The 57,671-nt window shown below is 51.6% G+C and carries 56 protein-coding genes (1 of these 56 running past the window's edge); 23 read left to right on the forward strand and 33 right to left on the reverse strand.

All coding sequences use genetic code 11. The features are described from left to right. Positions 1–236 precede the first annotated feature (236 nt). Entirely contained in the window at positions 237–1,544 is a 1,308-nt protein-coding gene (locus tag P9L94_10700; GenBank protein ID MDP8244539.1) for a hypothetical protein, read from the reverse strand. Between the two features lie 770 nt (positions 1,545–2,314). Between P9L94_10700 and P9L94_10705 the strand changes: the two genes are divergently transcribed. Together P9L94_10705 and P9L94_10710 are read left to right on the forward strand one after the other, a co-directional pair. Further along, positions 2,315–2,560, forward strand: coding sequence for a type II toxin-antitoxin system ParD family antitoxin (locus P9L94_10705; protein ID MDP8244540.1), 246 nt, complete (start codon positions 2,315–2,317; stop codon positions 2,558–2,560). Next, positions 2,553–2,828 carry a type II toxin-antitoxin system RelE/ParE family toxin gene (locus P9L94_10710; protein ID MDP8244541.1) on the forward strand — a complete coding sequence of 92 codons (276 nt, stop codon included), beginning with the start codon at positions 2,553–2,555 and terminating at the stop codon, positions 2,826–2,828. The genes P9L94_10705 and P9L94_10710 overlap by 8 nt, the downstream gene beginning before the upstream one ends. Before the next feature lie 32 nt (positions 2,829–2,860). Here P9L94_10710 and P9L94_10715 read toward each other — a convergent pair whose 3' ends face one another. Next, positions 2,861–3,418 (reverse strand): DUF309 domain-containing protein, encoded by a 558-nt coding sequence (locus P9L94_10715; protein MDP8244542.1) that lies wholly within the window; start codon positions 3,416–3,418, stop codon positions 2,861–2,863. A gap of 93 nt (positions 3,419–3,511) precedes the next feature. On the opposite strand from P9L94_10715, the gene P9L94_10720 reads away from it, so the two are divergent. Next, entirely contained in the window at positions 3,512–4,537 is a 1,026-nt protein-coding gene (locus P9L94_10720; GenBank protein ID MDP8244543.1) for a bifunctional oligoribonuclease/PAP phosphatase NrnA, read from the forward strand. Here P9L94_10720 and P9L94_10725 read toward each other — a convergent pair. Continuing rightward, a complete protein-coding gene (locus P9L94_10725) occupies positions 4,534–5,169 on the reverse strand; it encodes a hypothetical protein (GenBank protein ID MDP8244544.1) in 636 nt (211 codons plus the stop codon). The genes P9L94_10720 and P9L94_10725 overlap by 4 nt on opposite strands. A gap of 15 nt (positions 5,170–5,184) precedes the next feature. Between P9L94_10725 and P9L94_10730 the strand changes: the two genes are divergently transcribed. The 8 genes from P9L94_10730 (at position 5,185) to P9L94_10765 (ending at position 14,751) form a co-directional block, all read left to right on the forward strand. Then, on the forward strand, positions 5,185–6,972 hold the full coding sequence (locus P9L94_10730; protein MDP8244545.1) for a hypothetical protein: 1,788 nt from the start codon (positions 5,185–5,187) through the stop codon (positions 6,970–6,972). Positions 6,973–7,046: 74 nt separating this feature from the next. Then, positions 7,047–7,787: a hypothetical protein gene (locus tag P9L94_10735; protein MDP8244546.1), complete on the forward strand. Its 741-nt coding sequence runs from the start codon at positions 7,047–7,049 to the stop codon at positions 7,785–7,787. Positions 7,788–7,904: 117 nt separating this feature from the next. Next, positions 7,905–9,410, forward strand: coding sequence for a menaquinone biosynthesis decarboxylase (locus tag P9L94_10740; protein MDP8244547.1), 1,506 nt, complete (start codon positions 7,905–7,907; stop codon positions 9,408–9,410). 194 nt (positions 9,411–9,604) lie between these two features. After that, entirely contained in the window at positions 9,605–10,204 is a 600-nt protein-coding gene (locus P9L94_10745; protein ID MDP8244548.1) for an NUDIX domain-containing protein, read from the forward strand. After that, the gene (locus tag P9L94_10750) at positions 10,201–10,857 is read left to right on the forward strand and encodes a type II secretion system protein (GenBank protein MDP8244549.1); all 657 of its coding nucleotides are present in this window, start codon (positions 10,201–10,203) and stop codon (positions 10,855–10,857) included. The genes P9L94_10745 and P9L94_10750 overlap by 4 nt, the downstream gene beginning before the upstream one ends. Next, complete coding sequence (locus P9L94_10755; GenBank protein MDP8244550.1) at positions 10,850–12,211, forward strand: hypothetical protein; 1,362 nt, start codon at positions 10,850–10,852, stop codon at positions 12,209–12,211. The genes P9L94_10750 and P9L94_10755 overlap by 8 nt, the downstream gene beginning before the upstream one ends. Before the next feature lie 7 nt (positions 12,212–12,218). Further along, on the forward strand, positions 12,219–13,880 hold the full coding sequence (locus P9L94_10760) for a hypothetical protein (GenBank protein ID MDP8244551.1): 1,662 nt from the start codon (positions 12,219–12,221) through the stop codon (positions 13,878–13,880). A 94-nt stretch (positions 13,881–13,974) separates the two neighbouring features. Beyond that, the gene (locus tag P9L94_10765; protein ID MDP8244552.1) at positions 13,975–14,751 is read left to right on the forward strand and encodes a ThuA domain-containing protein; all 777 of its coding nucleotides are present in this window, start codon (positions 13,975–13,977) and stop codon (positions 14,749–14,751) included. A gap of 101 nt (positions 14,752–14,852) precedes the next feature. On the opposite strand, the gene P9L94_10770 is transcribed toward P9L94_10765, so the two are convergent. Continuing rightward, positions 14,853–15,734 carry a hypothetical protein gene (locus P9L94_10770; GenBank protein MDP8244553.1) on the reverse strand — a complete coding sequence of 294 codons (882 nt, stop codon included), beginning with the start codon at positions 15,732–15,734 and terminating at the stop codon, positions 14,853–14,855. Between the two features lie 270 nt (positions 15,735–16,004). Here P9L94_10770 and P9L94_10775 point away from each other — a divergent pair, with 270 nt between their 5' ends. From P9L94_10775 to P9L94_10785, 3 genes are all read left to right on the forward strand, one after another. Continuing rightward, positions 16,005–17,198, forward strand: coding sequence for a DegT/DnrJ/EryC1/StrS family aminotransferase (locus tag P9L94_10775; GenBank protein ID MDP8244554.1), 1,194 nt, complete (start codon positions 16,005–16,007; stop codon positions 17,196–17,198). 102 nt (positions 17,199–17,300) lie between these two features. After that, complete coding sequence (locus tag P9L94_10780) at positions 17,301–17,594, forward strand: BON domain-containing protein (protein MDP8244555.1); 294 nt, start codon at positions 17,301–17,303, stop codon at positions 17,592–17,594. Further along, positions 17,591–18,118, forward strand: a complete 528-nt coding sequence (locus P9L94_10785; GenBank protein ID MDP8244556.1) for an O-acetyl-ADP-ribose deacetylase — start codon at positions 17,591–17,593, stop codon at positions 18,116–18,118. The genes P9L94_10780 and P9L94_10785 overlap by 4 nt, the downstream gene beginning before the upstream one ends. A 9-nt stretch (positions 18,119–18,127) precedes the next feature. On the opposite strand, the gene P9L94_10790 is transcribed toward P9L94_10785, so the two are convergent. Next, positions 18,128–19,300, reverse strand: coding sequence for a hypothetical protein (locus P9L94_10790; protein ID MDP8244557.1), 1,173 nt, complete (start codon positions 19,298–19,300; stop codon positions 18,128–18,130). A 198-nt stretch (positions 19,301–19,498) separates the two neighbouring features. On the opposite strand from P9L94_10790, the gene alr reads away from it, so the two are divergent. From alr to P9L94_10830, 8 genes are all read left to right on the forward strand, one after another. After that, entirely contained in the window at positions 19,499–20,623 is a 1,125-nt protein-coding gene (gene alr / locus P9L94_10795; protein MDP8244558.1) for an alanine racemase, read from the forward strand. A gap of 451 nt (positions 20,624–21,074) precedes the next feature. After that, positions 21,075–21,263: a 50S ribosomal protein L28 gene (rpmB, locus tag P9L94_10800; GenBank protein ID MDP8244559.1), complete on the forward strand. Its 189-nt coding sequence runs from the start codon at positions 21,075–21,077 to the stop codon at positions 21,261–21,263. A 30-nt stretch (positions 21,264–21,293) separates the two neighbouring features. Beyond that, positions 21,294–22,790 carry a Wzz/FepE/Etk N-terminal domain-containing protein gene (locus P9L94_10805; protein MDP8244560.1) on the forward strand — a complete coding sequence of 499 codons (1,497 nt, stop codon included), beginning with the start codon at positions 21,294–21,296 and terminating at the stop codon, positions 22,788–22,790. Between the two features lie 11 nt (positions 22,791–22,801). After that, positions 22,802–24,223, forward strand: a complete 1,422-nt coding sequence (locus tag P9L94_10810) for a hypothetical protein (GenBank protein ID MDP8244561.1) — start codon at positions 22,802–22,804, stop codon at positions 24,221–24,223. Positions 24,224–24,237: 14 nt separating this feature from the next. Next, on the forward strand, positions 24,238–25,293 hold the full coding sequence (locus P9L94_10815; GenBank protein ID MDP8244562.1) for a BMP family ABC transporter substrate-binding protein: 1,056 nt from the start codon (positions 24,238–24,240) through the stop codon (positions 25,291–25,293). Next, positions 25,290–26,786 carry an ATP-binding cassette domain-containing protein gene (locus P9L94_10820; GenBank protein MDP8244563.1) on the forward strand — a complete coding sequence of 499 codons (1,497 nt, stop codon included), beginning with the start codon at positions 25,290–25,292 and terminating at the stop codon, positions 26,784–26,786. Before P9L94_10815 ends, P9L94_10820 begins: the two co-directional genes overlap by 4 nt. After that, positions 26,783–27,793 (forward strand): ABC transporter permease, encoded by a 1,011-nt coding sequence (locus tag P9L94_10825; protein ID MDP8244564.1) that lies wholly within the window; start codon positions 26,783–26,785, stop codon positions 27,791–27,793. The genes P9L94_10820 and P9L94_10825 overlap by 4 nt, the downstream gene beginning before the upstream one ends. Continuing rightward, positions 27,786–28,679: an ABC transporter permease gene (locus P9L94_10830; protein MDP8244565.1), complete on the forward strand. Its 894-nt coding sequence runs from the start codon at positions 27,786–27,788 to the stop codon at positions 28,677–28,679. The genes P9L94_10825 and P9L94_10830 overlap by 8 nt, the downstream gene beginning before the upstream one ends. On the opposite strand, the gene P9L94_10835 is transcribed toward P9L94_10830, so the two are convergent. Continuing rightward, a complete protein-coding gene (locus P9L94_10835) occupies positions 28,676–29,032 on the reverse strand; it encodes a hypothetical protein (protein MDP8244566.1) in 357 nt (118 codons plus the stop codon). The two genes, P9L94_10830 and P9L94_10835, sit on opposite strands and share 4 nt — an antisense overlap. 109 nt (positions 29,033–29,141) lie before the next feature. Then, complete coding sequence (locus tag P9L94_10840) at positions 29,142–29,921, reverse strand: alpha/beta hydrolase (GenBank protein MDP8244567.1); 780 nt, start codon at positions 29,919–29,921, stop codon at positions 29,142–29,144. 164 nt (positions 29,922–30,085) lie between these two features. Here P9L94_10840 and P9L94_10845 point away from each other — a divergent pair, with 164 nt between their 5' ends. After that, positions 30,086–31,114, forward strand: a complete 1,029-nt coding sequence (locus P9L94_10845) for a radical SAM protein (protein MDP8244568.1) — start codon at positions 30,086–30,088, stop codon at positions 31,112–31,114. An 84-nt stretch (positions 31,115–31,198) separates the two neighbouring features. Here P9L94_10845 and P9L94_10850 read toward each other — a convergent pair whose 3' ends face one another. The 26 genes from P9L94_10850 to P9L94_10975 form a co-directional block, all read right to left on the reverse strand. After that, positions 31,199–31,570: a hypothetical protein gene (locus P9L94_10850; GenBank protein MDP8244569.1), complete on the reverse strand. Its 372-nt coding sequence runs from the start codon at positions 31,568–31,570 to the stop codon at positions 31,199–31,201. A gap of 6 nt (positions 31,571–31,576) precedes the next feature. Next, on the reverse strand, positions 31,577–32,071 hold the full coding sequence (locus tag P9L94_10855) for a hypothetical protein (protein ID MDP8244570.1): 495 nt from the start codon (positions 32,069–32,071) through the stop codon (positions 31,577–31,579). A gap of 2 nt (positions 32,072–32,073) precedes the next feature. After that, entirely contained in the window at positions 32,074–33,144 is a 1,071-nt protein-coding gene (locus P9L94_10860; protein ID MDP8244571.1) for an ABC transporter permease, read from the reverse strand. 22 nt (positions 33,145–33,166) lie between these two features. Then, complete coding sequence (locus P9L94_10865; GenBank protein ID MDP8244572.1) at positions 33,167–34,678, reverse strand: sugar ABC transporter ATP-binding protein; 1,512 nt, start codon at positions 34,676–34,678, stop codon at positions 33,167–33,169. A 14-nt stretch (positions 34,679–34,692) separates the two neighbouring features. Continuing rightward, positions 34,693–35,694: a substrate-binding domain-containing protein gene (locus P9L94_10870; GenBank protein ID MDP8244573.1), complete on the reverse strand. Its 1,002-nt coding sequence runs from the start codon at positions 35,692–35,694 to the stop codon at positions 34,693–34,695. Then, positions 35,691–36,692, reverse strand: coding sequence for a substrate-binding domain-containing protein (locus P9L94_10875; GenBank protein ID MDP8244574.1), 1,002 nt, complete (start codon positions 36,690–36,692; stop codon positions 35,691–35,693). Before P9L94_10875 ends, P9L94_10870 begins: the two co-directional genes overlap by 4 nt. A 256-nt stretch (positions 36,693–36,948) precedes the next feature. Beyond that, a complete protein-coding gene (locus tag P9L94_10880) occupies positions 36,949–38,298 on the reverse strand; it encodes a hypothetical protein (protein ID MDP8244575.1) in 1,350 nt (449 codons plus the stop codon). 10 nt (positions 38,299–38,308) lie between these two features. Next, entirely contained in the window at positions 38,309–39,991 is a 1,683-nt protein-coding gene (gene groL, locus P9L94_10885) for a chaperonin GroEL (GenBank protein MDP8244576.1), read from the reverse strand. Between the two features lie 50 nt (positions 39,992–40,041). Then, a complete protein-coding gene (locus tag P9L94_10890; protein ID MDP8244577.1) occupies positions 40,042–40,854 on the reverse strand; it encodes a hypothetical protein in 813 nt (270 codons plus the stop codon). Next, on the reverse strand, positions 40,855–42,690 hold the full coding sequence (locus P9L94_10895) for a BatD family protein (protein ID MDP8244578.1): 1,836 nt from the start codon (positions 42,688–42,690) through the stop codon (positions 40,855–40,857). It abuts the gene before it with no gap. 2 nt (positions 42,691–42,692) lie between these two features. After that, on the reverse strand, positions 42,693–43,520 hold the full coding sequence (locus tag P9L94_10900) for a tetratricopeptide repeat protein (protein ID MDP8244579.1): 828 nt from the start codon (positions 43,518–43,520) through the stop codon (positions 42,693–42,695). A 23-nt stretch (positions 43,521–43,543) separates the two neighbouring features. Further along, positions 43,544–44,605: a VWA domain-containing protein gene (locus P9L94_10905; GenBank protein ID MDP8244580.1), complete on the reverse strand. Its 1,062-nt coding sequence runs from the start codon at positions 44,603–44,605 to the stop codon at positions 43,544–43,546. A gap of 3 nt (positions 44,606–44,608) precedes the next feature. Continuing rightward, complete coding sequence (locus tag P9L94_10910) at positions 44,609–45,625, reverse strand: VWA domain-containing protein (GenBank protein ID MDP8244581.1); 1,017 nt, start codon at positions 45,623–45,625, stop codon at positions 44,609–44,611. 5 nt (positions 45,626–45,630) lie between these two features. After that, positions 45,631–46,629: a hypothetical protein gene (locus tag P9L94_10915; GenBank protein MDP8244582.1), complete on the reverse strand. Its 999-nt coding sequence runs from the start codon at positions 46,627–46,629 to the stop codon at positions 45,631–45,633. A 29-nt stretch (positions 46,630–46,658) separates the two neighbouring features. Next, positions 46,659–47,534, reverse strand: coding sequence for a DUF58 domain-containing protein (locus tag P9L94_10920; GenBank protein ID MDP8244583.1), 876 nt, complete (start codon positions 47,532–47,534; stop codon positions 46,659–46,661). Further along, positions 47,531–48,427 carry a glycosyltransferase family A protein gene (locus P9L94_10925; GenBank protein ID MDP8244584.1) on the reverse strand — a complete coding sequence of 299 codons (897 nt, stop codon included), beginning with the start codon at positions 48,425–48,427 and terminating at the stop codon, positions 47,531–47,533. Before P9L94_10925 ends, P9L94_10920 begins: the two co-directional genes overlap by 4 nt. Positions 48,428–48,444: 17 nt before the next feature. Then, entirely contained in the window at positions 48,445–49,449 is a 1,005-nt protein-coding gene (locus P9L94_10930) for a MoxR family ATPase (GenBank protein ID MDP8244585.1), read from the reverse strand. A 197-nt stretch (positions 49,450–49,646) separates the two neighbouring features. Further along, positions 49,647–50,006, reverse strand: coding sequence for a hypothetical protein (locus tag P9L94_10935; GenBank protein ID MDP8244586.1), 360 nt, complete (start codon positions 50,004–50,006; stop codon positions 49,647–49,649). 39 nt (positions 50,007–50,045) lie between these two features. After that, complete coding sequence (locus P9L94_10940; GenBank protein MDP8244587.1) at positions 50,046–50,357, reverse strand: zinc ribbon domain-containing protein; 312 nt, start codon at positions 50,355–50,357, stop codon at positions 50,046–50,048. A 62-nt stretch (positions 50,358–50,419) separates the two neighbouring features. Next, positions 50,420–52,366: a molecular chaperone DnaK gene (gene dnaK, locus P9L94_10945; GenBank protein MDP8244588.1), complete on the reverse strand. Its 1,947-nt coding sequence runs from the start codon at positions 52,364–52,366 to the stop codon at positions 50,420–50,422. Between the two features lie 19 nt (positions 52,367–52,385). Beyond that, positions 52,386–53,036 (reverse strand): nucleotide exchange factor GrpE, encoded by a 651-nt coding sequence (gene grpE, locus P9L94_10950; GenBank protein MDP8244589.1) that lies wholly within the window; start codon positions 53,034–53,036, stop codon positions 52,386–52,388. A 110-nt stretch (positions 53,037–53,146) separates the two neighbouring features. Further along, on the reverse strand, positions 53,147–53,320 hold the full coding sequence (locus P9L94_10955; GenBank protein MDP8244590.1) for a hypothetical protein: 174 nt from the start codon (positions 53,318–53,320) through the stop codon (positions 53,147–53,149). Positions 53,321–53,525: 205 nt separating this feature from the next. Then, positions 53,526–54,125 (reverse strand): hypothetical protein, encoded by a 600-nt coding sequence (locus P9L94_10960; protein MDP8244591.1) that lies wholly within the window; start codon positions 54,123–54,125, stop codon positions 53,526–53,528. A gap of 146 nt (positions 54,126–54,271) precedes the next feature. Then, the gene (locus P9L94_10965; GenBank protein MDP8244592.1) at positions 54,272–55,342 is read right to left on the reverse strand and encodes a hypothetical protein; all 1,071 of its coding nucleotides are present in this window, start codon (positions 55,340–55,342) and stop codon (positions 54,272–54,274) included. A gap of 143 nt (positions 55,343–55,485) precedes the next feature. Next, a complete protein-coding gene (locus P9L94_10970) occupies positions 55,486–56,898 on the reverse strand; it encodes an FAD-binding oxidoreductase (protein ID MDP8244593.1) in 1,413 nt (470 codons plus the stop codon). Positions 56,899–56,984: 86 nt separating this feature from the next. Continuing rightward, a protein-coding gene (locus P9L94_10975) for a SprT family zinc-dependent metalloprotease (protein MDP8244594.1) crosses the window boundary here: on the reverse strand, positions 56,985–57,671 show its 3' portion. The gene runs 63 nt beyond the window's last position; only the last 687 of its 750 coding nucleotides appear in the window; the start codon falls outside the window, past its right edge; it ends in the stop codon at positions 56,985–56,987.

Consider the following 57,671-nt stretch of genomic DNA (forward strand, 5'->3'; position numbering starts at 1 on the left):
ACGGCAGGTAATAACCCACCAATATTTCGAATGATGTGGGGAGGGCGAACCTCCTGGTGAGCCGGATAAAACCGAAAGTTTGCTCCCTCTCCCCACTGGGAGAGGGTTGGGGTGAGGGCTTGGATATCGAAAGGGTTTTATTGGTGGGTTAAGAACCCACCCTACAAATTTTCCCTCCCCCATCTTTGGGGAGGGGTAGAAACCGGTCATTTTCGCGTCGCGGCGGGTGCGCGGGTTTAATACAATCCCCAGTTATTTACGGTTACCGGTTCTACATCATCTAATGTATGTCCTTCATTGAGATTCGCATAATTTGGTGAGCTATATAATGCGACTAATGACAAAACATCTGCTGGTGTAAATGAACCTGTTGATGGTGACATACAACTACCTTGATCAAGACTATCAAAAGATGATCTCAAATCATGGTTTCTTCCCATTGCATGTCCAATTACTAATTCATGCCATGCTGTACTTAAATCTATATGACTTCCAAACCTTACATTACCTGCAATAAGATATCCTTTTGTTGGTTGAGATGGGTCTGATGCATATTCAACTCCTGCAAATTTAGGAATAATATTGTACCATGAAACGTTGATTCCACGATTAGCTACATCTCCTCTTGAAGCCTTGACCATGTCAAATTTAAATGTTAATTCTCTTATAATTTCCCAATACGGTTCTCCATATTGCGCTAAATGATTATTGACTGCTTGTTGCACTTCAAAAATTGCATTTCTTAAAGTATCAATTGCTCCTGCTGGCGCATTATCTTCATCAAGGTAAACTGGAATTGAATTTCTTCCTGATCTTTCTCCAATTCCGTTGCCAATACTAAATGCCCATCGAGCAGGTCGACCATACGTTGTTGGATTGTGAATTGCACTCAAATGTTTAGGGTTCCAATACCATCGATGGCCTTCTTCAGTTGAACCAACGTAAAAATCTAACGGTCTTCGAGATGACATGCTCGATTTAATATTCATTAAACCATCTGTCGTTTTAATAATTAAAGGATGAGAATCATTTTCAGGAATTGCATCAAAAGTAAATCTACCTTCATCATCAGTTTTTATAACTTGACCATTATATGAAGCATCTGCGCCAACAACTGGAACGATACCTTGGTCTAAATAAGGATCATACGATGTCAAATCAAAAATTTGTCCTGTCAATGGTTTACTTGCCATTGGACGAACGCGGTTGCCGCGCTCAACACTTTGCGCAAAATCAAACACAATTTGTTTTCGAGCATCAATATCATCCGTTGACAACAATTGTTTCTCTAACCCCTTTAAAGAAATCCGCTGACCATTCACCACAACCGGAACCCGGCCTAACCCGCAATTGGTATATTCAATCTCATCGCCATTCACAACAGAATAAATGGTCGAACCGTCTAATTGAGACGCGAACACGCTGTGCGCCTGTTTCTCTGACATGTCCTTAATAAACGCGGGGATTCCTGTCGAATGCGCCGCGCTAGCCGCTCCTACAAGACCGAGTCCGCTCAAGAAAGTTCGCCGATGAATGGGTTTCATTGTATTGGTTCTCCATGAATGATGACGCAGGTTGATTTGAAACATTCTAGCATAAGATTTGAACAATTTGACCAACCCCTGCCCTCAAATTACCTTAATTCAATTGACGTTGCCGTCCCGCCATGATCCCCCCGGCGTTTGCAACGCCACCCCCCCTTATGTAAAGGGGGGCAAAAAACAAGCCGAGTTTTAAAGTAGGGGTGCAGCGTGCTGCACCCGAATTCCCCTTCATTGGTCATGGAGAGGGCGCATAATACCGAAAGCCTGCTCCCTCTCCCCCCTGGGAGAGGGCTGGGGTGAGGGCTTGGATATATATCCGTTTTTATTCAAACGCGGCTCGGCGGGAGCCTCGCCCTCCCCGCCCGCGTCGAGATTTTCTTGTCTCGAATCCCCCCGGCGTCTTCGACGCCACCCCCCCTTATGTAAAGGGGGGCATTCACCGCGACGGCATTGGTTTCATAATCACCTGGGGGGATCACGGCGGCCCTATAGTTTGGCTCGCGAAGCAGCCCACCATGCAATGTTTCAATCATCATGAACGGCAGGTAATAACCCACCAATATTTCGAATGATGTGGGGAGGGCGAACCTCGCCTGCGGCAGGCAGGCCTCGCCACAGCCCGCTCGATTCAGCTTCTGCTCATTTGTTTTTAAGGGCTGCCCGTTTCGCGGCCTTGGCTTGCCACCCTGCCAATACAAAAATTGTTGAATTTTTCTGAGTAGTATAATATGCTACTCAGTAGGACAATCTTTATAGTAGGATGTTTTCTGATGAGCATGGTGAAAAAAAGTATTACTGTTACTGAAAAACAAGCAGAGTGGGTCAAATCGAAGATTAATGAAGGCTTTTATGGAAATGAAAGCGAAGTATTTCGTGATCTGATTCGCAAAGAGCAAACGAGAGATCATGAGCTAGTGGCGATACGACAAGCGCTTGTTGAAGGTGAACAAAGCGGTGAGCCTCAGCCTTTTGATGCAGCCCGTTTTAAAGAGACAATGAAGATAAAACATGCCTGATCATAAGTACGAATATTATCTGTCACCAAAAGCCGTAGAGGATTTAGACCATATTTGGTTTTATTCTTTCGAAAATTGGGGAATTTATCAGGCTGATTTATACATTGACAAACTGACGGCAGCGTTTGAATTGCTCGCCGAACGTCCCAAAATTGCAGTGAATTGTGATGCTTTTAGTGAGGGGTATCGCCGATATCAAGTCGGAACTCATGTGATCTATTTGCGGCAAACTTCTTATTGGTATAGCCGTAATCCGTGTGTTGCATGAACGAATGGAACAAGTAGATCATCTGAAATAGGTTAAGCTTTTTCTTCCAGATATTTTTCCACTGCCACTGTTTTTAATTCAAAACCCAATATCGCTTTGGCGGCGTCGGGCAGGGTTTGGCTGTTGGCGTCAATGGTGTGCGTCAGGCGGATCAGTTCCGCAAGGCTAAGCCCCATATACACGCCGTTCGGCGGCATCATCTCCAGCGATAAACTGATGAACCCCCGGCGTGCGCATTTGCATAACGTATGTACGCCGTGGATGCGGCCTTCGAGCGCTTTCACGCCCACGGCGGTGAACTGAATCAGCGCTTTCAAAAATCGCCCGGGATGGGTGTGATGACCAGAGGCGTGCCAGGCGTCTTCCCAGGCTTCGTGCGCTTCCCAGTAATAGCCGTGGTTAAAAAGGTCGATGCCGAACAGGTAATGGGGGTTTTGGCTCCATCGTTCGGGATGCAGCGCGTCAGCGGGTTCGGGTTCATGCCCATAACTATGGCCCTCGGGATTGCGGGTCGGGTGCGGCAATTTGCCTGGAATAAACGCATACGCCGGAAAGGGGATGTCCGGCGCCAAACGTGGAATCTTGTTCAAGATAAAGACCTCGCTAATTTGTTGTTCCTTGAATCCATTTAGCCGCTTCGTATACTGAACGTCAACTCATTTCGCTATTCAGGGAGTCATTTTTTGAACCATCCAAGCCCGAATCCATCGCAAGATCAATCCTGCCATTGGGCGCCATTGGTCGAAATCATTGAGCGCATGAATACGTTTGTGATCTCCAGCCATATTCATCCCGACGGCGACGCCATCGGCGCTGCGTTGGCTCTGCGGCGGATGCTGGAGAACTATGGCAAGGATGCCATCTGTTATTTTACTCATCCCGCCGGGCGCCAGTTAGAACAATTCTGCAAACCGGGCGAGATTTTTTTACATGAAAAAGACGCAGTCGATTTGTCTGACCGCGATTTAGTCGTCATGGTCGACGCCAGCGGTTGGGACCGCCTGGGCGCGGCGGGCGCAGTGCTTGATAAACACCCCGCGCCGAATGTTTGCATCGACCATCACCCCGAAGTCGGCGAGTTCCCCGGGCTGCGCATTGTGGATACCAATGCGTCTTCAACCACGGTGTTGATTTACCGCTTGCTGAAGTATATGCAACTTTCTTTGACGAAAGACATCGCCGAGGCGATTTATCTGGGCATGATCGTCGATACCATTAATTTTCATTTGCCCAATACCAATGCCGAAACCCACCGCATCGCCGCCGACTGCATCGAAGCGGGCGTTAAACCGGCGGATGTGTACGAACCCGTGTTTGGCACCATGCGTTTTTCGCGGATGCGGCTGATGGCGGAGGCGTTTGCTAACGCGTCTGTTCTGTTCGATGGAACCGTCGGCGTGATGTTTACCGATTTGGCGATGGTCAAGAAATGCCAATCCGACGAGGATGACGACGACGGCTTCTCAGACCTCTCGCGCAATATTGAAGGCGTCAAGGTCGGGATTTATTTTCGACAGATTGACGCCGATCGAGTCAAAGTGAGTTGGCGCACCAAAGAACCCTATAGCATCGTCGAGAGCGCGCGCAAATTTGGCGGCGGGGGTCACCTGCGCGCATCGGGCGCCATGATTCATGCGTCGATTGAAGAAGCCAAACGATTGGTGCTGGCGGACATGGAAGCAAGGGTCCGCGCGGGCGACTACGTCTAACCGCCGTTCTCTGCGGAGACCGGGGAGCCGTCTTTCGCCCACTTCACCCCGCCAGTCACGACGAATGACACCCCTTTCACGAGATGCCAGGGAACAAACCGCGCATCGACGATAAAGGGCTTCATGGTTTTGGGGAAAACATTAAATACCTCGGCTTGATGGCGGTACACCGGAGTCTTTTTATCGCTGTAGTACGAAATTTCTACTTTTAATTGCTGATAGCCTTCTTCGCTCTGATTGACCAGATAACCCCGTAAATAGCGCTCCGATTCCATCCAAAAATGCGACCGATTGGGATATAACTCTAAATGGCTGGCTTCGGCGGGCGAATAGGATGTGACGCTTACGGGAAACCCCGATATAGTATTGATGCCACGGGGCGGGAACCGTTTTAAATCATCTTGGGAGACTAACTCTTCAACGCCAGGCTCAATTTTCTTCACCCACCAGGTGGGGACTTCATTCTTGAAGCCGAAGCGTTCGATGGAGTAGCGATAGTTATAGGTCGATTCAATCTCTCCCAAGAAGATATCGCCGTAATCGAGCGTAATGCGGTCGGATGTTTGCGCAGGCGAAACGAACGTTGCCGTCAGAATTACGATTAGAAAGAATACGAAGGGTGCGCTCTTCATACCATTAGGTTTCGGATGCAATCGCCATTTAGTTTAGTAATCCATAAAATCTGTCTTCTTTTCGTGATCGGATGCGTCGTGTGTCAGACGGCGTCTGCTGCGACTTTTTTGATTTTAGACCGCTGGGGCGGCGTGATTGGCGCGTCGCGCACCGCTGCGGGCGAATTACGCGAACCGGAAGTGGTACGCCCCTGGATGGAATCGCCGGAACCGGTCTTATTTATTGACATGGAAGCCGGAGTCGACGGCGGCTATCAATTGACCCAAACCGGCGAATTGTTATCAATGGGGGCCGCGCCGCCGTTGCAATTTGCGCTTAGTTCAGCGTATAACGCGACGGCGTTGGCCATGTTGCCTGGAGGCGTCGGTGGATGGATCGCCGTTGACGACTATATCAAACGCATCGGCCGTCAGCCGGAATTGGTATTTCCCCGGGGGTTGAACCAAGGCCGTATTTTATCTGATCTGGAATATGACCATCTCAATCGCCGCTTGGCGGTGTTGTTTAAAGACGGAGGGCTGACGGTTTGCAGCCAGCAAGCCCCGATTGAATACACCGTGAAACTGGCGGCGGACGATTCGGCTCTCGACGTGGAATTTGACGGCGACGAACTGTTGGTGCTCACGCAGCAAGCCAAAGTGGTTCGAGTCAATCAGAAGTCATCCAAATTAGACGCTAATGCTCCAACGCTATCCGAACAGAATGCGGTTGATCTTGAGTTGTCTCCATTCGGTAAAGGCTATTACGTGCTCGATGCGTTCGGCGTGATTCACGCGTGCGGCGGCGCCCCGAAAATCGAGACGGAAGCCTTGGCCCGGGCTGACGCCGTTGATTTAGAATGGATATCAACCGACGAGCCGCCGCGCTGGTATCCGACCGGATGGAACACGCAGGTCGCGTTGCAGCCAGACGCATTGCGCCTCGACCCCGAAGGCTCGTCAAAATACTTGTCATTAATGATCGACGGCGCCGAGAACATGCGTCGATTTTTGGTTGAACTGCGTCTCGATCCAACTCGCTTAGTGGTAGATCCAAACCGGGTGCTGATTGGCCCGTGGTGGAACCGGAACATCAATACCCCCAATTTAAAAGCCTCGTATGATGAATCGCAGGGGTTGTTGACCTTGCAGGGAACGGGGTCCACCACCATCACCGGCGGCGCCAACGGCGGCGGCGAAGCGGCGCTTATCCCGATTGCGCCCGCCCCCGGCGTCCAAGCGGCGACCGCATCGGTGACCATTGAACAATTTTTCTTTGAAGACGCTGCGTTGAGCTACGCCTATCGCCTTGATGCAGAACCCGCGCCCAGCATCATTCAGTTTCAAAGTTTGGCGCCGATATTAAATTTAGAATGGTCGATGCAGACGCCGTCGCAGGCCAAGGCGCCCACGGTTGGATCAGTGGTCCGTGCTGATGTGTATGTACAACACGGCAGCCGCATTCAAACCTTGGTATTTGATTTGAAGTTCACCAATCAAACCCTGCATTTGCTGGGGATGACGCCGGGCGATGCTTGGCAGCCGCACGTTCCATTACGGGTCCAATTCGCCACGCCGTCGCTGGCCAATCCAACCGGAGAAGTCAGTAACCAGGAAATCCGGGCGGTGGAGTCAGGCGCCTGTCAGGACGAACGGGCTTCATTATTGACGCTGTTTTTCGCTGTTCAGGAGCCGGGCGTTGCATCATTGCAATTTAAAAAATTGATGGCGCTTGATGAAAAAGATCGTGAGTTAAACGCTGACATTGAATTGAGCGGATTCGATTGGACGGTTTCATCCCAAGCGTCGGCGCTCAAACCATGATGCGCGAACGGTTGATAAGACGATGAATCTCGATAAGATAGTAGCGCTCTGCAAGAAAACCATTGGGAACCCTTATGAAGATTGAACCAGAAGACCAGCAACGGTATCGAATTGACGAAGACATGCCCGAAGAGGAAATAAAAATCCTCTCGGAGGCCCAGTCGTACGCACTGCAAAAACTCATTCAGAACGCTGGACATGTGTTGTCCGGCGAAGAGCGCGAAATTGTGATGAAATTGGTCGATAAGCTCAACCTCGAAACAGAGCGCTTCAAGTCTCTTCGAAAAATGACCGTCGGCGACAAGCCATTGGATGCGTTTTTATCCAAAAATCCATCTCAGCCCAAAACGAAACTCAAAGTCGGTTCAACGGTTGACGGCGGCGATCATTCGAAATCGTCTGACGGTGAAGTGATTGTTGAAGAAGACGGCGAGACCGAAGAACGCCGGCCCGAACCCAAAGTGACCCACATCGTCGGCTTCAAGCCGGAAGAAGTGGTCCAGCGCTATATCGAATGCTGGAACCAGCAAAAATTCGGCGCGGAGTTTGATTGTTTTAGCCGCGACTTTATGCAGATCAGCCGTGAACAATATATTGATGCGCGTCATGCTTCGTTTAAGAACAGTCTGGCCAATGGCGGAATGCGGGTTGATTTTAAAGGATTTGATTCGAGCGACGTCATCGGCGGTGAAGCGGAAGTGATCGCGGCAAAGTCGGTCAAAGAAGGCAATAAAGCAGAAAAGACCGAAAGAGACCTCTATCGCCTGAAACTCGACCACGGCCGCTGGGTGATCTACACCGTCCAGCCTCAGTGAGTTAGGCCGGATTTCATGCTATTTTTGTCTTAACGAAAACCTAACAGCCCGCCAGCATTGCAATTTGCTGAGCGGGTTTTCATTACAATAGATTCACTTCGAGTACAATACCCCATTATGGCCTATAAAAACCTAAAAGATTTTGTCGCCCGCTTAATTCGCGAAAATGAATTGGTTGAAATCAGCCAATCCATATCTCCTGTTCTTGAAATGACCGAAATCGCCGAGCGCGTGATGAAGTCGCACGGCCCGGCGTTGTTATTCACCAATCCCGAAGGCTCCGATATCCCGCTGTTGATTAACGCCTACGGTTCTGAAAAACGCATGGCGATGGCGCTGGGCGTTGACCATATCGACGAGATCGCCGAGCGCATCCGCAAACTCACCAAAACAAAACCGCCTGGCACGCTGTGGGAAAAACTGGCGATGCTGATGCAGCTCAAAGAGGTCGCCGGGTTCGCGCCGAAAAAAGTTAACACCGGGCGCTGCAAAGAGATCATCCTCAAGGGCGACCAGGCGAGTCTTAGCGATATCCCCGTGCAAACCTGCTGGCCTAAGGACGGCGGCCCTTACATTACGCTGGGGCAGGTCTACACCCGCGACCCGATTACGGGCATCCGCAATGTGGGGCTGTATCGTATCCAGGTATTTGATTCGCGCACCACGGGGATGCACTGGCAGATTCACAAAGTCGGCGCCTCGCATTTCCGCGAGTTTTGTAAGAAGAACCAGCGCATGCCGGTTGCGGTCGCGCTGGGCGGTGACCCGGCGTTGTTGTATGGCGCTTCGGCGCCCTTGCCGCCCAACATCGACGAGATTTTATTTACCGGATTTCTACGGCAGCAATCCGTCGAAATGGTAAAGTGCGAGACCAGCGACATCGAAGTGCCCGCTGATGCGGAAATTGTGCTGGAAGGTTGGATCGACCCGATGGAGCAGCGGATGGAAGGCCCCTTCGGCGACCATACCGGCTACTATTCGCTAGCGGATATGTACCCCGTATTTCATGTGGAGTGCATCACGCGCGCCCGCGACGCGATTTATCCGTCCACCATTGTCGGCATCCCGCCGATGGAAGACGCCTTCCTGGGGCAAGCCACCGAGCGCATCTTCATGCCGCTGATTCAGATGACGTTCCCTGAGATTGTTGATATGAGCCTTCCGGTTGAAGGCGGGTTTCATAGTTTGGCGATTGTCGCGATTAACAAATCATATCCGGGGCAGGGCTTTAAAGTCGCCCACGCCTTTTGGGGGACGGGTTTGCTCTCGCTGACCAAAAACATCATCGTCGTTGACGGACATGTAAACGTGCATAACCCCGGCGAGGTGATGTGGCGCGTCGCCAACAACTTCGCGGCGGAACGCGACCTGCAAGTGGTGCGCGGCCCGGTCGATGTGTTGGACAACTCGTCGGAGTATCCCGGTTATGGGTCTAAAATGGTAATTGACGCGACCCGCAAATTGCCACAAGAAGGCTTTAATCGCGAATGGCCGCCTGATATTGATATGACCAGCAGCGTGAAAACCAAAATTGATGAACTCTGGAACCAGTTGGGCATCCCCATTTCGTTGGAAGAATCCAAACGTCGCCAGTTTAAAATCTGGCCCGAAGACAAGGCGTGAAATGAAATGTAATCACCAATTCCTTCTCCCTCTGGGAGAAGGTTAGGATGAGGGATTCTTTCATACAGTGTTGTTTGTTGAAGTCGTGGTGAAATGAAATTTAATTGCTGAAATTGACTCAGCACAAATGCGGCGAGGCCGCCCCTCACCCCAGCCCTCTCCCAGAGGGAGAGGGGGGAAATACTAGGTGTCTTATGCCTTCTGAAGAACAAGTGCTTGTTATCCCCCGGTCTGCGTTAGAGGGGTTTCTGCCGTTTCGCGGATTTCGTTCGGCGCAGGGCGTTGACCTCGCCGCCTGGGCGCCGCAGTGTTCATTTAAGCCGCGCGGGCCGATGGAAAGCGACAAGGCGTACAAACAGATCATCCCTTACATTGTGCTGCGCAGCGGCGAGCAGGCGTTCCGTTATTGGCGCACCAAGCGCGGCGGCGAAGATCGCTTGCATCATTTGTACTCTGTTGGCGTGGGTGGTCATGTCAATCCGCGTGATGAAAACCTGTTTACGGATGAAACCGAGCGTCTGGAAGAAGCCGCTATGCGCGAGTTGCGCGAAGAAGTGGAATTGACGCATCCGGTTGAATTAAACCTGGTCGGGTTTCTCAATGACGATGAAATTGAAGTCGGGCAGTATCATCTCGGCGTGGTCTATGAGGCGTTTCTGCCGGAACCGCAAGTGACGTTGCGTGAATCGGCGCTGGGGCGCGGCGAGTGGAAGCCCGCGCATGAACTCAACGACGGCGTCGATTACGAAACCTGGTCGCAATTTGTGATTGATGATTACCTGCTGAAATCATGAATCGGCTTCACAAGCGTTGGCTTGAAGTTGTGGTCGTCATTGGCGTTTTCTGTATTATCCTTTCTATCACTCTCCCGGCGTTTTTCCGAAACCAGCAAGCCGAATCAAATGCGATGATTTTTGACGGAATGGCGCAAATCCTTAACGCTGTTCAGCAATACCAAAATGAACATCAGCAGTATCCCGCCGCAGTCTCAGAAGGAAAACAGCAAATTGTCTGGGATCAGGACGGGATGCTTTTGTTCAATAACTTGAACTACGATTATCTTCACTCCTTTCTTTTATGCGCAAAGCCGGATGGGCTGAAAATGCCTAAAGAATTTGTGGATTTGCAATATAGCCAAAACTTCTCTCTGGATGCCATATCACTTTTTCGTAATTCCACTAATAAATCTCTTGTGATCGCCATCGTCGCCAACCAGTTCAATCAGCCGCCTTTAAAACAAATGCTCATCCATCTCGACTCTGTTGTTCCCGGCCAACCCATCATTCAACCGCACTATTTTTTCGCCCCGTCGAATGGGCTGACCAGCCGGGGGAGCATGTATCTCGACATCTACGGCAACCACTCGCCTTGGGTCCACCCGCCAAAAACAGAGTTGCTTCCATGTTCCATTAGCGACATTATCGTTGAGGGCGTCGTCGATGAATGATCGCCCCGTCCAGTTTTGGTTGTTTGCGTTTCTACTGGCGGGGTTGTCGATTACCTTCGCCGGGCACGGTTCGTTCGTCGATGAGAACCTCATCATGCAAGTGACCGACTCCATCGCGCAACGCGGCAGCCTGGAAGCGATGCCCGGCTTTCAAGCGCTGGAAGCCCCCGACGGAAAATACTACAGCCGCTACGGCATCGCGTTTCCCGTCATAATGCTGCCTTGGTATTATCTCGGCGAAGTGTTGTTCTGGTTGTTCGGTCATCACGCGGTGTTTTTTAAAGGCTCGCATTTTTTCGCCTGCTTGTGGGGCAGCCTTTTCATCACGGCGCTAACGGGCGTTTTGTTTTATCGCGTATGCCGCCTCATTGGCGGAGAGCAGGCCGCATCCGCTGCGCTGTCAATCGTATTGATTTGGGGGACGTCATTTTGGCCTTATAGCCAAACCTTGTTCCGCCTGACGACCACCACCGCGATATTACTCATCCTGCTTGAGTGCATCTTACGCCATCAACAACAGGCGCGCTGGCTGCATCTCGTCGGAATCGCGCTTTGCGCAATGGTTGGCGTCAATCTGCGCGAGGATATCGTTATCGCATTTGCATTTCTCGGCTTGTTCGCGATTGCAATGGGTTCCGTACAAGAACGCGGCGCCCGCGCGTCGGCGTTTTGGGTTGGCGGGCTGCTTGGCGTCGCAATCTGGGGCTGGCACAACTACGTCCGCTTTGGGACGTTCTTCATTGAAAATTACGCCGACTTGGAATTCAACTACCCGCTTCTGATTAGCGTCCCCAATTTGCTGTGGGGATGGGGGCGCGGACTGTTGCCCTATTCGCCGTTGTGTTTGCTGTTGGTGTTTTCGTTTCGCTCCGCAAAAAAACATCGCGAGTTGTTATTGTGGTGTACTTGTTTTGGGATCGTCATCGCCTATCTCTTACTCTACGCAAAATCTCACATGTGGCACGGCGGGCGGTGTTGGGGGCCCCGGCACTTGTATTACCTACTGCCGTTTTGCATGTTGCCGGGCGTACGCTTGCTCGCCAACGATCAGCATTGGGGTTGGAAGGCGTTCGCCGCCGCCGCCTTTGTTTGGGGGATGCTCTATAACTGGCCGGGCGTCTACGCCCACACGGGCGCCTATCAATCTTTCGCGTCTGCGCCGGGCTTTTTTGAGTTACTCATGCGCCCGATTGGGCATCCCGATTACATTACATTCGATGATCTCGATCTGTGGTGGGTGCGCATGGTTCGCATGTATCCATACTCCCTCTGGCCGGTTGCGTTCGCCGGATTGATTGGCCTCACGCTGTATTGCGGCTGGCGGCTTTGGAATTCATTCAAGCAGCAGGCATAATGATTATATGGTTTTAAAACACCTCCTCTTACTGTTTGTCACGCTTCCGTTTCGCCAGTTTCGCAACCGCGCCCGCAGCGCACAGTGGGACGACGCGCTCAAATGGTTCGCTCTGAGCGTTTTTATTCTGGGCGTGGCGTGGGCGGAGTACGCGTTTTTTCAGCGCTTCTTTGCGTTGCTGGCGCAAGTGCCGTTAGGTTTCGCGATGGTGTTGCCCAACGCCTTTTCCATCATGGGGTCGTTTTTATTTGGCTTCCTCGTTTATTCCAGCGTGATTACCGCGCTGACATCGCTCTACCGTTCTGACGATCTCCGCATGTTGTTGCATACGCCAGTCAAGATCGAACTTGTCTTACTGATGAAATGGTTTGACGTAGCAGTGCGCAGCGCAATCACGCTGGTCGGATTTTGCATTCCCCCGATGATCGCGTTGGGGCTGCAACTTCAACTCGAACCGGCGTTCTATTTTGCGTTTATCACGGCGACGTTATTACTGGCGGCGCTAGCGGTCAGTCTTGCGATGATCGCGGCGTTCTTGTTGATGTCGGTGTTCCCCGCGAAGCGCCTTCATCAATCGCTGTCCGTCCTGGGGCTGTGCATCGCCGTCGCCCTGATCGGCGGGCTGCGCTTTCTTCATCTCGAAACGCTTTGGAGCGACGAGGCGTTGGCGAACCCGATGCTGACGTTTTTTCAACAGAAGCCAAGCGGGTGGGTGCAATACGGCCCTGGCATGTTGTTCGCTCAAGCGGTGCAGCCTTATTTGGGAATGAACATTCAAACCGCCGGCATTCTGCCCGTCGCATTGATTGGGCTGGCGTCGGTGTTTTTCTCTTTGGCGGTCGGTCGGACGTTGTTTCTTTCTGGGTGGTGGAAGTGTCAGGAGCAGGGCGACCCCGGCGTGAAGCGCGTACGCAGCATGTCCGAAACTTTTTGGGAACGCAATCTGCATCGCGGCCCGATTTCCGCCCTGATGGGAAAAGACTGGCTGATTACCCGTCGCGATCCCTCCATCTGGACGCAATTGTTTATGATGGTTCCGCTGGTCGCGTTGTACTTGGTCAATCTCTCGTTTTTGCCCGTCAAACAAGAAGGGCTTGCCCCGGTTCTCGCAGCGGCGAATGTTGGCGTGATCGCATTGCTGATCGCGGTGATTGGCGCCCGTTTTGTGTTTCCATCAGCCAGCCGTGAGGGCAGGGCGGTGTGGACGCCGAGCGTTGCGCCGATTGGGGCTTGGCGCCGCATTGTTCAAAAAATCCTGTTCGCCGCGCCTCCGGTGGCGTTGGTGTCGGGTGCGATGTTAATCGGTTCATGCCGGATATTGGACTTGCCTTACGATCTTTCGCTCTGGTCAATCGTGATCGGCGGGGTCGCATCGGTGCAAATTAGCCTGATGGCGGTGTTTTTAGGATTTTGCTTTCCTATTTATCACTATCGCCATTTGATGGAAGTCTCACTGGGCAAAGGCGCTTTTTTATACATGGCATTGGCGGTGTTAGAAATTTCCGGCCTGCTCTATTTCTCCGTTCAGTCGGCGTTGTTTGAGCCGGGCGCCGTGTTAGAACTGTCCAATATGCGCATCTTGCTATGGTTATTGGCCTGGACTTTGGCAACCCTTGGCTTTGGGTTTTGGAGTCTTGTGAAAACCCGCCAATTTGAATGGAACCTGTAACTGCGGTTTGATCTTTCTTCGACTTAAATGGTATGATCGTAGGCAGGGTATCAATTTGCCCGTCATCATCTTGTATTCGATAGGAGCCAAATCAATGAAACGCATCTTGAGTATCGCGCTTGCTGCTGCATTTGTTTGTGCATTTGGGTTTAGCGTCCCCGCGCAAGACGGGCCAATCAACGTCTTGTTTTTAACCAGCTCAGCAGGGTTTGAGCACGCTGTCATTAAACGGGAAAACGGCGACCTTGGTTTTGTTGAAAAACTCATGGTCAAACTGGGGGCGGAAGAAGGCATCCGCGTTCTCCCCACCAAAGACGGCGGACTCATCAGCAAAGAGACCTTGCCGCTGTTTGACGTGGTCATGCTTTATACCACGGGCGACATTACCAAAGCCGGAAACGACGGCAGCATCCCCACTTCCGAAGCGGGACGCCAAGCCTTAATCGAATGGGTCGCGGCAGGCGGCGCTTTGGTTGGAACGCACACCGCGTCAGATACATTCCACGGCTGGAAGCCCTACCTGGAAATGATCGGCGGGCAATTCATGACGCACGGCAAACAACAAGACGGCGTATTGACCGTCAAAAAACACCCCATCACCTCTCATTTGCCTGAAAAATGGAAACTGTTTGAAGAATGGTATTGCTACAAAAACCTGCAAGAAGATTTTACGCCCATCATGTTGCTCGACGGTTCGCAGATGGATGAAGACTACTACAAAGAAGCGGGTCTGTACCCTCATGGCTGGGTGGAAGATTTTGGCAAAGGCCGCGTGTTCCATTCGGCGTTAGGCCACCGTCAGGATGTTTGGGAGAATCCCGATTTCCAAAAAATGATTATTAAAGCGATTAAATGGACAGCGAAGAAATAGTCTAAGATTCATTGATAAGATTCAGCACGAAAAATGGGCGGTCAATTGACCGCCCATTTTATATTTTTGAATCCGTGTAAAACATTGATGATCCGAATGAATTATCCGGCTGCTGCGGTTTTTTCTTCTTCGGCTTTTTCGGCCTGTTTGGTTTGTTGCTCGGCTTTTTTTACATACTCGTCAAACCACTTATTGGCTTTCTTTAACACGGCGCGAAGTTTCACCAAGCGTTCTTTGTCGGCCTTATTGACTGGTTGCATGCTATCAGGGGTCAATAAAACCGCGTTGAAAAATTTCTGGTCTGGGTCCTTTGAGCGAAGATCAATAATGCCAGAGGCGTCTAAGAAGTGCGCAATGGCTTTTCGCGGGCCTGCTTTGGTCGGGTCAAATATGTCATCGTTTGCGAATAGTATTTTTTGAAGGTGCGCCATTAGCCCTTCTTTGGTGCCTTTTTCTCCGAGTTTGCCAACATCATCAGGCGGCAGACGATTTTCAACATTAAATTTGGCTGCGATTTCTTCGAGTTTCATCGCTCGTGAAACTGTCTTGCCAAACATTCCTTGCTTTTCTTTGATGGTGGGCAGTTTGCCGTTATTAAGAAATTTGACGCGGTCTTTAAAGATATCCATCACAGAGCGCGCTTCTAACTCCATGCGGGATTTGCGAAGAATATTCACAATGTTCGCAATCTTATCTTTGGGAAAGAGTTGGTCCGCTTTTTCAGGACCAAGCACAAAGTTACCTAATTTATTGATTAAATCATATAAGTCTTTGCGGCATTCTTCATAGATGGAATCTTCGCTTTCGCCAACGCCCATCAAGTTTTCTATGGCGATGCTGGAGGGAGACTGCTTTGTCGTCGTTCTGCCCGTCTCCATATCATGCTTTGTCCGCTCCAGTTCTTTGGCGGACTGCATGCGCTTGAGGCGCTCTTGAATTTCCTCCTGGCTGACATTGTATTTTGTGTTCGTTTTCTTCTGCATTGTGGAGTAATCCTTAAAATAATGAGCGTAAAAGTTTAGCTCAAATAATCCCCTCAAATCCTAAAGAAAAACAGAAAAAAAGAATATTTCTTTAATATTATAGCATTTTTTTACAAGTGCGTGAATGAAATCTTACAATCATTCTACCCGAGTTGTCAACATTTAAATCATTTATTTAAATACGCTTTTTTATCAACTTGAATTTACTTGCTTAATCCTTCATCGTAAGGCACCGATCATACATTATAACTCTAATTTGGTGAAATATACATGAATTTGACTCCTGCGATCTTAGGAGGCCGCTGCGCCGCCTCACCAGCATTACCCTTTGCTCGACCTTTGCTTCCTTCTTATGACGATGTTGCTGGACAATATCGGTCAATTTTTTCCAGCGGCATGGTGACCACCGGCCCCTATGCGGAGCAATTCGCCGAAGCCGTTGCTGATCGTCTTGGCGTTAAGTACGCCGTGTGCGTCTCGAGTTGCACGTCGGGGTTAATGCTTGCCTATCAAGCGCTGAGTCTCCCCAAAGAAGCGACGGTACTTGTTCCCAGTTTTACGTTTATGGCCTCTGGCTTAGCATCGCTTTGGAACCATCATCATTTAAAGTTTATCGACATAGACCCTAAAACCCTTAATCTAGATCCAAAAAATCTTGAAGAATCAATCACAGATGATTGTGAACTCGTGATTGGAGTCCATCAATTTGGCGCACCGGCTCCAATTGAAGAAATCCAAACCATTGCTGAAAAACATAGTCTTCAGGTCTTATATGATTCTGCGCATGGTCTGGGTTCTCTGCATCATGGTAAGCCGCTGGGCGGCAATGGCCGCGCGGAAATTTTTAGCCTTTCGCCCACCAAACTGGTTGTTGCGGGAGAAGGCGGCGTCGTCGCGACGAATGACGAAGAGATTGCCTATCATTTACGCATAGGCCGAAATTACGGCAACCCGGGCGACTATGATTGCTTGTTTCCTGGGATGAATGCCCGGATGAGCGAATTTCACGCGATCTTAGGGTTGCATTCACTCAAAATGCTTGAGGGCGCGGTTCATACGAGAAACAAGATCGTTGGGTATTATCGTGAGCGGTTGGGCGCATTGCCAGGCGTGGCGTTCCAGCAAATTGCAGAATATGACCGTTCATCGTATAAAGATTTCACTTTGATTCTTGAACCCGGTGAATTTGGTTTGAACGCCCAACAACTCGCCAAGGCTCTCGACGCAGAGGGAATCGGCTCGCGTATGTACTACGCTCCGGTATTGCACCAGATGAAAGTTTATCAACAATTCGTCGACTTTGATCCAGCCGAGCGGTTGCCTAACACGGTCTATTTAGCCACGCGGGCGATCTCGCCGCCGCTGTACTCAGATATGCGCGAACAAGAGGCCGCCGTCGTTTGTGAGGCGATTGAACGCATTCAAACGAACGCAAAAGCCGTTTTAGCGCGATTAACTGCGTAACTTCTTTTCATTTGAGTATTTTTCGCCTTGCCAGCCAGGCCGATGTTCTTTATGATATGCTTATCCAAACATTTTGTTCCGAAAAGGAGCATGGAGGAAACAATGAATAAAAGCCTTCTTACAATGTGGGCGTTGGCAGGCCTCGTATGCCTGGCGACGATGGGTTGTGCAAGCGGCGGTAAATTAGCGGATGCGGATATCGCCACTAGCATTAAAGGACAACTCGAAGCTCCGTCTGGACCTGAGGGACCGTTTGCCATTGATATTTTCGTAACCAAGAGCGAAGTCACGCTTGACGGTAAAGTGGACAGCGATGCCTCCAAGCAACAAGCGATGGGAATTGCGCAGTCGACGGAAGGCGTCAAAGGCGTTAAGAGCTTTTTGATTATTCCATGAGGCGGCAAGTCAACTTGAGCGAGATTGATCTCGTTCAGGGAGACATTACCCAACAAAACATTACTGTGATCGTCAACGCTGCAAATTCGTCCTTATTGGGCGGAGGCGGCGTTGACGGCGCTATCCACCGGGCTGGCGGCTCCGCCATTCTTGACGAGTGCAAAACTCTGGGTGGATGTAAGACGGGCGACGCCAAAATCACCACAGGCGGCAACCTCAAAGCACACTATGTAATCCATACTGTTGGTCCGGTCTATCATGGCGGGAACGACGGCGAGGCGGAACTGCTTGCGTCGTGTTACCGTAGATGTTTGCAAATCGCATCTGAGCGCAAGATTGAATCCATCGCGTTTCCTTCGATTAGCACGGGCGCTTACCGCTACCCGGTTGCGGACGCTGCGAACATTGCGATATCCACTGTCATTGGTTTCTTGAACCAAAATGATGATGTCAAACTGGTACGCTTTGTTTTATTTGACGACCATACGTTGAGCGCCTATCAAGCCGCGCTCAACGCGATTTAGTTTTCTCGATTATTCTTTCCGTCCGTCGTTCTCAAGCGGTTGATCTGTGTTGCCGGATTGCGGCGGCTCAAGCGTTATATTATCCATACTAGGCGAGGTTGTTGTTTCGCTTGGGCTGGTGGTATTTGCCGACTGAGTCGGAATGTCCGAAAAATTCACCGGGCCGTTCATTGGCGGTTGCGGATCAGAAGTTCCGCTAGGGCTTGGCGGCGTTGGAGACGATTGAGGCGTTGGAGACGACGGTGGAGTTGACGATTCGGTCGGCGCTGGAGGGGTTTGAGGCGAAGGCGCTTGGCGTCCGCTCGGGCTATAGGATTCATTGCCGGTTAAGGCTGCGACAAAGTGAAGCGTATAGGATTGAAGCAAAACCGGAACTGGAAGCATGAACAGGGCGACAAAAGCGCCGAGAGGCATCATCAAGCCTGAATTTTGTAGGGTGGTCATTGTTTCGGGGAAATTTTCTATACCTCCCATCGCCGCAACAATGGCGAGTGCAAACATGCTAAATAACATGTAGAAGACAAATACAACAAAACCAAAGACCAATGCTAAACCTACCTGAATCACAATATATCCTAAAAATTCCATCAAATTGGAAAGTACAAGTCCAATTGCTGTAGACCATGCTGCAAAGATGCCTTTCTTTTCGACTAACATTTGAGGAACGACTAGTCCTGCCAACATGGCGGAATAGATGACGAAAGCAACAAATACTATTAAACACACCAGCAATAACAACAAAACCATAATGACCATTAGGGCGGTGCTCGAACTGCCCTGGCTTATAAAGATGAAAGGCGCTGCGACCACCCCGCCGACCAGAACAACGCAGAGGACTATCGTGATTCCTGCGATCAGGTTCCACAGAAAAAGCGAAATGATGGATGAAATATTATTTTTAAATGATTGGCGTAAATGAAAGACGCCTTGTTTGACGCCGTCCATCAACATAAATGATATGCAGGAACCGATAAACATATACACAGTACCCAAGACTAACAGCAAAAGGCCGCCTGCTATGATGAGCGGTAATTGTTGAAGCAGGGTTGCATAAAAATCGCCGGATTGCATGTTTTCTTGCAGCCACGGGGTGAAATTTGGTTTCGGGCCTTGATAACCCTGGGCAAAAAAAACTAAGAGTGCGCCTTTGAGCCAATATTCCAACCGAAAGGGCTGGAACATCAAATAGATCATGTGTGTCCAACTTTTACCAAATGCATCGGTGCAATGAGCCATGGTTTATCCTTTATGGTTCGATTGACGTTTTGTCGCGCCGCCCATTGATTTGTGTTCGTATGGCGGAAACAATTTTCATTATTCGGTATTACGACGAACCAGTCTATTTAAATTCGACCCATTTTTATACAGGCGATTGTTCTAGTGCACCATCATACACGGGTTGTCGTTAATCTTCGAGCGTATCAATCCAATATACGATATTTAACGAACTGTTTGGGGGCGCAATCAAAACTGTGCGCGGTCGTTAAAGCCGATGCGTATGGTCATGGTCTCGAACAGATTGCTCCCGCCGCAGTGCAGGCTGGCGCCGACTCTCTGGGCATCGTCGATAATTGGGAAGCCAAACTCATCCGCGAGTTGGGGATTCCGTTGCCCATATTGCGTCTTCGTCCTGCGCTGAAAGAGGAAGCCGAAGAAGCCGCGCAGTGGGGCGTTGAAGAAATTGCCGGATCATTGCAGAACGCGCAAATATATTCAGCCATTGGCGCGGCGAGAAAACAGCCGATTGGCGTTCATGTTCAGCTCGACGCGGGCATTGGGCGCATGGGCATGTATGCGTCTCGCCAACAAAGCGATTTGGACGCCTTGCTTGCACTTCCGGGAATCAAGATCAAGGGCGTAATGACTCACTTTCCTTGTGCGGACGAAGAGGACCGGTCGATTACGAAATTGCAACTTCAAGGGTTTCTTAACGACGTCGAGGCATTCAAACGCCAACTGCCCGGCGACATCATTCTACACGCTTCCAATAGCGCGGCGTTGCTGCGTTTTCCTGACGCGCATTTGCAGATGGCGCGCGCAGGGATTGTCAGTTACGGCCTGAAGCCTGACCTGAGTATGGAGGTTCCCCATGAGCTCCAGCCTGTCATGCAGTGGGAAACGAAAGTTGTTCTGGTGCGGGAAGTCCCGAAAGGCGCGAGTATCGGCTATGGCATGACCTATAAAATGCCGGGGGATGGACGCATTGCGCTGCTGCCGACCGGGTATGCGGACGGGTATTTGCGCGACTTTTCTAATCGCACTCATGTTTTAATTCGGGGGAAACGGTTTCCCGTGGTGGGGCGCATTTCGATGAATTTGATTACGGTTGACGTCAGCGATGCTCCTGAAATTCAAGAAGGAGAGGAAGTGGTTTTGATGGGAAGGCAAGGAAATGAAACGATTTCCGCTTCAGAATTGGGCAAACATGCAAGCACAATTGATTACGAAATTGTCTGCTTAATCGGTCGTTGTAATGGAAAATGGCGCCACTATGTTTCAGGATGATAATAGAATTGATAAAGAATATTGCTAAATTATTGTCTGTATTGTTGTTGATTTGGCTTACTCCGTTGCAGTTTTTTTCAAATAATTGGATTTAGTCTTGACTTTCAGGTATATCGACGTAATATAGAATTATGGGCTTCCAACCTTTGGGATCGCGCAAAGGAACTTCTGTTCCGAGGGTCGATCCCTTTTTTTGTCTAGATATATTTGTTATCTTTTCGTGTAGATATTCTTGCGGTGAGGTGATGGGTTTCGGGGCGCTCAAAAAGCAGTGGGTCAGCGTACGTGAAGCGCTCAGCGGTTCGTTCTGATTTGGAAGTTCAATCAGAACATCTTTCTTAAAACAACTATAAAGCTCTTTGATTTTCGAGATTTGAGTCTACAATTCACAACTTGGCATTAAGACCTAAGACCTTAATTACGCGATTGATACAATCCGAGGAGAGAGACCATGTCCCGCGAATGTCATTTTTGCGGCAAGAGCACTGCCTCCGGCAACAATGTAAGTCACGCAAACAATAAAACCAAACGCCGTTTTAATCCCAATTTGCAGCGAGTGACGCTTCGCTCGGCAAATGGAACCAAGCGGGTTTTATCATGCACCCGTTGCATCCGCTCCGGCAAGACAATTGCTGCCTAATTTATAACCCGGTTTCATTCCAGGCGGGCCATGGCCGAGACCCTGACATACGACCTGATATCTATCCTGCGCGTTCTCTATCGGAAGCGCAGGATGATTGTGTTGGGAACCATCGCCGCAGCCGTCATTGCAGCCATCGCGGCTTTGCTTTGGCCTCAAACATGGCGCGCGGAAACCATTGCGATTGTTTCTCCACCGAAATACAAAGAGACGCTCAGTCTGGTTTCTAATCCATTCGACGTTTTGACGTACCAATCCATTATGCTGTCGGACGGGCAACTCGATGAAGTCCAGCGCACCTTGCGTTGGGGCAGTGAAGCGGTGCGTACGTTAATTACCCCGCCTGAACTCGACCGCTTGAAGGCCAATCCAAACATTCAAGACAAAGCCTTGCGCTTGACCCCCTATCAGCTGATTCAAAATACCAACACGACATTACTGACGGAATTGCTGATTCCAGAAGATGACAGCGATAACCCCGAATACGACATCTATATCTATTCATTGAGCCAACTCGGCGCGGACGATCTCGAAGCGCTGGGCGGACTGGATGCGGACGAACTCCAAGACCTCACCATTTTTGATCTGCGCAAGATGTTGTTCGCAAGCGTGTCGATCGTCAAAGAGACCAATCTCGAAACGATTTACTCGCCGGTGATTCGCGTGTCGGCTGAGTATGACACTGGCGAGCGCGCCCGTATGTTGACGAACCTTTGGATGTTGCTGTTCCAATACCGCTCTGAGCGCACGGTGCGCAGCATTGTCATGCGGCAGATTGATATGTTTCGCGAACGCGCCGTCTCCAAAGAAAAAGACTTAGGGACGATTGAAACCGATTGGAAAAACGCCCAGCAGGAAGCCGACCTGGAAACGCTTTATGCAGACGCCGCTTCAAAATGGATTTTGCTAAAAGGCGTGGCGCCGGTGTATAAACGCGTGAAACAAAGCAAAGAAGAATTTGATCTGGAAGAATCGGACCGCCCGTTTATGACCGAAGAGAGCCAGGAATGGGACTCGATTCAATTCAACATTACCGCTGAATATGAAAAGGCGCTTTTGCCTCAGTCACAGGAACTCAAGGCGGAAATTTCATTTCTCAAAAAACAAATAGAGCGCGGCGCCAGCGACGAACTCTCTATGCAACTCGCGACTGCGCAAGACCGGTTGGCGGCGTTGCAGTCTGAAATCAAATCGACATCGTCTGCGCTCGATAAAACGCTGAGCCAGATTCGGACGTACGAGACAAAATTGCGTTTGCAGCATATTCAATTGGAACGCGCCCGCACGGCAATCGAAGTGTTGGAGCCGTACCTGGGCGAAGCCAACCTGCTTGAGCAGAATAAAGACGGACGCTATTCCGATATCAGTTATAACCCTGCCATCAAACCCGACAAGCGGGTGTTCCCCAAACGCACCATGATGACGGCTTGCGGCCTGTTAGTCGGGCTGTTGCTTTCATGCGGCTGGGCGTTTCTGCAAGACATCTGGGCTGAAGTGGTCCGGCCCGAATCTGAAACACAGGCGTAAGTCCGTTGACCATGCGCCGATTGCATGGGTGCGGCGCCGTCTTGTTTTTAGGCTCCGCTTTGTTGTCGTGGGCGTCGCATTGGATCGACCCCAGCGCACTTGCCTTTGAAGTTGCTTTCATCCTCTCGATTTTGTTTGTAATGTCCGGCGCGTATTTTTGCGCGTGTTGGCATGTCTTGAAACAAGGCGCTTCGTGGCGCGTGATTGTCTTTTGGGCGCTTGCGGCCCGCGTCGCGCTGGCGCCCAGCCTGCCGATTTACGAAACCGACGCGTATCGCTATTTGTGGGATGGCTTCGTCGTTTCGCAGGGAATCAATCCCTATCAATTTTCACCCAATCAAGTCATCAGCGCCTTGGATGCAAATGAGCAAAACGAGCTTGCGCCCGACCTATTATTGTTGCGTGAGGAATTACGCGCCCATCCTGACATGGTGGATGTACTTCGCAACGTGAACAACGCTGACTTGAACACGATCTACCCACCCTTCACGCAATTGCTGTTCGGCGCAACGTCATTCGCGGCGCCGGGTTCGATCTTTGTGTGGCGAATCATCGCGCTGGGGTTCGACGCTCTCTTGATGGCAAGCATCGTCTACTTGTTGGGGGCCTTTCGATTGGACCCGTCTCGTGTTGTGTTTTACGCTTGGTCGCCGTTAATCTTGAAAGAATATATCAACACCACTCATTTCGATGTGATTGCGTTATGTGGATTGTTCGCCGTCTTTGCATTGATGAAAGCGAAGCGCACAAACGGCGCCGCAGCGGTGTTGGCTTGTGCGGTGCAGACAAAAATTTTTCCCCTGTTTGTATTTCCGCTGTTTCTCAAAAAATGGCGTTGGCCGCAATGGACGGTTTTTGCGGTCGTGTTTGCAATACTCGTTGGCCTGTTTATACAGACCGGCGACAACGGGCTGCGCGGATGGTCGGCGTTCTTACATCGTTGGGAAGCCAACAGCAGTCTGGTTGCGCTATTCGAATGGGGTGGCGTGATGCTGGGTGTTCCCGCTTGGGGAGACGGCGTGGTGTTGGCGCGATTCAGCGGCGTATCGTTTCGGCTGGACGCGTTCTTGGTTGCGAAAATATTGGCGGGATACATTTGGTTGGCGGGATGGGCGTTGATCTCTCTACGCGCCTGGCGGCGCCCCGCGTTTGATTTGCAGGCTACGGTCTACGACGCATTTTCTATCATCGCGCTGCTTTTGATTTGCAGCCCGGTATGCAACCCCTGGTATCTCGCCTGGACAGTCCCGTTTTTATGCTTTTATCCCCGTGCGTCGTGGCTGTATTTGACCGCCGCTTGTTTTGTGTATTACGCCTTCTTTATCCCAACGCCCAGCCAGCAACCCGTGTGGATTCGCGCACTGGAATATTGCCCGTTTTATGCTTTGCTGATTTGGGAATGGAAAACGAAGCGCTTGTCTCAAACGATATGAATGTGAACTCGCGTATGAAACCAATTGTTCTTTTTTGTCTCGGCGTTTTGATGCTGGCGTGTTCGCCGCAATCCAGCATTGATTCGGGCGCGCGTCCGTTTACCGCAATTTTGGTGACTGACGTGGGCGGGCTGGGCGATAAAGGGTTCAATGATTCGGGCTGGGCGGGGTGTCAGGATGCGCAGCAACGGTTGTTGGAACGCGGGGTCGAGTTGGAAGTGCACGTCATCGAATCGCGTGAGCAAACCGACTATGTTGATAACCTGAATCTAGCCGCCGAACGCGGCGATATCGTCATTGGTTTGGGGTTTCTTATTGCGGACGCCATCAAGCAAGTTGCGGATTATCACCCAGACACTCACTTCCTTTTTATTGACGGACAAGTCGAAGGCCCGAACATCGCCAGTTATGCCTTTCATGCGCAAGACGGCGGATTTTTGGCGGGGCTGTTGGCGTCGTACATGACCCAAAGCGGTGTGGTCGGCGTTGCGCCGGGCATGGACATTCCGCCGGTACAACGCTTCGCCGCTGGATACCGCGCTGGTGTGGTCACGGGCGCCCGTTTGCAGGGCCGCGAGATTAAAACGCTCACAACCGTCATCGGAAGTTTTAACGACCCCGTCAAAGGCAAGTCGTTGGCCAAGTCACTGATGAGCCAAGGCGCTGATATTATTTTTCAACTCGCTGGTAATAGCGGGTTGGGCGTCATCGAAGCCGTGAAAGAATCGCCCCAGGGGACTTACGTCATCGGCGTGGATATCGACCAGGACGACCTCTTGCCGGGGCGCATTTTGACTAGCGTTCTCAAACGGATGGATCGAGTTGTGTCCGACAAAACCATTGCTGCCTATGACGACAAGTTTGAGCCGGGCGTGTATCAAGTCGGGTTGAAGGAAGGGTATGTTTCACTCACGGAGATGAAGCACACGCGGGATGGCGTCCCTTCGCAAGCCCTGGTCGTTTTAGACCGCGCGAAGGCGTTGATCACGGATGGAAAAATCAAACCGCCCGCCGTTTATGATGACCTCGAAGCGTTTATTCCCCCGGTGGAGTTATTGGAATCGCCATGAGCGAGGCCGTCTCACCCAGCGTTCAATTGGATTCCATCCATAAAAATTTTGGCGCAGTCACTGCGCTCGATCACGTCTCGCTCGAATTTCACCCCGGGCGCATTCATGCAATATTAGGGGAGAACGGCGCGGGCAAAAGCACGCTGTTGTCGGTTCTCTTTGGGTTGCAGCAACCTGACGGAGGAACGATCCGCCTTTTTGGCGAGCGGGTCGAACGGTTGCGGCCAGCGGAGGCAATGCGTCGCGGCGTTGCGTATGTGCAGCAGCATTTTTCGTTGGTCCCGGCGTTTACCGTTTTGGAAAATTTGATGCTGGGGCGGGAGCCGAGCGCGTGGCGTTTATCGAAACATGCATTTCGCGAAACGGTGCAAGACGCGCTGCAAGGATTTGATTTGGACTTGCCTTGGGACGAGCGCGTCGGGCGCCTTTCGGTTGGCGTGCAGCAGCGCGTTGAAATTGCCAAGGCGTTGTCGCGGCGCGCGCGCATTCTATTGTTCGATGAACCGACCGCATCGTTGGCGCCGGGCGAAATCGTGGGATGCTTGCAAACCATCAAGACGCTGCGCGACCAAGGTGCTACGGTGGTGTTCGTCACGCACCATCTCAACGAAGCGCTGCAAATTGCTGATGAAATCACCGTGCTGCGAAACGGTCAAACAACGCTGCATCAAATATCCAATGGGTTTGATGAAGCCAAAATTGCTGCGGCCATTGTCGGCGATCATCTCCCGCAAGAAACGTATGAACTGCCTCCAACCGCCGCGCCGCTCTTGCGCGTTCAGTCCCTGTCGCCCCGGAAGAAACCCGCTGAACCGTTGTCGTTTGATGTTCATGCGGGAGAAATTTTGGGCGTGGCCGGGGTTTCAGGCAACGGGCAAAAACAATGGATCGATCTCATTCTGGGTCGGGAAGCAATCGCCTCCGGCGAACTATGGCTGGGGCAAAATGAAATTACTCACTCCTCTATTTTAGAACGCCGACGATGCGGCTTGGCGTATATTCCCCAAGACCGAATCCACGAGGGGTTGCTGCACGAACGCCCGCTTTGGGAAAACTGGATGCTCAACCCACGCTTCGAAGGAGCGAATTCGCATTGGCTTTCGGTTTCTGCATTGCGCCGTCAAACCCGGGAAGGCATGGAAGCGTTTTCGGTTCGGGCGCCGTCTGAGTTCGCGACTCCCGCGACGCTTTCGGGCGGACATCAGCAGCGCTTCGTCTTGGCGCGTGAATTGTCTGCATCCCCGAAGGTCATAATCGCCCATGACCCCGCGCGCGGACTGGACATTCGCGCTGCGCGTTTTGTCCATGAGCAGCTCATCCATGCTTGCCGCGAGGGAGCAGGCGTATTGTTGCTTTCGTCTGAATTATCCGATTTGTTTTTACTGTGCAAACGCATCGGCGTCATTTCGCAAGGCTGTTTGACGTCGATCCACAATGCCGACGAATGGACGGCGGAGAGATTAGGACGCGCAATGGCGGGAGGCGGTCAATGAACGCGCGTCGCTTGTTGCGCTTTGGGGTGCTTGGCGTTGCGGTTGCGGGCTTGCTTGCCTTGCTGCTTTGGCTGACTGGATATTCGCCCTTTCAAACCGTCCAGACAATTTTCGCCAGCACATGGGGGTCTCCATCGGGGCGCGTACAAGTATTAAACAAAGCGGCGTTGTTGATTTTGACGGGACTCGCGGTTGCCGTTCCCTATCGGGCGGGGTTGTTTAACATCGGCGGGGAAGGCCAGATGTTGCTCGGCGGTTTGGCGGCGGCCTTTGTCGGGTGGCTGCCGTTGTCGATGTTTGGGCCGCTGCATTGGACGGCGTGTCTTGTGATCGGTGCCGTTGCGGGCGCTTGCTGGGGCGCTTTGGCGGGGTGCTTGCGGACCTGGCGTGGAATTCACGAAGTCATTTCAACCATCATGTTGAATTTTATCGCGCTGCAATGCGTGAATGAAATTACCTTTGGCGTATTCAATGCGGGAGGCGGCGCCAGTCGTACGCCGCTGGTGCTTGGTTCCGCCCATTTGCCGTCGCTGGCGGCGGGCGCTTCTTCTCCGTTGCATTGCGGCGTTGTGATTGCAATCGTGGTCGCCGTTGGAGGCAGCGTTTGGCTGCATCGAATTCGCAGCGGGTTTCAATTACGCGCGGTGGGAGAAAACCCTGATGCGTCGCGCAGCGCGGGGATGCCCGTTTCTCGCATTCAATGGAGCGCGATGGCTATCGGAGGCGGTTTCGCCGGGCTGGCGGGCGCCATTGAAACCAGCGGCATGACCCACGCCTTCTATGCTCGCTTTTCCGGCGGGATGGGGTTTGACGGCATCGCGGTCGCTTTTCTGGCGTTGTGTGAACCCTGGGCGACGGTCCCGGCTGCGCTGGCGTTGGCGACGTTGCGCTCAGCCGATCGCTCTTTGCAACTGGAACTGGGGTTGCCAAAAGAAATCGTGTTCGTGGTTGAAGGTGTTCTTGTAATTGTGATCGCCCTTTTGTTGCGGAGGCGAAGCCATGTTTGACGCCGTCGGTTTTGTCATCTTGTCGACGCCTGCTTTAATCATGGCCGGGTTGGTCAAGAGCGCTCCCCTGTTATGGGCGTCGTTAGGCGGCGCTTATAGCGAACGCTCCGGCGTCATCAATATTGGGTTAGAAGGCATGATGTTGACCGGCGCTTTTTTCGCGGTGTGGGGCTCCTGGTTGAGCGGAAGCCCCTGGGGCGGCCTCTTGTGCGCGGCGCTTGCCGGGGCGCTAGTGGGACTCTTGCACGCGGTTGTTTGTTTACAGGGCCGGGCAAATCAAATTGTCAGCGGCATGGGCGTTAATATCATTGCGCTTGGCGTCACAGGCTTTCTGTTGGTGCGTGTCTTTGATGCGTTAGGCAATTCGCCGGAGGTCGCAAAACTGCCATTATGGAATCTTGGCGTTGCGGTTTCGCCGCTCCATTTGCTTCTTGTCGTCGTTCTTCTAATTACCATATACGGATTTTATCAAACGCGCTTTGGGTTACGATTGCGGGCTTGTGGAGAGTCGCCTTCTGCCGCAAAGGCGGCGGGCGTCTCAGTAACGCAGTCCCGATATATTGCTGTGACCATCAGCGGCGCATTGGCGGGACTTGGCGGCGCGCAACTTTCGATTGGCGAACTGAGTTATTTCACAACGGGGATGAGCGGGGGCAGGGGGTTCATTGCGCTGGCTGTATTGATATGCAGTGGATGGCGGCCCGGGCGAGCAGCGCTGATCTGTTTTGGGTTTGGACTTGCGGAAGCGTTGGCGGAGAACTTGCAGGGAGCGTATCCCGCGATGCCGTCCCGGGCGTTGTTGGCCTTGCCGTTTATGCTTGCCTTGTTCGTTTTGATGTTCAGAACAAGCGACGCTCGCGGCCCCGCCGCATTGGGTAAAGCCTAATGGATGACGCCTAATTCTTGCATCCTCGAATAAATGGCGCTGGGTGGGCGTTTAAGCATTCGCGAAATTTCAAAGATGGTGAATCCATCATGCCGCATTTTTTTCAGGTGCGAATCTTCGTCTTCGCTCCAGACGGCGAGCGCTCGTGGATGGCTGCTGAGAAGGTTGTCGATAGACGGATTCAGAGGGCGAAACCGGTCGCGAGATGGCAACGCTTTTTCGGCAACAGCAAATATGTCCGACTGATCATATTCGGGGTGGTCCGCTAATATTTTCTCACTGCTATGCCCCTCTGATAGCAATGAAAGAATGGTTGCGTTTTTCTTGTTGCCGGGTTCGGTTTGCGTGTTCACCGGTTCCCCCTTGCGGTGAAAATCATGACAAATTCATCTGATTCAATCCATCTATATAATCATACAATATCGCAAATCGCAGCAATTGGCGATATGTTTTTTATATATTTTAAGCGCAAGTTGATTGTAAAAAATTGTGCATGGCTAAATTCACTGGGCCTGGCTGTTCGAGAGGAGACAGATGCCCGGCTTTTTTGATGAGAACCAATTCGGAAGTCGGGATTTTCTGATGCATCGTTTCGGCGGCGGATGGCGGCGTCAAAATATCTTCTTCACCAACGATAATCAGAGTCGGGGCAATAATTGACTCAAGCGTGACCAGCGAACCCGGGCGTGACGCCATTGCCACTTGCGCTTGGACGACGCCCTCGGGCGGCGTTGTCTTAATCGTATTTTCTATCTCTCTAACCATCTCTTTATTATTAGTTTGGGTTGTTTTGCCTAATAGTTTTTCTGGCATGTCTTTGACCAACATACCCACTCCTTCATTTCGAACGGTCTCAGCCATTTTGAGCCGATTATTTATCTGCTCACCCGAATCCGCTTCCGCGCGCGTATCGTACAAGATAAGCCCTAGGATGCGGCGCGGCATGGTTCGCCAAAATTCAAACAGGATATACCCGCCCATCGAACAACCGCCCAACACCGCTTGTTCAATTTTCTGTTCACCCATGAATGTAATGATTTGTTTCACATAATCACTCATGCTGCCAGGCGTTTCGCTCAATGGAGATTCACCAAAACCCGGCAAATCCGGCGCTAATACATAGGCGCTTTCAGACAAGCCTTCGAGTTGATGGCGCCACATTTGGTGGTTCAGAGGAAAAGCATGCAGTAGGATAACGGGGGTGTTGTTTGGGTCTCCAGCAGATGAAAAAGCGAGGCTCATTTTTTTCTTTCCTCCCGGTTTTTAAGTGATTGACTGAGTGTGAACCCACCGATGATAAAGGTTCACGGCTATTCGTCGATAATGTATTAAAGTATGTTACTGCAACGGACGGTATTTTCACCCACTGAATCCCCTGTTTTTTGGGTTTTTGAGGAATGAGCCAAATGAGCACAGCCGCGCCGCAAGTCGAAACCAAAGTCGATCACAATTACCACCAACTGCCCAGCGAGCGCACGTCCGCCTGGGAACAGGCGATGCCGCCGGAATATTGGGCGTATCGTGAGAAGTGGGACAACTGGCCCAAACAGCATATTACCGGCCCGGTCCCCATTCATCTCGATATTGAAGCGACCTCGAATTGCAACCTGAAATGCACCATGTGCCCACGCACCGATATGGTCAACGACGGCGCCTTCTGGGACGTTAATGATTTTGACCTCGACCTCTACAAACGCTTGATTGACGAAGGGGCGGCGTCGGGACTCTGTTCGCTGAAATTCAATTACCTTGGCGAACCGTTGATGAATCCCGATCTGGTCGAGATGATTACTTACGCCAAAGAACGCGGATTGGTCGATGTGATGTTTAACACCAACGCGACCCTATTAACGGAACGTATCTCTAAAAAATTGATCGCGTCCGGGCTGGATAAACTGTTCTTCTCGTTTGATTCGCCTAACCGCGAGCATTACAACGAAATTCGCATCAACGCCGAATATGACAAGACGCTACGCAACATTAAGCGCTTTATGAAACTGCGGGACGAAATGGGTTCCGTGAAGCCGTTCACCCGCGTCTCGATGGTGAGGATGCAGGAAAACGAGCACGAATGGCTGGAATTCAAGGCGCTGTTTGAGCCGATTGTAGACGCGGTCGCCTATGTGGATTATATCGAGCACACCAACCAGTCGTCAGAAGGGCGGGTATTGCACCAGATTGCGCCGCCGAAGACGACCAACAAAAAATTCTGCTGCCCGCAGTTATGGCAGCGCATGTTTGTGCACCCCGACGGTGTGGTGAGCGTGTGCTGCGTTGATTCCGCCCGTGAACTGACGGTGGGCAATATCGAGGGACGCACCATTCAGGAAATCTGGAACGGGCCGGAGTATCAAAAACTGCGCGAACTTCACGCAACCGGCCGGATCGACGAAATCCCCGCCTGCGCGAATTGTCACCTGGCCAAATTGGATTAGAAAATTCGTGAATTCGATGCAAAATAAAAGCCGCTCAATCGAGCGGCTTTTTTCATGTTGTTATTGCTAGAATATATGCTATTTTTATCCAAGTGCCGATAGAAGTGCATCAACCGCATGCTCTACATCGCGTGCTTTTCTTCTTGCTCCATCAAAAATTTCTTTTAAGGATGATTTGTATTTAGATTGATATTCTTTTAATTCTTCTTCATCAATAACATCAATTACATTTCCCTCATGGTCTGATATTTTTAATATATAAAAGTAGACATTAACTATATCGATATTATCGGGTTCTGTTTCTTTTGTTTTACGCTTTTCTTCAATTGTAATTGCATAAGAAGGAAACGCAGTTATATAAAGAAATGGGTTCGCAGTTGTTTCCCATCCTAGATTGCCATTGACCGTTTTTGCATGTAGTTTTTTTATAAGTTCAATGTGTTTATCCGGTATCATCTAAATTCACCTTGTTTTTGGTAATTGTGTAAGCATCTCATTTAATTTGTCCAACGCTATAGACAAAACCCTATTAAATAAAGGAATATCAACTTGTTTTTTACTGCTCTCTATCAGTTGTTCAATTTGGTCCTCGATAATAGAAATCTGTCTAAGAATTTTTGTTAAAACTGCCTTGTGTTCTTTACTCAAATCTGGATTTTCTGATTGTACCGTTACCAACGCTTTCTTTAGCGCCGTGTAACGGTCTGGTAAAATTGACCAAGCTTTTTCTCTGTGTAAACGCCGTACTTCTTCAAGTACCTGTATCGCAGTCGAAACATCAACAATCGTCTTGGATTGCTGAATTTCATTGACTGCTTCTCTCGCAGCGTCTTTTGCGGCTTTGGCGTAAATGAGCGTCCAAATAAAACCGCATACTGTTATTATAACACCAATTATACTGGCTGCGGCGCCAAGTTCAGAGTTTGTGATGAACAGATAAATGGTGTTTATGTCCATTTTTACGTCTTTTTCACGGTGGCGGATTTTCGCCTCATCTGGTCGACATAGACGGCGATGATGATAATCAGGCCGATGACGATGCGCTGCATGTAGGGCGACACGCCAACCAGGTTGCAGCCGTTGCGCAGAAATTTGATGATAAATGCGCCGATGACGGCGCCAAGCACCGTCCCCTCGCCGCCCATCAGGCTGCCGCCGCCGATGACGACTGCCGCAATGACTTCCAGTTCCATCGCGATGGCTTCGCCGGGCTGACCGGAATTCAGCCGCGAGGCGTGCAGGATGCCCGCGATGCCCGCCGTCAATCCGCCGATCATGTAGACGTATAATTTGACCCGCTCGACGTTGACGCCGCATAAGCGGGCGGTGTTTTCATTGGAGCCGACCGCGTAAACTTGCATGCCGAACACGGTTTTACGCAAGATGAATGTGCCGATGAATCCAACGGCGATCAACACAAAAAGCGAATAGGGAATAATGATCAATTCGCGGCCTGTGTCGAACGTGAATCCGGTGTTGTTGAGTTGGCGGAACGCACTGGGCAGACCGGTGACGGGGACGCCGTTGGCCCATTGCAGGGCCAGGCCGCGCACGATTTCCATCATGCCGAGAGTAACGATAAACGGCGGCAGTTTGCCCAGATTGATTACGCTGCCGTTGACGAGCCCTACGACCGCCCCGGTCGCGATGCCAACGAAAAGGCCTGCCGTCATAGCGATGGCGATGTTGCTGCCGTCTTCATTCAATATCGCCATGATGGTCCAGGTCGCCATAACGCCTGCCAGCGCAACCAGCGAGCCGACCGACAAGTCGATGCCGGCGCTGACGATGATGAAAGTCATGCCGACCGCGCCGATGGCGATAACGACGGTCTGACCGATTACCTGAGAGACATTGCCCGGCGTCAGGAATTTCATGTTGGCGAATCCTGAAACATAAAAAATGTCGATCAGCGTGAATATGGTCAGGATCACGATCAGCGGGATCAGCGATTTGAGGATTTTCAGACAATAATTTTTGTATCCCGAAGAGGACGGTTTTTGCATGGACGTTGTATGGTTCGCTGCCAAGATACTTTCTCCTTGATTCGTCTCAATTGCACGCAGCCGCAGCGGCTTCGTCGCTGAGCCCTGTCGCTAACGCCATGATCTTGTCGGCGTTGATTTGGTTGATCGGGTATTTCTTGCTTAAGGCGCCGCAGTGCATGACGTACACCGAGTCGCACATGCCGAGCAGTTCGGGCAGGTAACTCGAGACCATGACGAGGCCTTTGCCGTCGACGGCGAGTTGGTCGATAACTTTATAAATTTCTGCTTTGGAGCCGACGTCGATGCCGCGGGTCGGTTCATCTAATAACAATACTTGAGCGTCTGCGCCCAACAGGCGCGCCAGCGCGACTTTCTGCTGGTTGCCGCCTGATAATTGGTTGATCTTCTGTTCGGGCGATTCGGCTTTGACGTTCATCTGTTTCATCAGCGCGATAGAAAATTCATGCAATTGAGAAAACGAGACGATGCCGTTGCGGCTGATTTTTTGCGGCGCTGGCAAGGCCAGATTGACGCCGATGGAGAGGTCTTGCGCCAAGCCTTCGCCCGCGCGGTCTTCGGAAAGCAGACCGACGCCGCATTTCATCAAACTTCGGGGATTCGCCTTCAAAACCGCTGCGCCGTTGATTGTCAACGCATCCATCTGGTGTTGGTCTAATCCAAACAGGGCGCGCATCATTTCCGTGCGGCCTGCGCCGACCAGCCCCGCGACGCCGACGATTTCTCCCGCGCGTACATCCAGCGAAACATTGTTGGTTCCATTGGGGCTGGAAAGGCCGCTAACCGAGAGCAAGTTGCCGCTCGGCGTCCGTTGATGTTTGGGGTAGAGGTCTTCAATCTTGCGGCCCACCATCATCTGGATAATCCATTCGGGCGAGGCTTCGCTCATGGGCTGTAAACCAACGCCTTCACCGTCGCGCATGACAGACACCACGTCGCCGATCTCGTTAAATTCTTCCAGGTAGTGAGAAATATAAATCACGCCGACGCCTTCGCGCTGTAGTGCGCGGATCATCTCAAAGAGTTTGACGGTTTCATTTTTTGATAAGGCGGCGGTGGGTTCATCCATGATGATGAGCGGCGCTTTGACGCTGAGCGCGCGCGCAATTTCCACCATTTGCCGTTGCGATACGCCCAGGCGCCCAACGGGGATGTCTGGGTCAATGTCGATGTCGAAGCGCTGAAACAAGGCGCGGGTTTCGCTGCGCTGACGGGCGAAGTCCATGCCGAATGCATTTTTACATTCATGTCCAAGAAAGATGTTTGCATGAACGGGAAGGTTCAGCGCCAGGTTGAATTCCTGATAGATCATGGCGATGCCCTTCATCAACGCTTCTTTGGGGTGATGGGCTCGAAAGGGCTGGCCTTGAAAGAGAATTTCGCCCTGGTCGGGTTGATGGACGCCGGTGAGAACTTTCATCAGCGTGCTTTTGCCTGCGCCGTTTTCGCCCGCCAGAATCATCACTTGTCCGGCTTCGACTTCGAGGTCAACGCCGCGCAATGCGCGCGTCGCGCCAAAGGTTTTATGGATGTTGCGCATTTGCAACAGGGGAGGCATGTCGAACGTCCTTTTTAGTTATTGGAGTTTAGAATGGAAAGGTCGGGATCCAGCAAGGCTTGAATCGCATCGTCATTCATATTCTCTTTGGTTGCTATCGTAACGCCAGTGTCAATTCGTTTTGGGACTTCTTCACCGTTGAATTGGGCCATTAAAGTTATGACGGATTGGCGCCCCATGAAAAATGGATTTTGCAGCGCCAGCGCATGGACTTCATCTTTCTTCATCGCTTCGACCAATTCACTCGATGCATCAAAACCAATCAAAATAATTTCCCCGGCTTTTTGGCGCGCTTGCACTGCGAGCAGAGCGCCGTAGATGCTGGGTTCGTTCGGGCCGAAGATTGCGTTAACGTCGGGATGCGCGGTCAGCATATCTTCGGTCACGGCGCGTGACTTCTCGCGGTCGTTGTAGCCGATCTGCTTGTCGATGATCTGGATATTCGGGTATTCTTTGGCGAGGGTTTCTTCAAAGCCGCGTTCGCGTTCGGTGTTGGATTCACTGCCGGGTTGCGCGCCGATGATGATACAGGTTCCTTGATTGCCCAACCGCCGGGCGGCTTCGTGCGCCGCATTCACCCCGCCGATGTAATTGTCGGTCGCAATGAAGGAGACGTATTGGTCGCTGTTGACGCCGGAGTCAAAAACCACGCAGGGGATGTTCGCCAAGGCGGCGCGTTCGACGACGGAAACCAGCGCGTTTGAATCCTGCGGCGCCAGCGCAATTCCATCCACGCGCAAGGTGATGAAATCTTCGACGATGGAAATTTGCTGGTCTTTCATCGTCTCATCGGGCGGGCCCATCCAAAGAATATCCACGTCGAGTTCTTGCGCAGCGGTCAATGCGCCCGCATACACCGCCTGCCAGTAAACGTGCGCGGTGCTTTTGGGGACAACGGCGATGACCTTGCGTCCATCCGACTGGCCCAATTGGTTTGAACAGCCATAGGTGAGCATCACAGTCAGCGCCGTTGCGCAAACGCAGATATGTCGTAGCCAAAAAGAAAACTTCATCATTCACTCAATATGGAAAGGTCCGGTTTGAGCAGCAATTTGTTGTCAGGATCGTTCATGTTGTCGGGCGTAATCAGATAAACGCCGGTATCAATGCGCTTATCGACCTCTTCGCCGTTCAGGTGCTGAACAACGGCTTTAACGCCCTGATAGCCCATGTTAAACGGGTTCTGTAAAATCAGCGCCTGTATTTCTTTCTTTTGCAACGCATCAATTAACTCATCGGACGAATCAAAACCCACGAACACTTTTTTGCCCGCCAGTTGACGCGCCTGCAACGCCAGTAAGGCGCCGAAGGTGCTGGATTCATTGGGGCCGTAGATCGCGTCTACGTCGGGATGCGCGGTCAGCATGTCTTCGGTCACGGCGCGGGATTTTTCGCGGTCGCTATAGCCGTATTGCGCGTCGATGATTTTGATGTCGGGATAATTTTCCGCCAGCGTATCTTCAAAGCCTTTTTCGCGCTGGTTAGTGGATTCGCTGCCGGGATCGACGCGCACGATGATGCAGGTGCCTTTGTTGTTTAACAAACGCGCCATTTCATGCGCCGCCTTCACGCCGCCCGAGTAGTTGTCCGTCGCGACGAAGGTCAAGTATTGTTCGGTATTGATGCCCGAGTCAAAAATCGCGCAGGGGATTTTCGCCAGCGCGACTTTTTCAACCACGGGGACTAAGGCGTCCTGGCTTTGCGGCGCCAGCACCATTCCATCCACGCGCTTGGTGATGAAATCTTCGACGATGGAAATCTGTTGTTCTTTCATGGTTTCTGATTGCGGGCCCATCCATGAAATTTCCACGTCAAATTCTTTCGCCGCCGTCAATGCGCCTGCATAGACCGATTGCCAGAAAATATGCGCCGTCCCCTTTGGGATGACCGCAATGGTTATCTTGCCGTCGCTTTGTACGTCCGCGCTTTGCGGCCCGCAGGCTGCAAAAAAGATAGAACCGATTATTGCGATACTGGCAAACAGAATAAGGGTAGATGCAGAAAATTTCTTCATTTCAATCACCTCGTAGGGGTGAGACAATGCTCCCCGAATGGTTGTTGGGATTGCCAAAATTCTGTTCAGTTTCAATAGGGCGAAAATCACGTTTTCTGTGTGATTATAACCCGAACAGAAAAATTGCAACCGCACATCTTCGCGTAAAAAAAGTATGGCAATGAATAGGGAAAGCCTACATCCAATATGCGTTCCCATACTACGCACTGCCCATTCTACGGCATCGGCGCCCTCAAAAAAAGCGCTTCGGACGGAGTTATGGCGTTGTTTGTTGGATTTTAATGGGGACGAGGGTGGTCTCGCCGGAAACAACGGCGGCGTAGCGTAAATACGCATTGCGGTTGGTGCGGTCGATGATGCGGATTTCATAACCGCCTTGGCGAATGACGGGGATGTCGGCGTCTTTAATGGCGCCGTTGAAGCGGATCAACGAATCAATCGGCTGGGAGAGTTCAATCTTCGCGGCGCCCATGGCGCGGCGTCCAAAGCGCGCTTCTTCTGCAATCTGGGCATAAACGATTAGAAACGAGGCTGCGATGGGGATCGCCAGCGCCCAGCGCCGAAAGGATGTTTTTAAGAAATCGGGTAAATACGTTAGGACGAGCAACAGGCACGGCGCTGCTTCAAACGAGAACAAGTCCCAGTCTTGTTCGACGCCTAAATTCGGGTGCCAGACTAAAGCCAACAGAGTGAAGCACAATGCGCTCACTAACAGAAATACGCGGTCTTTGCGCAATATTGTTTGGCGCCCAAAAAGAGTAATGGACAACAAGATAACCGGCCAGAATATCCATGAACGCATGGTCCACGCGTAGAGGATGTCAACCAAATGCCCCCATTCGAACATCCCATAAAAGCGAACGCCGGTAGGGTCGGGGAATAGGGGGACGAAGTTTGTATCCGGCGAGAGGCCTTTGATTTCAATCCCAAGCATGAAAGAAAATTCGCGAAACAGATAGGCGGCGAGACAAGGCGATAAGCCAATCGCAAGGCCTTTGTAATCGCTCATGCGTTTTTTGAGAATCGGCAATAGCAAGACTGCAGGCGCAGCGAATAAAATTCCCAGGTGCATCCACAAACCCAACGAATAGGCCAAACCTGCTTGCGTACTGCTTGCTTGGTTATTGAGATAGCGGACGCCGTACAGGCCGAATAGGAACAGCGTCGCGATGAACATCGTATAGTATTCGGTGTGGCCGCAACTTAAAATCAAAAATCCCGATGAAAAGAAAAGCGCGAGGCTCCACAGCGGGTCGCAGCCGCAACACTCGCGGTTGAAAATAAGCACGGCCCAAACCGCTGCGGCGCCCGCCAGGCAGGAAATCAGGTTCATCACGCTGAGCGAATTCCAACCCAGCGGAGTGAGTAATTGATAGACTGCCTGCAAGGTGGCATGAGACAAGAGTTCCGATTGTACCATCCAGATGTCGTCTTCGAGAAAGCGCGATAATTGGTTGCCGTCGCCGGAGAACACTTGCGAGCGGTGCAGCCAGAAAAACGCGAATGCGAGCGCCGCCGCGATGATTGGATAGCGGTCAAACAAACGGCCCGTGGATGACCACGGGCCGTTGAACGATGCTGTTTGCGTTGAGGCGTTGTTGGTCATGATGTTTAGGTTACATCATTCCAGGCATTCCGCCCATACCGGGCATTCCGCCGCCCATGCCGCCCATACCGCCGGGCATTCCGCCCCCGCCGCCGCCAGGAGGCATTGCGGGTTCGGGTTCGGGAATCTCATACACAATTGATTCTGTGGTGAGCAGCAGTCCGGCGATACTGGACGCGTTTTGCAACGCGGTGCGAGTGACCTTGGCGGGATCAATGACGCCCGCTTTGATCAGGTCTTCCATTTTGCCGGTTTGCGCGTTGTAGCCGACGTTGGCTTTTTCTTTTTCGATTTGTTGAATGATTACGGCGCCGTCTACGCCAGCATTGGCGGCGATTTGTTTGGCGGGACCGATCAAGGCTTTTTTCAAGATCGAAGCGCCGACTTTTTCGTCGCCTTCGAGTTTCATTTTGTCGATGACTGCCGCTGCGCGTACCAGCGCAACGCCGCCGCCGGGCACGATGCCTTCTTCGATGGCGGCGCGGGTGGAGTGGAGCGCATCTTCGACGCGGGCTTTCTTTTCTTTCATTTCCGCTTCGGTGGCTGCGCCGACGCGAATCACCGCGATGCCGCCCGCGAGTTTGGCGAGCCGCTCTTGGTATTTTTCGCGATCATAATCAGATGTCGTTTCGACGATCATCTGACGCAGTTGGTCCATGCGGTTTTTGATGTCGGCTTTCTTGCCGCCGCCTTCGATGATGGTGGTTGAATCTTTATCAATGATAACGCGCTTGGCGGTTCCCAAGTCATTTAGGGTGACGTTATCGAGTTTGAGGCCCAACTCTTCAGCGATTAACTGGCCGCCGGTGAGAATGCCGATATCAATCAACATAGCTTTGCGGCGGTCGCCGAAGCCAGGCGCTTTGACAGCGGCGGCTTGCAACGTTCCGCGAATGCGGTTCACAACCAAGGTCGCCAAGGCTTCACCTTCGACGTCTTCGGCGATGATGAACAGCGGGCGGCCTGATTGGGCGACGTTCTCTAAAATGGGCAGCAATTCGTGCATGTTGGAGAGTTTCTTCTCGTACAGCAGAATCACGGGGTTCTCAAGGACGCATTCCATGCGTTCGGAATCGGTCACCAAGTAGGGGGAAAGGTAGCCGCGGTCGAATTGCATGCCTTCGACGATGTCGAGTTGCATTTCGAGGCTTTTGCCTTCTTCGACCGTGATAACGCCGTCTTGCCCGACGCGTTCCATCGCGTCCGCAATCAACTCGCCAATCGACAAATCGTTGTTAGCGGAAATTGACGCGACCTGGGCGACTTCGTCTTTGTCTTTCATGCGTTTGGCCATCGACAAGACTTTTTCGATGACGGCTTCGACGGCTTTGTCGATGCCGCGTTTGAGCGCCATGGGGTCGTGGCCCGCTGCGACCATCCGCAAGCCGTGGCGATAAATCGCTTCAGCCAGGACGGTTGCGGTGGTGGTCCCGTCACCGGCGATATCGCTGGTTTTGGAAGCCACTTCGCGAACCAAACGGGCGCCGATATTTTCAACGGGATCTAACAGTTCAATTTCTTTGGCGACGGTCACGCCGTCTTTTGTTACGGTCGGCGATCCAAATGATCTGTCGATCGCCACATTGCGGCCGCGCGGTCCCAAGGTTACTTTGACCGCTTTGGCCAGTTGTTCGATGCCGCGCAGCATTTTGACCCGCGCTTTTTCATCAAACACTAATTCTTTAGAAGCCATCTTCTCATCTCCTACTGCTAAAATGTGTTGATTGGATAAATTGCTAGCGATCAGGGTTCAATCGGCTGGACGCTTTGGTACGGCATCCATCCAGTGAACGCGGCGTCGCCGGGCAACCGGATTTGCACCCAGTCGTTTTGCCGCTGAACGATTCGTACTTTCGCGCCTTCATGCAGCGAAAAGGCCGTCGAGAAATCCGAACCGGGCGCCGTTTTGATTTCGACCGCCGAAGAGGTAACGATTCCTTCGTTCCATGTTTCAAAATCGTAGACTTTGGCGGCGGCGCACGAAACGAAAATTATAAAAGCAAGCCCCCCCAGCCAACAAGGGACGCGGAGCCATGCTTTTTGATTTGGCTGATTGAGCCAAAGTATGCCGGACAGGCTTAGAACCCATAACCAAAGCCCCGCGAGGGCGATCCAGGCCAATTCATTGGGGTTAAACGAGTCATAAATCCACAAAAATAAACCGAGCGTCCCGCTGTGTTTGGGCGGAGCGGCGATTTCGTCGACGATTTGGTTGCGGGCGTACGTCAGGTTGACCTCGAGGTCTTCAAAACGAGGCAGATAGCGCTTGGCGCGTTCATACCAGAGAATGGCGTCGCCCAATTGGCCTTGAAGGAAATAGGCGTTGCCTAAGTTGTAGAACAGGTAGCCGTTGGCGGCGCCGTGTTCATTTAGATATAGATAGCCCGCGATGGCTTTTTCGGTTTCATTGTTGCGATACAACTCATTCGCCTGGCTGAAAATGTCTGATGAACTCGCTTCGGGCGCATAGTCAGGCGGCAATGTAGTTTCCGCCATCGCCGAAAAGGCGCTGGTCAAGAATAAAGATAAAAAGAGAAAAAATCGAATCGGCGTCATTTATTTTAGTTTCATTAATGATTGAACAATTTGTTCCGTTTGTTCCAAGTCGTTTCGGGCGGAAGCGGCGTCTAATGAGCCTCCCGAAAAACGGGCGCCGTCAACGGTTTCTAAGATTGAAGCCGCGCGTTCTACAGAATCGCCGTCAACGCCTTTTTCGCGCAAGGTTTCTTTTAATTCGGTGATGGTCAATCCGGCTGCCGCCAGGTTCCAACAATGGTCGACGGTTTGGTTGATGGCCCGGCCGATGGCCGCGTACGTCTGTTGCAGATCGCCCGTCGCCAGCGCGTCTTGGGCTTCGGTCAAACACTTACGCGCTGCCCGCGGAGCCCGCAGCCGTTTGGCCGCATCGGGATTGGCGATCAGATAATCGCGCCGGGCTTTTGCGTAGAGCGCCGCGCCTAATAAGGCCAACGGAAGCAGCGCAAACAACCACACGATCAAACGCTGGTGCGCGCCCAGGTTGATTGATGCCAGCGCCAACAGCGATGTGTGAATGAACCGAAAATCATCGCCGATGCGGGTAGGGATGCGCCGGGGAGAGCCTGACGTATAGGCGCTTCGTGAGCCGCCCAGCGCGGCGCGTATGTTCAATTCAATCGGCGGCGTTTCGAGCGTGATGTATTTGACCGCTTGCGGATCGAAATAGGCGTAGCGTACCGGGCCGATTTCATTGGCATTGATGTCATGCGGAATCAACACGTGCGTGTATTCCACCCGACCACTGACGCCCTCTTTCGAGACGCTGATATCTTGCGAGGTGGTTGGGCCGAATTGATCGAAGTTTGTTAAATCCGGCAATTGCGGCGAGGGCGCATTGCGTAGATTGCCGACTCCTTCGAGCGAAATATTCAGTGTCACCGGATCGCCTTCGTCAAGTTCGATTTCATCCACTTTGCTACTCAATTGAAAGCGGCCGACTGCGCCTTGGAAATTTTCCGGCTTGCCTTCTTCTGGAAGCGGCTTCACGTTTAAGGTGACGGGGTTTGACGATTTTGAAAAGTTTTCCTGGCGCCGAAACACGCTGATGCCCGTCGAAACCGCGCGCCGCCCTTGGACTTCTAAGGGAGCAATTTCAATCTTGCCGGGTTTGAGTGGATAGAGAATGTAGCGGTTGATGGTGAATTTCGCGAAAATTTGGTTGTCAATTTTCACGTATTCTTTTTCAAGGTCGCGGCCAACGTCGTGCTTTTCCACCCAAAATGATTGAAACACGCCTTGTTTGTCAAGCACCTTATCAATTTGAATGTTGCGTTCGTATTCGCGGGGAACCAACAGGTAATAATCAAGAATGGTTTCTTCGCCGACGTAGGCGTCTTGTTTAGTGATTTGCCCCAGGTAATAAGGCCATTGTTGATTGTCAATCGTTGGAGATGGCTGTGGGCTTGGCGTTGGGGCCGACGCGTTTTCGTCGAGCACGGTCAGCGTGATGGGTTTGACGGCGACGAAGCCGGATTCTGTTTGGACGCGAATGTCTTTCAGAGAATATTGCCCCGCTGCGAGCGCGATGACGTCATATTCATGAATGACTGCGCGTTCGACCGAGGTGCGTCCATTGACCATCGACCAGTTGGTCTTGTTACTGTTTGATCGGTAGGAAAACGTCAGCCCGTTCAATTCGGGAATCACCGGCGTATTTAATGCGTCGTTCCCATCCGAGCGCACGGTGATTTGCATTCGGGTTGTTTCATTGATGCGCAGTACATTCTTAGAGAGCGTTGCTTCGATTGAGACTTTCGCATCGCTGGTCAATGCGACTGCGCAGAGAAAGAACCCCATCGCAAAAAGCGCGATCAAAAGCCGTTTATATGTAGCGCAATGCGAATGTGTTTGCATTGTTACCAATCTTTTTCTATGACGATGTTGGCTTGTACCGGTTGGCGTTTGATTTGTTTGCGCCGGTCTTTTTCGTCTTCTTCAAAATTCTTTAACAGTTGTTCCGCTTGTTCTTTGGTTAGTTTTTTCTCATCTTTTTGAGGGCTTTGTTGCTGATCGTTTTGGGCTTCTTGATCTTGTTTGTCGCTTTGTTCGTCTTGCTGTTCCTGATTTTGCTGGTCTTGTTGATCTTGGTCCTGATTTTCTTGTTGCTGCTCTTGCTGTTCCTGCTTTTCCTGGTCTTTTTGTTCTTGATCGCCCTTTTGCGGCTCTTGTTCCTGGTCTTGTTTTTCCTGGTCTTCGTTTTGTTCCTGGTTCTCTTGGTTTTGCTGCTGCTGTTGCTGCTGTTCTTCTAACTTGCGCTTGGCCAATTCAAGATTGTGTTTGGCGTCTTCATCGTCAGGCAAAACTTCAAGCGTCTTTTCATACGATTGAACGGCTTCCTGGTATTTCTCCATTTGAAATTGCGCGTTACCGATGGAGTAGTTCGCCCGCGCATTGATGGTTTCATCTTCAGCGCCCAGGGTTTGTTGATATTCGGTCATGGCTTCTTCGTACTTGCCCTGGCGATACCAGGCGTTGCCCATGTTGTAGTGCAACTCGCTTGATTCGGGTGCATACCGCGCCGCAAGGTCGGTATAGGCCTGGATGGCTTCCTGATATTTTCCCTGCTCATACAACTGGTTGGCTTTCAACACGCCGTCACGAATCGGGTTCAAAAACCCATAGTGCAGCGACGATGCAATGAGCAGGGCAAGGGCCGCCCGAAATAGATTTTGGTTCGTACGCATGGCGCGTTCTCCGTAATAATCGTTTACGACTTCTGGCGTTCCGGCGCGTCGCCGGGGTTAAACCCGCCGAGGGTGCGCCGCTTGGCGTTCTTTTTATCGGTTAATAACATTTCGACAATGAGCAGGAGCAACGCCGGAAATAGAAACATATAATAGCGCTCTTCAAATTGTGAAATAAACCGCGATTCCAAATAACGCTGCTGGCGTCGTTGTTCGATGTGCTCATAGATCGCATTCAATCCAAACTCAGACGAACGAACCGGGAAATATTCGCCGCCGGTGATACGGCAGATGGATTGCAGCGCCTCTTCGTTTAATTTGCTGTAAACCACATTGCCTTCGCTATCTTTAATATACTCTTGCAGATCGCCGGCGTCGTCGCGCTGGGGGATGGGGCCGCCGACGGCGTCGCCGATGCCGATGGCGTAGATCAACACGCCTTCTTCTTTGGCTTTCTCTGCGGTTTCTTTTGGGTCGCCAACGGTGTCTTCGCCGTCGGTAATCAAGATGATGACCCGCGATTCGCGTTCACCGGGCGGGAACGACGCCAGCGCTTTTTCAATCGCGCTGCCAATGGCGGTGCCGCCGGTGGGGATGGTGTTTTGGTTGACTTCGCTTAATAAGATTTTCGCCGCAGCGTAATCTAGCGTCAGCGGACATTGCGTAAATGCTTCGCCCGCGAAGGGGATCAGGCCGATGCGGTGGCCTTTCATTCGGTCAATGAGTTTAGCGATTTGTAGTTTGGCTTGATCCAGGCGGTTGGGTTTAATGTCTTCCGCCAACATGCTGCGCGAAACGTCCAGCGCGATGAAGATGTCGTTGCCTCGCGAGATCAGCGTCTGTTCTTTTGATCCCCACATCGGGCGCGCCAACGCCAGCAATGAAAACGCAAACACGCCAAACAGCAGCCACAAACGCGCTTTCTGTTTCTCGCGGCTGACCCCGGCGAGCAGGCGTTCGACCAGTTCCATTTCGCCGAAGCGTTTTAGCGCGGCGAGGCGCTTGTTCCACGCCCAGCGCAAAAAGAGCGCCAGCGGGAGCAAAAGCCAAAGTAGATTGAGCGATTGTGGTGAACCAAACTGCATCGTTTACGGCAACTTTCGATATCGGGTTTGCGACAGTACCACTTCGATCAGCAACAACGCCAACCCGGGGATTAAAAAATTGGGAAACAACTCGCGAAAGCGGCGGTGCGCTTCGGAGACGATTTCGGTTTTTTCTAACTGGTCGATTTCATCAAAAATTTCGTTGAAGCGTTTTGTATCGACCGCGCGAAAATACTTTCCATGGGTGAGGGAGGCGATCTTTTTCAGGCTCTCTTCGTCGATGCGCTCCGCTTCGGGGTAGGGGCGCAGTTGGCGGCCCAAAATGGTTTCAACCATGACGTAGGGCGTCCCCAACCCGCCGACGCCGATAGTATAGATTTTCACGCCCAGCGATTGGGCGAGTTCGGCAGCGGTGAAGGGGTCGATTTGGCCATCGTTGTTGGCGCCGTCGGTGATGAGTACGATCACTTTGCTTTTGGCTTCGCTGTAGCGCAGGCGGTTTAATGACGACGCCAGTGCGTTGCCGACGGCGGTGCTGTTCTCAGGAACCATCCCGATGAAAATCTGGTCGATGAAATTATTGACGATGGCGTAGTCAATCGTCAGCGGGCATTGCAGGAACGCGTCGGTGGCGAATACCGTCATGCCGATGCGGTCATTTTGTCTGCCTTCGACGAAAGCCTTCACGGCGTCCTGGGTAACCTGCATTCGCGTCCGGCGGTTTTGCACGTCGAGGTCGATCAGGTTCATGCTGCCTGAGATGTCGAGCGTCATCATAATATCGACGCCTTCGCTATAAACCTGGCTGGTGACCAGTTCTCGCTGAGGGCGCGCAAGCGCGAAGATAAACAGCACCAGCGCCGCGAGGCGAAGCCCGAACAAACCGCGCCGCGCCCACAATAATCTGGAGCCTTTGTTTGAGGAGCGGCCCATTGCGCTTTTCACGCGGCGGATGTCTGAATAGACCAACGGCGCCGCGCCCGCGCCTTTCATGTAGCGCAGCAGCAACAATGGAACAATAAATAAAAGCAGGAGAATTCCTGCAAAAGCAAATCGCATTTCGTTTAACTCGTTAGATCAGCGCTATCGGCGACGGCGCTGGTTTCTTTTTGTGTTTTTATGACTAACTGTTTGGCGATCTCGACCAGGTTCTGCATGGCCTCGCCCGCGAGTTCGTGTTTGGCGAATTTAATCAAATCGCATTCTTCAAAAAAATCGCGAAACGCCTTGTGCGTATCGAACGGCGTTTGAAGGCTTTTTAACGCGGCGATGATTTCTTCTGTGGTGTAGTCCATCGCCAGAATGCGATAGCGGTCATAAAGATACACGCGGACAATTTCGCTGACGCGTATGGTCAGTTCTTCCAGTCGGCGTTCACGGAACAAGGCTTCATCCGCGCGAACCGCCTGCAGCGCTTCCAACGCTTTGACGTGCGCGGGAACGGGCGGGGGCGGCGCAAGTTCCGGTTCCGTTTTTCGTCGCCATAAGTAGTAGGCGGCGATCAAGGCGGCGAGAAGCGCTATCACAACCAATACGACAACCCAAGCGTAACTTGTGCCTTCTAATTCCATCGGCGGTTTGATGTCGCGCAATTCGTCGTCCGCTGCGGCGCCTTCGATTCCGATGGGATATGGCTCGGTCGCGAGCGTCTCTGTTTGCCCATTAGAAATTTGATACGCAAACGGGACCGAAGGTATTTGCTGGACGCCGGGTTCATTGATAGCAAGCGTGAATGTGTATTCGTCATACATCAGGCCGCTGTGCGTTGCGGGATCAACCGGCTTTGGTTCATCAGCGCTGTAATCTAAGTGTTCGAGTTTGGAGGCGTCTTGAATGACGAACGGCGCCAAGTCAATCGGGAGAGCCTGCGGCTTGATTGAGATGCTGGAGTTATAAATGACTTTGACGGAAAACTGGAACGGTTGTCCCGCCGCGACCGTTTCCGGTTGCGTCGATAACTCGAAGCGGGGCAGGGCGCCTTGGTTGGATGCATCTTGCGCCTGCGCAAACAGACACGCCAATACGAGAAGGCTATAGATTGAAAAAACGTACAATCGTTTCATAGGTTCGTGTGATGACTCGTTTTTGCTTATCAGTATCGTCTCGCCCGTTTTTGGAAAAAATGAATCAACGGGTCCACATAGGGCTTGTCGGTTCGGATGGGAACGTGGTCGACATTCAACCGTTTAAATTCTTGCGACAAGCGTTCGATATCGCGATTAGCTTCGTCGGTAAACAATGAACGCATCTTCGCGTCATAGGTATCAATGACGATGACCTCGCCAGTTTCCGCGTCTTCGAGTTCGAGCAGCCCGATGGGCGGCATGTCAACTTCGCGCGGGTCGGTGATGCTGATGGTGACGAGATCGTGCTTTTTGTTGGTGACGCGTAATGCGTCCTGATAGCGCTCGCTCATAAAGTCAGAAATCAAAAATACCACGCTTTTATGGGTGGTGAGCCGTCCCATAAAATCGAGCGCATTTTGAATATTGGTGGCGCCGCCCTTGGGTTCAAACAACAACAGTTCGCGAATCAGGCGCAACACATGCTTTTTGCCCTTCTTGGGCGGGATGAAGGTTTCGACTTCATCCGTGAAGAGAATCAAACCGACGCGGTCGTTATTTTTAATTGCCGAAAACGCCAGCACGGCGGAGAGTTCAGCCGCCAGTTCGGCTTTTTGTTTTTCTGTGGTTCCAAACAAACTTGAAGACGACGCATCGACCACCATCATCACGGTCAGCTCGCGCTCTTCGCGATAGCGTTTCACAAACGGCTCGCCCATGCGCGCGGTGACGTTCCAGTCGATGGTGCGGATGTCGTCGCCGTGTTGATACTCGCGCACTTCCTCAAACTCGACGCCCTGGCCTTTGAAGACGGAATGATATTCGCCCGCCAGCACGTCGTTGACCATGCGGTTGGTGCGGATTTCAATGCGCCGGATTTTTTTGATTAACTCGCGCGGGATCATGGACGGCCCTCCCGCAATTGGCGCATCTGGGTTTGCATATCTTGAATGACGCGCTGCGCCTCCGCCATTTGTTTTTTGAGAACTTGGTTTTGTTGCGCGTATTGCTGCGCCTGTTGCAGCGCTTGGCGCGTTTCGCGCTGTTTTTGAAACGTGCTTTTGAATATCGGATCAAACACGGCGTCGCGGTCGCGGCGATAGCGCCGCTTGACGGTGCGGTCGTTAGCTTTGTACGACTCTTGTTCAAGGATATTGCTATTGTCGTCGCGGCGGCGATATTCGCCAGTGACTTTGCTAACGTGTTGAAAGTTAAACTTGCGCGACAGGCGAATTAGAAATTCCCAGTCTTCATACACGGTCAGTGATTCATCGAAAGGCCCGACCGCGTCGAAGCAGTCCTTGCGCACCAGCCAGCAATTGATCGGAACGTAATTCGCCAGCAAAAAATTGTCTTTCTCAAAATCAAAGGAGTAGATTAATTGTTCTTGAACGCGCTTCCATTCGTGGGTGTGCGGGTCTTGTTGGAAAGTCACGTTGAGCACGTCGGAATAAACCATCGGCAACTGTTGTGGACGCGCGGCGTCGGCGAGAGTTTGCAGAAAATGCGGCAGCACGCCGTCGTCGTCATCAACGAAACTAACGTACTCGCCGTTCGCCGCGTTGACGCCGATGTTCAAGTTGGCGGTACGCCCCCGGTTGACCGGGTTGCACATATAGTGGTGCGCAACGCCCGCGAGTTCGTCCTCGACGATTTCGCGCACGTCCTCGCCCGCATCGTTGACCACCACGACCTCGAACGAATCAAAGGTTTGCGCGGCCAGCGTCTGCAAGCATTCGCGCAACCGGTCCGGCCGGTTGTAGGTTCGGACTATGGTTGATATGAACGGCTTGGTCATGACAACCCCTGTTTGATTTATGGAACTTCAACCTGATCGAACACGCGTTGAATCACCTGTTCGGGCGTCATTTCTTCGGCCTCGGCTTCATAACTCAAAATGACGCGATGGCGCAATACGTCCATCCCGATCGATTTGACGTCTTCCGGCGTGACGTAGCCGCGTCCCCGTAAGAAGGCGTGGGCTTTGGCGGCGACGGTGAGGAAGATGGTCGCGCGCGGCGAAGCGCCGAATTCAATCAAGTCATGAATGTCGATGTTATAAGTTTTCGGTTCGCGAGTGGCGAACACCAAATCAACAATGTAATCGCGTACCTTGCCGTCGACGTAAACGCTTTTGACGGCTTGCTGCGCTTTGAGAATGGTTTCTGGATCAACCACGATTTGCGGCGTATGGATCTCTTCGCCGGTCATGCGGTCGAGAATGATGCGTTCTTCGGCTTTGCTGGGGTAGCCCACTTTGAGTTTCAACATAAAGCGGTCGATTTGCGCTTCGGGCAGGGGATAGGTGCCTTCCTGCTCGATGGGGTTCTGTGTTGCCAGCACCAGAAACGGCGCCGCCATCGGATAGGTTTCCGCGCCAATGGTGACTTGTTTTTCCTGCATACATTCGAGCAGAGCGCTTTGCACTTTCGCGGGTGCGCGGTTGATTTCGTCGGCGAGGATAATCTGTGAAAAGATCGGCCCTTTTTTGGGGACGAACTCGCCGGTCTGTTGGTTGTAAATCATGGTGCCGACCAAGTCGGCGGGCAGCAAGTCGGGCGTGAATTGGATTCGTTGAAACGATGCGCGGATGGTTTTGGATAACGTCGAAACCGTTAGCGTCTTGGCGAGACCGGGGACGCCTTCCAACAGCACATGGCCGCCGGTCAACATGCCGATCAACAGGCGTTCGACCATATATTGTTGGCCAACAATAACTTTCTCAATCTGGTCAAGCAGGGGCCGGATAAACGCGCTCTCTTGTTGGATGCGTTCAGAGATGGCGCGGATATCGGCGCTGGAAGTATTTGCAGCGTCCACGGACAATGCCTCCTTCTACAAATTCTTATGAAGCGTATTGGATGAATACCGCCGGTGAGTCAGCAGCGCTCACTATAGCAACGCTTTGCCGTCTCGCCAATTTCCAGGCGGCGCGACTAATTTATTTTGATGATCCATCTTCATGCAATGAATTGAATCTCTGTATTGTGTACGATCATTTCATATAACAGTAACGCTTATTCACGGCTTTCAGACAACTTGTTTTCAATCCATTCGACTTCTTTGTTATAAGGCTGATAAAGCGAACGGATTGACAATAAACTTCCACGAAATTGTTGTAAATCTTTGTTTATATTTTGCGAGTAAGAACCAACAAAATTTTTCGCATTGAGAACGGCCTTACGTGAATAGGGGTTGCCCGGGTAATAGTTGCGAATGGCGCGATTGTAGTAGTCAAATGCAAGCGCAAACTGTTTTTGCTCGACCGCGTGTTGCGCATCAGACAAATGATGAGACGCCAACCAGGTCAAGCGGGTTCCAAGCGCCAAAACGAAAACGACGCTAAGGAGTAGCGCCGTTATTGTTGACCGAATCATTGTCTCGCGTGATGGAGCGCGTTCCATAAGTTTCTTGATTTACGCAGCCGCTGTTTTCTTTGAGTCTTTCTTGTCGCCGGAGGAACTGTCTTTCTTGCTGTCCGGTTTTGTTTCAGACTTGCTCTCGCTTGCGCTGGCGCTTTCATTTTTGCTCTTGGGTTGTTCTTTGCGCTTATAGTCGGTTTCGTAAAACCCGGACCCTTTGAAGATGATGCCTGCGCCGCCGCCAATCAGTCGGCGTACTTTTTTTGATTTACACTCTGGACATTTGTCGAGTGGATCGTCCTTCATGGATTGAAACAATTCAAATTCATGATTGCATTTGTCGCAGACATAATCATACGTGGGCATGGCGTTTTCCTTCCAAACAAATAACGGCCAGCAGGTTGTGCTGACCGTTGTAGGGTAGCGTGTTATTTATCTACGGTAAATTCCGCGTCAACAACATCGTCTTTATTGACGGACGAACTTTCAGAAGCGCTTTCTTCGTCCGGCGTTTCGGCGTCAGGCTCTGCGCCCGTCGCTCCAGCGCCCGCCGCGCCTGCGGCTTCTTGCTGTTTGGCGACTTCTTCATAAATCTTCTGGCCTAAGGTTTGGGCCGTTTGCTCAAGTGCTTCTTTCTTTTGCTTGACATCGTCAATCGAGCCTGACTCCAAAGCGGTTTTCAATTCTTGGATGCCGTCTTCGATTTTGGCCTTGTCGGCGTCTTCGATTTTGTCGCCGTATTCTTTCAGCGATTTTTCTGTCGAATAAACCAGGTTGTCGGCTTCGTTGCGCACGGTGGCTTCTTCTTTTTTCTTTTGATCTTCGTCCGCGTGCAGTTCCGCGTCTTTCACCATCTTTTCAATTTCATCTTCCGACAAGCCGCTGGATTGCTCAATGCGAATTTTCTGCTCTTTGCCGGTGCCTAAATCTTTGGCGGAGACATGCAGAATGCCGTTGGCGTCGATGTCGAACGCGACCTCAATTTGAGGCAGCCCGCGCGGGGCGGGGGGAAGCCCAACCAGATCGAAGCGTCCGATGCTTTTGTTTTGCGAAGCGATTTCACGTTCGCCCTGCAAGACCTGGATCGACACGGCGGGCTGATTGTCAGACGCCGTTGAAAACACCTGGCTCTTACGGCATGGGATCGTTGTGTTGCGCTCAATCAAACGAGTGAACACGTCGCCCAAGGTTTCGATGCCGAGCGAGAGCGGCGTCACGTCAAGCAGCAGGACGTCTTTGACTTCTTTGTTCAACACGCCGCCCTGAATGGCCGCGCCGACGGCGACGACTTCATCCGGGTTCACGCCTCGGTTCGGTTCGCGTTCAAACAACTGTTTAACGATCTTTTGAACATACGGGATGCGCGTCGAGCCGCCGACGAGAATCACTTCGTCAATTTCAGACGCTGACAAGCCCGCGTCTTTGATGGCCTTTTTGCATGGCTCGATGGTGCGGTCGATCAATGGCCCCGCGATTTGCTCAAACTTGGAGCGCGACAATTTCATCTGCAAGTGTTTCGGGCCGGTGGCGTCGGCGGTGATGAATGGAATGTCGATGGAGGTTTCCATCGAACTCGACAATTCACACTTGGCCTTTTCTGCGGCGTCTTTCAAGCGTTGCAGCGCCATCGGGTCCTTGCGGACGTCGATGCCGGATTCTTTTTGGAAGTTATCGGCAATATGGTCGATGAGGACATGGTCAATATCGTCGCCGCCCAAGTGGGTATCGCCGTTGGTCGACTTCACTTCAAATACGCCGTCGCCCAGTTCGAGGATGGAGACATCGAACGTGCCGCCGCCGAAATCATACACGGCGATCTTTTGGTCGGTCTTTTTGTCCATACCGTATGCGAGCGCCGCTGCGGTCGGTTCGTTAATGATGCGCAATACTTCGAGACCGGCGATTTTGCCTGCGTCCTTGGTGGACTGGCGCTGGCTGTCGTCAAAATAGGCCGGGACGGTGATGACGGCTTGGGTGACTTCATGGCCCAGGTAGTCTTCCGCTGTTTGTTTCATCTTCTGCAAGACGCGGGCGGAAATTTCTTCGGGCTTATAAGTCTTGCCGTCAATTTCAAATGCGGCGGAGCCGTCGGAGGCTCTAGCGATTTTATAGGGGATGCGCTCTTTTTCGGCGCCGAGTTCTTCAAACTTGCGCCCGATAAAACGCTTCGACGAAAACACCGTTCGCGTTGGATTCGTAATCGCTTGGCGCTTGGCGACCTGGCCGACCAGGCGTTCACCGCTGTCGGTGAATGCGACGACTGAAGGCGTTGTACGACCACCTTCCGCGTTTGTAATGACGGCTGGCTCGCCGCCTTCGATCACGGCGACAACGGAGTTCGTTGTTCCTAAATCAATTCCGATGACCTTTCCCATGACGTTTGCTCCTTTATCTCTAAGATTCGTTAGTTTCTGTCTGATCGGATGGTGTGCTGGCAGCCTGTGCGACTTGTACTTTTGCGGCGCGTAAAACACGCTCTTTTAACAGATAACCGGGCATAAACTCACTGACGATTTGCCCGGGTTGGTGTTCTTCGCTTTCGATTAGCATCATGGCTTCGTGAACGCTAGGGTCGAACATCTCGCCCTGGGTGTTGATGCGCTCAAGGCCATATTCCGAAAGAATCGTCATCATCTGCTGCTGGATCATCTTCACGCCGTCGCGAAATGACTCGTGGTTGTCCTCATTCGAGTCGGTGTTGAGTGCGCGGTCGAGGTTGTCGATCACGTCCAACAGGCGTCCCATGAATTCTTGCAGCAAAAATTCACGCATTTCAGAGCGTTCGCGAATCGTACGTTTGCGGAAATTATCAAATTCCGCCTGTAATCGCTGCAAATCGTGAAGGTATTCATCACGCTGCTTGCAGACCGCCTCAAACTCAGTCTCAGCGCTAGGTTCGGCCTGGCCTTCAGCGGTTTCAGCCTCTTCGAGCGTTTCGTCTACGGAGTCGTTTTCTTCAACCACTGAAGAAGCGGCATCCTGGTTGCTGACGCTTTCATCTGTTGGATTTTCAAACTCTTGTGTTGTGTTTTCTCTTTCGTTCATGCTTGCTATTAATCTCAGTGTTTTTAGTTTTTTTTGACTTAACGCTATTCCTAAATGCAATAAACATTCCATGAGAGTTGTTGGTTTATAAGTTATTATAAATAAGCAGTTTATTTTGGTTTGCGCGAGGCGCTTTCATCGAAGAAATCGTTGTTAAAGCGGGCCAGAATGGCGCGATTCACCAAGGTATCTAGAGCGGGTGTGCCAAAATAGCTAGTCATTGAAATTTCTTCGGCACGACGGGCATGGAATATATTAAAGATGGTAGCGGGTTTATATTCCATGATGTCGATAGAAATATATACTTATCCACAGAACATTACATCTAGAAGAATATTACATGGATAATGATTGATTCGATCTATTTTATCTGTTTGTTTTTATAGAACTTGCAGAAATATTAGCAATATGTAAGGCTGTGGAGAACTTGTGAGTCATTTGCCCCATTTTGTGGATTTCTTGTAAAAACTGTGGAAAACCAGTGGATGGTTATAGTTTAACGCTTTGTAGATAACCTGTGATGGCGCGGTCATATTGATGGGTGTGCATGAATGCCTTTGCCGCGAGTCTCTTGCGCGTCTCAAGGGTGACGCCGTTGTGTTTTCTGATCTCTTCAACGACTACGTTGTAGTCATCCGGCTCGGTGATGACGGTGACAGCCTTAAAATTTTTCGCTGCGGCGCGAATCATGGTCGGGCCGCCGATGTCGATATTTTCCAGCGCTTCGTCCAGGGTCACGCCGGGTTTGGCGATGGTTTGCTGAAATGGATATAAGTTGACTACGACCAGGTCAATCGGCTTGACGTCAAACTCGCCTGCTTCTTCGACCTGTTTGGGATCATTTCGTTTGAATAAAATGCCGCCGTGAATCATGGGGTGCAGGGTTTTCACCCGCCCGCCTAACATTTCCGGTGAGCCGGTGTAGTCGCTGACTTCCTGATATTCGATGCCGGATTCATGCAGCGCGCGGCCTGTTCCGCCTGTCGAGAGGATGTGGGTTCCATGCGCTTTGAGAGCGCGACCTAAATCAACAACGCCGCTTTTTTCGTATACGCTCAGAATCGCTTGTTGTATCGGAACTACATCCATGACCCACGCTCCCAAAGTATTTACTCGATTACTATACGGCTGAAATCTTTGGCTGGAAAGCCTCAAAAATACGATTAGAACGTTTTTATGAGATGGGGGTTGCCTCTTACTGCAGCGGCTAAGAGTGATGATGAAAAGCGGTATGTTTATCGCGCGGAGAGACGTTGAAGGTACCAATTGATTTTGGTGTTCAACACGGGGTTGCGGGAGCAGCCGAGCGCTTTCTGAAACGAGGCGCGCGCCGATTTCCGGTCGCCCTGCGCATAGAGCGCAACGCCTTCGTTATAATAAAAATCAGCGGTCTTCGGGTGAAGTTCCTGCGCGACGCGAGAAAGTGTGATGAGCATTTCGTTGTCTTTTTTGCGGTAATAAATCTCGCTCAGGCTCTTGATGGTGGGCGCCGATGAATCTTTCAAAGTCGCGCCAAAAAATTCCTCGGCAAAATCCAGCCAGCCCATTTTGACGTAATGCTTTAATAAATCTTGCTGGGCTTCTTCATCGTCGGGGGCCTTCTTCACTCGCTCTTGTAGTGTGTCTAATCCTGTTTGTTCTTCCATGTAGGAACGCAAATCTTCCACTTCGGAGCGTTCGGGGTAATACGTTTTCAAGCGGTAATAATCTTCTTGAACGGTTTGGTATTTTCTGAGTAATAACAGCGCTTTTTCACGCAGGATCAACGCGCCGATTTTCTCATCTTCGCCGAGCTCTTTCTCGTTGAGAATTTCGCCCAGTTCGTCCAGCGCGGCGTTGGGTTTGCGGCGGCGCACCAAATCTTCGGCGTATTCGATACGCTTGCCCAGCGGGACGCTCTTCCAATGTTGAGATGCCGCAGACGAATGTTGCGGGATCGACGACGCGGCGGAAGGCGGAATTTTTCCACTCTCAATGAGTTTCTCGATTGTCTTGGCGGGATCGCCGTCAGCGCCTAAGTATTTTGAGATGTCAATCGCTTGGTTGGAGGGTGCATGTTTGCCTAGTTCCGGCTTGGGGCGTTGTACGCCTCTGCTTAATGAATTTGTCGATTGTTTGGCGTCTTCCAAACGGCGCATCAAGTCGCCGCGCAGCATATTCATAAACGATTTGACGCCGTCGTCTCCAGAATCTTCGCCTGACAACGGCGGCAGCGACGGCATGTCCTGCGCGGACGCAAGCGACGTTGTCAATGCGAAAAATATCAAGAGAGAAAATATGAACGTAAGGTTCACGCGATCTTGCATAAGCCCCTTCAACTTTTCAGAATGCCGCAGGGGATTAGGTGAAGCGGCTTTCGTAGTCAGCGGTAAAAAGCCGCGACGAAGACAAGCGAAACCCAACCCCGAGGCATAATAAAATCTTCTATATTCAATTACGTCTTTATATTCTAATCGGTTTTTACCACAATTTTATCGGGATTCAATATATTATTTGGATCAAACATCTTTTTCAGTTCAATCAACATGTTTTTGACGGTGGTTCCAACTTCCATCTCGAGGTAAGGCGCCTTGGTGACGCCGATGCCGTGCTCGCCGGAAATAGACCCCTGGCGTTTTATGGTTGCTTTGAATAATTCGGCGACGGCGGCTTCGATGTTGGGGTCGTGTTCGTTGTGCGTCATAAAATTGACGTGCAGGTTGCCGTCGCCCGCATGGCCAAAACAGAGCGTCGCAATTTTATAGCGATCACCGATTTCATAAGCGTCTTGTAAAATGCCTTGGATTTCAGAAATGGGGACGCAGATGTCTTCGTTGGTTTTGAAGGGCGCGATGGCGTGCATCGCCGGGCTGAGGTTTTTGCGAATCGACCACAGCGCCATGCGTTCTTCTTCGGATTGCGCGGGGTGAATTTCTTGCGCGCCGCAGTCTTTGCTCACTTGAATCAAGGTGTTTTGTTCGTCTTGTATGCGTTGAGGATCAAAGCCGTCGCATTCAACCAGCAACAACGCATCCGCCACTGGCATTCGTTTGTCTTTTAGATATTGGTTGGCGGCTTCGAGACAACGCCGGTCAATAAATTCTAACGCTGACGGCGTGACGCCGCTCATCAAAATACGTTGGACGGAATCAATCGCCGCCGCGACGGAATCAAATAATGCCACGAAGGCTTGCCGGTGCGGCGGGTAGGGAACCAGTCGTAAGGTTGCTTCCGTGATGACGGCAAGGGTGCCTTCGCTGCCAATCAATAGCGGCAGGAGATTATACCCGACCACGTTCTTACGCGCCTTGGTTCCAACTTGCACCGCTTCGCCGTTGGGCAGCACCGCGCGCACGGATTGCACCCACTCCTTCGTGACGCCGTATTTGACGCAATTCAGTCCTCCGGCGCATTCCGCCAACGAACCGCCTACGGTCGCGGTTTTTGCGCTGGACGGGTCAGGCGGGTAGAACAGTCCCTTTGCCAGCAACTGGGTTTTCAATTCGCCAAGCGCCATGCCGGATTGTACGGTGACAAAACGATTGGCTTCATCCAATTCTACGATGGCGTCCATGTGTTCGAGCGAAAGGACAACCCCTCCGTGGACGGGCAGAGCGCCGCCTGTGAATCCCGTGCCGCCCCCGCGCGGATACACCGGAAAGTGGTGTTCGTTGGCGAGGCGCATCAATGCGCAGATTTCGTCTTCACTCTCAGCCCAGACGACTGCTTGCGGCGGGAACTCTTGCCGGGTGGCGTCGAACGAATAAGTGAGTAAATCTTCGGGTTGATTTGAGGCGCGTTCCGGCCCAAAGATTGCCTGCAACGCGCGCATGATGTCGTTGCTGATCGGGTTGTATGAAAGAGTGGGCGTTTCGAGGGACAAACCATGTCTCCTTAGCGTTATATCTTTTATTATAGCGGCAAGGCTGCGCTGTTGTTGACGGTTTTATTACAACGTGAAAGTCAAGCCTATTCCGGGTCGCACCAAAAGGGCACATATCGCCATGCTGTGCGTAACTCGCGTTCGTGTTTGCGGTAGAGAGGATCGCATTGGGCGACCTTGTTCCAAAAACGGTTGGAGTGGTTCATGTGGACGGTATGGCAAAGTTCGTGAATCATAATATACCGAACCAACGGCGGCGGAAAAAACAACAACTTGAGATTCAAACTAATTGACTTGCCGCGTGAACAACTGCCCCAACGCGAACGCTGATTGCGGATCGAAACGCGATTAAAGGGCAGGTCGAATTCTTCCGCAATGCGCTCTAGCCAGGGGACCAAACGGCGCTGCGCCTTACTGCGCAGCCACTGGCGCAGGGCGGGTTCAAAACTGCTGACGTCATGTTTGTTGGCGATCACCGCCAAGCAGCCGGGATAGATAACGCGCACGTCAGTTGTTCCATTATTGGGAGGGCGATAGCGCAAGCGCCATTCTTCGCGGACGGCGCGGAGAGAAATCGTACGCGGCGGCTGACCGTATGTTCCGTCATCGTTGTTTGTTAGTTCTAATAGAATACGCTCGCGCGTCCTCTCGACCCACTCCCGGTTTTCGTCCAGAATGGCTTGCAGCGTTGCCGGGCGCAGCCTGCGTGGAGACACCACCGTGATCTTTCCGCGCAACGTCATTTTGATGGAAATACGCTTGGCGCGCGGATG

The organism is Candidatus Hinthialibacter antarcticus (assembly GCA_030765645.1).
GTDB classification, from domain to species: Bacteria; Hinthialibacterota; Hinthialibacteria; order Hinthialibacterales; family Hinthialibacteraceae; genus Hinthialibacter; species Hinthialibacter antarcticus.

What these genes read in the sequence shown, in the direction of transcription:
- P9L94_10780 (MDP8244555.1), top strand. Translation starts at nt 17,301, where the DNA reads ATGAATAAAAGCCTTCTTACAATGTGGGCGTTGGCAGGCCTCGTATGC.
- grpE (MDP8244589.1), bottom strand. Translation starts at nt 53,036, where the DNA reads ATGAACGAAAGAGAAAACACAACACAAGAGTTTGAAAATCCAACAGAT.
- P9L94_10965 (MDP8244592.1), bottom strand. Translation starts at nt 55,342, where the DNA reads ATGCAAGATCGCGTGAACCTTACGTTCATATTTTCTCTCTTGATATTT.
- dnaK (MDP8244588.1), bottom strand. Translation starts at nt 52,366, where the DNA reads ATGGGAAAGGTCATCGGAATTGATTTAGGAACAACGAACTCCGTTGTC.
- P9L94_10775 (MDP8244554.1), top strand. Translation starts at nt 16,005, where the DNA reads ATGAATTTGACTCCTGCGATCTTAGGAGGCCGCTGCGCCGCCTCACCA.
- P9L94_10895 (MDP8244578.1), bottom strand. Translation starts at nt 42,690, where the DNA reads ATGCAAACACATTCGCATTGCGCTACATATAAACGGCTTTTGATCGCG.
- groL (MDP8244576.1), bottom strand. Translation starts at nt 39,991, where the DNA reads ATGGCTTCTAAAGAATTAGTGTTTGATGAAAAAGCGCGGGTCAAAATG.
- P9L94_10730 (MDP8244545.1), top strand. Translation starts at nt 5,185, where the DNA reads ATGCAATCGCCATTTAGTTTAGTAATCCATAAAATCTGTCTTCTTTTC.
- P9L94_10820 (MDP8244563.1), top strand. Translation starts at nt 25,290, where the DNA reads ATGAGCGAGGCCGTCTCACCCAGCGTTCAATTGGATTCCATCCATAAA.
- P9L94_10955 (MDP8244590.1), bottom strand. Translation starts at nt 53,320, where the DNA reads ATGGAATATAAACCCGCTACCATCTTTAATATATTCCATGCCCGTCGT.
- P9L94_10850 (MDP8244569.1), bottom strand. Translation starts at nt 31,570, where the DNA reads ATGATACCGGATAAACACATTGAACTTATAAAAAAACTACATGCAAAA.
- P9L94_10760 (MDP8244551.1), top strand. Translation starts at nt 12,219, where the DNA reads ATGGTTTTAAAACACCTCCTCTTACTGTTTGTCACGCTTCCGTTTCGC.
- P9L94_10925 (MDP8244584.1), bottom strand. Translation starts at nt 48,427, where the DNA reads ATGACCAAGCCGTTCATATCAACCATAGTCCGAACCTACAACCGGCCG.
- P9L94_10815 (MDP8244562.1), top strand. Translation starts at nt 24,238, where the DNA reads ATGAAACCAATTGTTCTTTTTTGTCTCGGCGTTTTGATGCTGGCGTGT.
- P9L94_10920 (MDP8244583.1), bottom strand. Translation starts at nt 47,534, where the DNA reads ATGATCCCGCGCGAGTTAATCAAAAAAATCCGGCGCATTGAAATCCGC.
- P9L94_10865 (MDP8244572.1), bottom strand. Translation starts at nt 34,678, where the DNA reads ATGCCTCCCCTGTTGCAAATGCGCAACATCCATAAAACCTTTGGCGCG.
- P9L94_10725 (MDP8244544.1), bottom strand. Translation starts at nt 5,169, where the DNA reads ATGAAGAGCGCACCCTTCGTATTCTTTCTAATCGTAATTCTGACGGCA.
- P9L94_10830 (MDP8244565.1), top strand. Translation starts at nt 27,786, where the DNA reads ATGTTTGACGCCGTCGGTTTTGTCATCTTGTCGACGCCTGCTTTAATC.
- P9L94_10770 (MDP8244553.1), bottom strand. Translation starts at nt 15,734, where the DNA reads ATGCAGAAGAAAACGAACACAAAATACAATGTCAGCCAGGAGGAAATT.
- P9L94_10940 (MDP8244587.1), bottom strand. Translation starts at nt 50,357, where the DNA reads ATGCCCACGTATGATTATGTCTGCGACAAATGCAATCATGAATTTGAA.
- P9L94_10890 (MDP8244577.1), bottom strand. Translation starts at nt 40,854, where the DNA reads ATGACGCCGATTCGATTTTTTCTCTTTTTATCTTTATTCTTGACCAGC.
- P9L94_10840 (MDP8244567.1), bottom strand. Translation starts at nt 29,921, where the DNA reads ATGAGCCTCGCTTTTTCATCTGCTGGAGACCCAAACAACACCCCCGTT.
- P9L94_10805 (MDP8244560.1), top strand. Translation starts at nt 21,294, where the DNA reads ATGGCCGAGACCCTGACATACGACCTGATATCTATCCTGCGCGTTCTC.
- P9L94_10790 (MDP8244557.1), bottom strand. Translation starts at nt 19,300, where the DNA reads ATGTTCCAGCCCTTTCGGTTGGAATATTGGCTCAAAGGCGCACTCTTA.
- P9L94_10705 (MDP8244540.1), top strand. Translation starts at nt 2,315, where the DNA reads ATGAGCATGGTGAAAAAAAGTATTACTGTTACTGAAAAACAAGCAGAG.
- P9L94_10785 (MDP8244556.1), top strand. Translation starts at nt 17,591, where the DNA reads ATGAGGCGGCAAGTCAACTTGAGCGAGATTGATCTCGTTCAGGGAGAC.
- P9L94_10735 (MDP8244546.1), top strand. Translation starts at nt 7,047, where the DNA reads ATGAAGATTGAACCAGAAGACCAGCAACGGTATCGAATTGACGAAGAC.
- P9L94_10765 (MDP8244552.1), top strand. Translation starts at nt 13,975, where the DNA reads ATGAAACGCATCTTGAGTATCGCGCTTGCTGCTGCATTTGTTTGTGCA.
- P9L94_10960 (MDP8244591.1), bottom strand. Translation starts at nt 54,125, where the DNA reads ATGGATGTAGTTCCGATACAACAAGCGATTCTGAGCGTATACGAAAAA.
- P9L94_10855 (MDP8244570.1), bottom strand. Translation starts at nt 32,071, where the DNA reads ATGGACATAAACACCATTTATCTGTTCATCACAAACTCTGAACTTGGC.
- P9L94_10900 (MDP8244579.1), bottom strand. Translation starts at nt 43,520, where the DNA reads ATGCGTACGAACCAAAATCTATTTCGGGCGGCCCTTGCCCTGCTCATT.
- rpmB (MDP8244559.1), top strand. Translation starts at nt 21,075, where the DNA reads ATGTCCCGCGAATGTCATTTTTGCGGCAAGAGCACTGCCTCCGGCAAC.
- P9L94_10870 (MDP8244573.1), bottom strand. Translation starts at nt 35,694, where the DNA reads ATGATGAAGTTTTCTTTTTGGCTACGACATATCTGCGTTTGCGCAACG.
- P9L94_10810 (MDP8244561.1), top strand. Translation starts at nt 22,802, where the DNA reads ATGCGCCGATTGCATGGGTGCGGCGCCGTCTTGTTTTTAGGCTCCGCT.
- P9L94_10710 (MDP8244541.1), top strand. Translation starts at nt 2,553, where the DNA reads ATGCCTGATCATAAGTACGAATATTATCTGTCACCAAAAGCCGTAGAG.
- P9L94_10700 (MDP8244539.1), bottom strand. Translation starts at nt 1,544, where the DNA reads ATGAAACCCATTCATCGGCGAACTTTCTTGAGCGGACTCGGTCTTGTA.
- P9L94_10755 (MDP8244550.1), top strand. Translation starts at nt 10,850, where the DNA reads ATGAATGATCGCCCCGTCCAGTTTTGGTTGTTTGCGTTTCTACTGGCG.
- P9L94_10935 (MDP8244586.1), bottom strand. Translation starts at nt 50,006, where the DNA reads ATGATTCGGTCAACAATAACGGCGCTACTCCTTAGCGTCGTTTTCGTT.
- P9L94_10875 (MDP8244574.1), bottom strand. Translation starts at nt 36,692, where the DNA reads ATGAAGAAATTTTCTGCATCTACCCTTATTCTGTTTGCCAGTATCGCA.
- P9L94_10845 (MDP8244568.1), top strand. Translation starts at nt 30,086, where the DNA reads ATGAGCACAGCCGCGCCGCAAGTCGAAACCAAAGTCGATCACAATTAC.
- P9L94_10880 (MDP8244575.1), bottom strand. Translation starts at nt 38,298, where the DNA reads ATGACCAACAACGCCTCAACGCAAACAGCATCGTTCAACGGCCCGTGG.
- P9L94_10905 (MDP8244580.1), bottom strand. Translation starts at nt 44,605, where the DNA reads ATGCAGTTTGGTTCACCACAATCGCTCAATCTACTTTGGCTTTTGCTC.
- P9L94_10910 (MDP8244581.1), bottom strand. Translation starts at nt 45,625, where the DNA reads ATGCGATTTGCTTTTGCAGGAATTCTCCTGCTTTTATTTATTGTTCCA.
- P9L94_10915 (MDP8244582.1), bottom strand. Translation starts at nt 46,629, where the DNA reads ATGAAACGATTGTACGTTTTTTCAATCTATAGCCTTCTCGTATTGGCG.
- P9L94_10745 (MDP8244548.1), top strand. Translation starts at nt 9,605, where the DNA reads ATGCCTTCTGAAGAACAAGTGCTTGTTATCCCCCGGTCTGCGTTAGAG.
- P9L94_10825 (MDP8244564.1), top strand. Translation starts at nt 26,783, where the DNA reads ATGAACGCGCGTCGCTTGTTGCGCTTTGGGGTGCTTGGCGTTGCGGTT.
- P9L94_10750 (MDP8244549.1), top strand. Translation starts at nt 10,201, where the DNA reads ATGAATCGGCTTCACAAGCGTTGGCTTGAAGTTGTGGTCGTCATTGGC.
- P9L94_10740 (MDP8244547.1), top strand. Translation starts at nt 7,905, where the DNA reads ATGGCCTATAAAAACCTAAAAGATTTTGTCGCCCGCTTAATTCGCGAA.